This window comes from Microbacterium hanjuni, from assembly GCF_043556395.1.
Lineage (GTDB): Bacteria > Actinomycetota > Actinomycetes > Actinomycetales > Microbacteriaceae > Microbacterium.
The window spans coordinates 783,977-840,510 of record NZ_JBIGIK010000002.1; the positions used below are offsets into that span (position 1 = coordinate 783,977).

Annotated in this window: 51 protein-coding genes (2 of these 51 running past the window's edge); 29 read left to right on the forward strand and 22 right to left on the reverse strand. The window is 69.4% G+C overall.

Annotated elements, in window-relative coordinates; genetic code table 11:
* Positions 1-502: the 3' portion of a cytochrome b/b6 domain-containing protein gene (locus tag ACFXP5_RS11525; RefSeq protein WP_394544708.1), read on the forward strand. The gene continues 452 nt to the left of window position 1, outside the view; only the last 502 of its 954 coding nucleotides appear in the window; the start codon falls outside the window, past its left edge; the stop codon is at positions 500-502.
* Between the two features lie 7 nt (positions 503-509).
* On the opposite strand, the gene cofE is transcribed toward ACFXP5_RS11525, so the two are convergent.
* Entirely contained in the window at positions 510-1,265 is a 756-nt protein-coding gene (gene cofE, locus ACFXP5_RS11530) for a coenzyme F420-0:L-glutamate ligase (RefSeq protein ID WP_394544709.1), read from the reverse strand.
* 1 nt (position 1,266) lies between these two features.
* Positions 1,267-1,785 carry a GNAT family N-acetyltransferase gene (locus tag ACFXP5_RS11535; protein ID WP_394528469.1) on the reverse strand — a complete coding sequence of 173 codons (519 nt, stop codon included), beginning with the start codon at positions 1,783-1,785 and terminating at the stop codon, positions 1,267-1,269.
* 142 nt (positions 1,786-1,927) lie between these two features.
* On the opposite strand from ACFXP5_RS11535, the gene ACFXP5_RS11540 reads away from it, so the two are divergent.
* From ACFXP5_RS11540 to ACFXP5_RS11570, 7 genes are all read left to right on the forward strand, one after another.
* Entirely contained in the window at positions 1,928-2,485 is a 558-nt protein-coding gene (locus ACFXP5_RS11540; protein ID WP_394544710.1) for an acyl-CoA thioesterase, read from the forward strand.
* A gap of 49 nt (positions 2,486-2,534) precedes the next feature.
* Positions 2,535-6,278 (forward strand): proline dehydrogenase family protein, encoded by a 3,744-nt coding sequence (locus tag ACFXP5_RS11545; protein ID WP_394544711.1) that lies wholly within the window; start codon positions 2,535-2,537, stop codon positions 6,276-6,278.
* The gene (locus tag ACFXP5_RS11550; RefSeq protein ID WP_394544712.1) at positions 6,265-7,143 is read left to right on the forward strand and encodes a hypothetical protein; all 879 of its coding nucleotides are present in this window, start codon (positions 6,265-6,267) and stop codon (positions 7,141-7,143) included. Before ACFXP5_RS11545 ends, ACFXP5_RS11550 begins: the two co-directional genes overlap by 14 nt.
* Before the next feature lie 393 nt (positions 7,144-7,536).
* Complete coding sequence (gene ddaH, locus ACFXP5_RS11555) at positions 7,537-8,415, forward strand: dimethylargininase (RefSeq protein WP_394528465.1); 879 nt, start codon at positions 7,537-7,539, stop codon at positions 8,413-8,415.
* Positions 8,412-9,629, forward strand: coding sequence for an ornithine--oxo-acid transaminase (gene rocD, locus ACFXP5_RS11560; RefSeq protein WP_394544713.1), 1,218 nt, complete (start codon positions 8,412-8,414; stop codon positions 9,627-9,629). Before ddaH ends, rocD begins: the two co-directional genes overlap by 4 nt.
* 166 nt (positions 9,630-9,795) lie before the next feature.
* On the forward strand, positions 9,796-10,653 hold the full coding sequence (locus ACFXP5_RS11565) for an MmyB family transcriptional regulator (protein WP_394544714.1): 858 nt from the start codon (positions 9,796-9,798) through the stop codon (positions 10,651-10,653).
* A 25-nt stretch (positions 10,654-10,678) separates the two neighbouring features.
* On the forward strand, positions 10,679-11,161 hold the full coding sequence (locus tag ACFXP5_RS11570; RefSeq protein WP_394528462.1) for an MmyB family transcriptional regulator: 483 nt from the start codon (positions 10,679-10,681) through the stop codon (positions 11,159-11,161).
* Here the strand turns inward: ACFXP5_RS11570 and ACFXP5_RS11575 are convergent.
* Both ACFXP5_RS11575 and ACFXP5_RS11580 read right to left on the reverse strand, forming a co-directional pair.
* Entirely contained in the window at positions 11,136-13,397 is a 2,262-nt protein-coding gene (locus ACFXP5_RS11575; protein ID WP_394544715.1) for a helix-turn-helix domain-containing protein, read from the reverse strand. The two genes, ACFXP5_RS11570 and ACFXP5_RS11575, sit on opposite strands and share 26 nt — an antisense overlap.
* A 495-nt stretch (positions 13,398-13,892) precedes the next feature.
* Positions 13,893-15,428 carry a molybdopterin-dependent oxidoreductase gene (locus ACFXP5_RS11580; RefSeq protein WP_394544716.1) on the reverse strand — a complete coding sequence of 512 codons (1,536 nt, stop codon included), beginning with the start codon at positions 15,426-15,428 and terminating at the stop codon, positions 13,893-13,895.
* A 182-nt stretch (positions 15,429-15,610) separates the two neighbouring features.
* Between ACFXP5_RS11580 and ACFXP5_RS11585 the strand changes: the two genes are divergently transcribed.
* From ACFXP5_RS11585 to ACFXP5_RS11595, 3 genes are all read left to right on the forward strand, one after another.
* Positions 15,611-17,467: a circularly permuted type 2 ATP-grasp protein gene (locus tag ACFXP5_RS11585; RefSeq protein WP_394544717.1), complete on the forward strand. Its 1,857-nt coding sequence runs from the start codon at positions 15,611-15,613 to the stop codon at positions 17,465-17,467.
* Positions 17,461-18,393, forward strand: a complete 933-nt coding sequence (locus tag ACFXP5_RS11590) for an alpha-E domain-containing protein (protein ID WP_394528455.1) — start codon at positions 17,461-17,463, stop codon at positions 18,391-18,393. The genes ACFXP5_RS11585 and ACFXP5_RS11590 overlap by 7 nt, the downstream gene beginning before the upstream one ends.
* A gap of 136 nt (positions 18,394-18,529) precedes the next feature.
* Positions 18,530-19,375: a transglutaminase family protein gene (locus ACFXP5_RS11595; protein ID WP_394528454.1), complete on the forward strand. Its 846-nt coding sequence runs from the start codon at positions 18,530-18,532 to the stop codon at positions 19,373-19,375.
* On the opposite strand, the gene ACFXP5_RS11600 is transcribed toward ACFXP5_RS11595, so the two are convergent.
* Together ACFXP5_RS11600 and ACFXP5_RS11605 are read right to left on the reverse strand one after the other, a co-directional pair.
* Positions 19,359-20,579: a family 1 glycosylhydrolase gene (locus tag ACFXP5_RS11600; RefSeq protein WP_394544718.1), complete on the reverse strand. Its 1,221-nt coding sequence runs from the start codon at positions 20,577-20,579 to the stop codon at positions 19,359-19,361. The genes ACFXP5_RS11595 and ACFXP5_RS11600 overlap by 17 nt on opposite strands.
* Positions 20,572-21,150 carry a TetR/AcrR family transcriptional regulator gene (locus ACFXP5_RS11605; RefSeq protein ID WP_394544719.1) on the reverse strand — a complete coding sequence of 193 codons (579 nt, stop codon included), beginning with the start codon at positions 21,148-21,150 and terminating at the stop codon, positions 20,572-20,574. The genes ACFXP5_RS11600 and ACFXP5_RS11605 overlap by 8 nt, the downstream gene beginning before the upstream one ends.
* A gap of 119 nt (positions 21,151-21,269) precedes the next feature.
* Between ACFXP5_RS11605 and ACFXP5_RS11610 the strand changes: the two genes are divergently transcribed.
* From ACFXP5_RS11610 to ACFXP5_RS11640, 7 genes are all read left to right on the forward strand, one after another.
* A complete protein-coding gene (locus ACFXP5_RS11610; RefSeq protein ID WP_394544720.1) occupies positions 21,270-21,704 on the forward strand; it encodes a hypothetical protein in 435 nt (144 codons plus the stop codon).
* 43 nt (positions 21,705-21,747) lie between these two features.
* Positions 21,748-22,722, forward strand: a complete 975-nt coding sequence (locus ACFXP5_RS11615) for a GlxA family transcriptional regulator (protein WP_394544721.1) — start codon at positions 21,748-21,750, stop codon at positions 22,720-22,722.
* A gap of 117 nt (positions 22,723-22,839) precedes the next feature.
* A complete protein-coding gene (locus ACFXP5_RS11620) occupies positions 22,840-23,691 on the forward strand; it encodes an alpha/beta fold hydrolase (RefSeq protein ID WP_394544722.1) in 852 nt (283 codons plus the stop codon).
* Positions 23,692-23,735: 44 nt separating this feature from the next.
* Positions 23,736-24,557, forward strand: coding sequence for an alpha/beta fold hydrolase (locus ACFXP5_RS11625; protein ID WP_394528448.1), 822 nt, complete (start codon positions 23,736-23,738; stop codon positions 24,555-24,557).
* 40 nt (positions 24,558-24,597) lie between these two features.
* Positions 24,598-25,626 carry an alpha/beta hydrolase gene (locus tag ACFXP5_RS11630; RefSeq protein WP_394544723.1) on the forward strand — a complete coding sequence of 343 codons (1,029 nt, stop codon included), beginning with the start codon at positions 24,598-24,600 and terminating at the stop codon, positions 25,624-25,626.
* On the forward strand, positions 25,626-25,754 hold the full coding sequence (locus ACFXP5_RS11635) for a hypothetical protein (RefSeq protein WP_394544724.1): 129 nt from the start codon (positions 25,626-25,628) through the stop codon (positions 25,752-25,754). Before ACFXP5_RS11630 ends, ACFXP5_RS11635 begins: the two co-directional genes overlap by 1 nt.
* Before the next feature lies 1 nt (position 25,755).
* A complete protein-coding gene (locus ACFXP5_RS11640; RefSeq protein ID WP_394544725.1) occupies positions 25,756-26,547 on the forward strand; it encodes an SGNH/GDSL hydrolase family protein in 792 nt (263 codons plus the stop codon).
* A 47-nt stretch (positions 26,548-26,594) separates the two neighbouring features.
* Here the strand turns inward: ACFXP5_RS11640 and ACFXP5_RS11645 are convergent, their stop codons facing one another.
* On the reverse strand, positions 26,595-26,744 hold the full coding sequence (locus ACFXP5_RS11645) for a hypothetical protein (RefSeq protein ID WP_394528444.1): 150 nt from the start codon (positions 26,742-26,744) through the stop codon (positions 26,595-26,597).
* A 311-nt stretch (positions 26,745-27,055) separates the two neighbouring features.
* On the opposite strand from ACFXP5_RS11645, the gene ACFXP5_RS11650 reads away from it, so the two are divergent.
* The gene (locus ACFXP5_RS11650; RefSeq protein ID WP_394544726.1) at positions 27,056-28,315 is read left to right on the forward strand and encodes a D-arabinono-1,4-lactone oxidase; all 1,260 of its coding nucleotides are present in this window, start codon (positions 27,056-27,058) and stop codon (positions 28,313-28,315) included.
* Positions 28,316-28,353: 38 nt separating this feature from the next.
* On the opposite strand, the gene ACFXP5_RS11655 is transcribed toward ACFXP5_RS11650, so the two are convergent.
* Together ACFXP5_RS11655 and ACFXP5_RS11660 are read right to left on the reverse strand one after the other, a co-directional pair.
* On the reverse strand, positions 28,354-29,682 hold the full coding sequence (locus ACFXP5_RS11655) for an MFS transporter (protein WP_394528441.1): 1,329 nt from the start codon (positions 29,680-29,682) through the stop codon (positions 28,354-28,356).
* Positions 29,679-30,131 (reverse strand): MarR family winged helix-turn-helix transcriptional regulator, encoded by a 453-nt coding sequence (locus ACFXP5_RS11660; protein ID WP_394544727.1) that lies wholly within the window; start codon positions 30,129-30,131, stop codon positions 29,679-29,681. Before ACFXP5_RS11660 ends, ACFXP5_RS11655 begins: the two co-directional genes overlap by 4 nt.
* 74 nt (positions 30,132-30,205) lie before the next feature.
* On the opposite strand from ACFXP5_RS11660, the gene ACFXP5_RS11665 reads away from it, so the two are divergent.
* Complete coding sequence (locus ACFXP5_RS11665) at positions 30,206-31,048, forward strand: alpha/beta fold hydrolase (RefSeq protein ID WP_394544728.1); 843 nt, start codon at positions 30,206-30,208, stop codon at positions 31,046-31,048.
* An 81-nt stretch (positions 31,049-31,129) separates the two neighbouring features.
* Here ACFXP5_RS11665 and ACFXP5_RS11670 read toward each other — a convergent pair whose 3' ends face one another.
* The 3 genes from ACFXP5_RS11670 to ACFXP5_RS11680 form a co-directional block, all read right to left on the reverse strand.
* Entirely contained in the window at positions 31,130-32,134 is a 1,005-nt protein-coding gene (locus tag ACFXP5_RS11670) for a sugar phosphate isomerase/epimerase family protein (protein WP_394528438.1), read from the reverse strand.
* Between the two features lie 58 nt (positions 32,135-32,192).
* Positions 32,193-33,335, reverse strand: a complete 1,143-nt coding sequence (locus tag ACFXP5_RS11675; RefSeq protein ID WP_394544828.1) for a Gfo/Idh/MocA family protein — start codon at positions 33,333-33,335, stop codon at positions 32,193-32,195.
* Between the two features lie 94 nt (positions 33,336-33,429).
* Entirely contained in the window at positions 33,430-34,479 is a 1,050-nt protein-coding gene (locus ACFXP5_RS11680; RefSeq protein WP_394528437.1) for a substrate-binding domain-containing protein, read from the reverse strand.
* 310 nt (positions 34,480-34,789) lie between these two features.
* Here ACFXP5_RS11680 and ACFXP5_RS11685 point away from each other — a divergent pair, with 310 nt between their 5' ends.
* The 3 genes from ACFXP5_RS11685 to ACFXP5_RS11695 all read left to right on the forward strand — a co-directional run bounded on the left by ACFXP5_RS11685 (position 34,790) and on the right by ACFXP5_RS11695 (position 38,595).
* Entirely contained in the window at positions 34,790-36,265 is a 1,476-nt protein-coding gene (locus tag ACFXP5_RS11685; protein WP_394544729.1) for a sugar ABC transporter ATP-binding protein, read from the forward strand.
* On the forward strand, positions 36,262-37,314 hold the full coding sequence (locus ACFXP5_RS11690) for an ABC transporter permease (protein ID WP_394528435.1): 1,053 nt from the start codon (positions 36,262-36,264) through the stop codon (positions 37,312-37,314). Before ACFXP5_RS11685 ends, ACFXP5_RS11690 begins: the two co-directional genes overlap by 4 nt.
* A 99-nt stretch (positions 37,315-37,413) precedes the next feature.
* Positions 37,414-38,595 (forward strand): ROK family transcriptional regulator, encoded by a 1,182-nt coding sequence (locus tag ACFXP5_RS11695; RefSeq protein ID WP_394528434.1) that lies wholly within the window; start codon positions 37,414-37,416, stop codon positions 38,593-38,595.
* A 215-nt stretch (positions 38,596-38,810) separates the two neighbouring features.
* Here ACFXP5_RS11695 and ACFXP5_RS11700 read toward each other — a convergent pair whose 3' ends face one another.
* The 4 genes from ACFXP5_RS11700 to ACFXP5_RS11715 all read right to left on the reverse strand — a co-directional run bounded on the left by ACFXP5_RS11700 (position 38,811) and on the right by ACFXP5_RS11715 (position 45,883).
* Entirely contained in the window at positions 38,811-39,950 is a 1,140-nt protein-coding gene (locus ACFXP5_RS11700; protein ID WP_394544730.1) for a COG1470 family protein, read from the reverse strand.
* Between the two features lie 68 nt (positions 39,951-40,018).
* Positions 40,019-41,290 (reverse strand): hypothetical protein, encoded by a 1,272-nt coding sequence (locus ACFXP5_RS11705; protein ID WP_394528432.1) that lies wholly within the window; start codon positions 41,288-41,290, stop codon positions 40,019-40,021.
* A 17-nt stretch (positions 41,291-41,307) separates the two neighbouring features.
* On the reverse strand, positions 41,308-42,279 hold the full coding sequence (locus ACFXP5_RS11710; protein ID WP_394544731.1) for a sugar phosphate isomerase/epimerase family protein: 972 nt from the start codon (positions 42,277-42,279) through the stop codon (positions 41,308-41,310).
* Between the two features lie 136 nt (positions 42,280-42,415).
* Positions 42,416-45,883, reverse strand: a complete 3,468-nt coding sequence (locus ACFXP5_RS11715) for a PQQ-dependent sugar dehydrogenase (protein ID WP_394544732.1) — start codon at positions 45,881-45,883, stop codon at positions 42,416-42,418.
* Between the two features lie 444 nt (positions 45,884-46,327).
* Between ACFXP5_RS11715 and tatA the strand changes: the two genes are divergently transcribed.
* From tatA to ACFXP5_RS11730, 3 genes are all read left to right on the forward strand, one after another.
* Positions 46,328-46,591 (forward strand): twin-arginine translocase TatA/TatE family subunit, encoded by a 264-nt coding sequence (gene tatA / locus ACFXP5_RS11720; protein ID WP_394544733.1) that lies wholly within the window; start codon positions 46,328-46,330, stop codon positions 46,589-46,591.
* Between the two features lie 63 nt (positions 46,592-46,654).
* Positions 46,655-47,416, forward strand: a complete 762-nt coding sequence (gene tatC, locus ACFXP5_RS11725) for a twin-arginine translocase subunit TatC (RefSeq protein WP_394544829.1) — start codon at positions 46,655-46,657, stop codon at positions 47,414-47,416.
* Positions 47,413-47,769: a twin-arginine translocase TatA/TatE family subunit gene (locus tag ACFXP5_RS11730; protein ID WP_394544734.1), complete on the forward strand. Its 357-nt coding sequence runs from the start codon at positions 47,413-47,415 to the stop codon at positions 47,767-47,769. Before tatC ends, ACFXP5_RS11730 begins: the two co-directional genes overlap by 4 nt.
* 5 nt (positions 47,770-47,774) lie before the next feature.
* On the opposite strand, the gene ACFXP5_RS11735 is transcribed toward ACFXP5_RS11730, so the two are convergent.
* The 3 genes from ACFXP5_RS11735 to ACFXP5_RS11745 are packed head-to-tail and all read right to left on the reverse strand — an operon-like array spanning position 47,775 to position 50,384.
* Complete coding sequence (locus ACFXP5_RS11735; RefSeq protein ID WP_394544735.1) at positions 47,775-48,959, reverse strand: acetyl-CoA C-acetyltransferase; 1,185 nt, start codon at positions 48,957-48,959, stop codon at positions 47,775-47,777.
* Positions 48,956-49,609 (reverse strand): CoA transferase subunit B, encoded by a 654-nt coding sequence (locus ACFXP5_RS11740; RefSeq protein ID WP_394544736.1) that lies wholly within the window; start codon positions 49,607-49,609, stop codon positions 48,956-48,958. The genes ACFXP5_RS11735 and ACFXP5_RS11740 overlap by 4 nt, the downstream gene beginning before the upstream one ends.
* A 1-nt stretch (position 49,610) precedes the next feature.
* Positions 49,611-50,384, reverse strand: coding sequence for a CoA transferase subunit A (locus tag ACFXP5_RS11745; RefSeq protein WP_394544737.1), 774 nt, complete (start codon positions 50,382-50,384; stop codon positions 49,611-49,613).
* 108 nt (positions 50,385-50,492) lie between these two features.
* Between ACFXP5_RS11745 and ACFXP5_RS11750 the strand changes: the two genes are divergently transcribed.
* Genes ACFXP5_RS11750 through ACFXP5_RS11760 form a run of 3 tightly spaced genes read left to right on the forward strand, consistent with a single transcriptional unit; the run spans position 50,493 to position 53,326 of the window.
* On the forward strand, positions 50,493-51,281 hold the full coding sequence (locus ACFXP5_RS11750; RefSeq protein WP_394544738.1) for an IclR family transcriptional regulator: 789 nt from the start codon (positions 50,493-50,495) through the stop codon (positions 51,279-51,281).
* Between the two features lie 42 nt (positions 51,282-51,323).
* Positions 51,324-52,373 carry a lipoate-protein ligase LplAB gene (gene lplAB, locus ACFXP5_RS11755; protein ID WP_394544739.1) on the forward strand — a complete coding sequence of 350 codons (1,050 nt, stop codon included), beginning with the start codon at positions 51,324-51,326 and terminating at the stop codon, positions 52,371-52,373.
* Positions 52,352-53,326: a DNA-methyltransferase gene (locus ACFXP5_RS11760; protein WP_394544740.1), complete on the forward strand. Its 975-nt coding sequence runs from the start codon at positions 52,352-52,354 to the stop codon at positions 53,324-53,326. The genes lplAB and ACFXP5_RS11760 overlap by 22 nt, the downstream gene beginning before the upstream one ends.
* Positions 53,327-53,372: 46 nt before the next feature.
* Here ACFXP5_RS11760 and ACFXP5_RS11765 read toward each other — a convergent pair whose 3' ends face one another.
* The 3 genes in view from ACFXP5_RS11765 to ACFXP5_RS11775 are tightly spaced (at most 19 nt apart) and all read right to left on the reverse strand, a layout consistent with a single transcriptional unit that may run on beyond the window.
* Positions 53,373-54,218: an NAD-dependent epimerase/dehydratase family protein gene (locus ACFXP5_RS11765; protein ID WP_394544741.1), complete on the reverse strand. Its 846-nt coding sequence runs from the start codon at positions 54,216-54,218 to the stop codon at positions 53,373-53,375.
* Positions 54,219-54,230: 12 nt separating this feature from the next.
* Positions 54,231-55,718 carry a carboxylesterase/lipase family protein gene (locus ACFXP5_RS11770; protein ID WP_394544742.1) on the reverse strand — a complete coding sequence of 496 codons (1,488 nt, stop codon included), beginning with the start codon at positions 55,716-55,718 and terminating at the stop codon, positions 54,231-54,233.
* A 19-nt stretch (positions 55,719-55,737) separates the two neighbouring features.
* Positions 55,738-56,534 carry the 3' portion of an SDR family NAD(P)-dependent oxidoreductase gene (locus ACFXP5_RS11775; RefSeq protein ID WP_394544743.1) on the reverse strand. 244 nt of this gene lie beyond the right edge of the window, so 797 of the gene's 1,041 nt are visible here — the last part of the coding sequence; the start codon falls outside the window, past its right edge — the gene reads right to left on this strand; it ends in the stop codon at positions 55,738-55,740.

Here is a 56,534-nt window from a genome sequence, read left to right on the forward strand (position 1 = left end):
CACCGGCCAGTGGGTCAAGATCGTGCCCACGTCGTGGGAGGTCGTGCCGAACGCCGTGTCCGCCGGCCTGCAGTACCTCTCGCTCGACTGGCCCACGGGCAACGGCTGGGTGAACTACAACGCCCTGCAACAGTTGTCGTACTTCGCCATCGTCTTCCTGGCCGCTCCGCTGGCGATCGTCACGGGCGCGCGCATCAGCGTCTACTGGCCGCGCAAGGCCGAGCGGCTGAACCGTCTGCTGCCGTTCGACGCGAGCAAGCGGGTGCACGTCGCGGTGATGGTCTTCTTCGTCGCGTTCATCGTCGTGCACGTGGGCCTGGTGCTCGCCACAGGGGCGCTTCGCAACCTGAATCACATGTACGCCGCGCAAGACACGGTGAGCTGGACCGGCTTCTGGATCTTCGCGGCGTCACTCCTCGTGATCGCCGCGGCGTGGGTAGCCGCTCGACCGGCCCGCCTGATCCCGCTCGCCCGTGTGTTCGGCGACGTCGTTCAGCGCTGAGGACGGATCACTCGGATGCTGCGCCCGCGGCGTATCCGGCGGCATAGGCCTCGTCGGCGCCCAGGCGGAACATGTCGCGCTCGGCCGGGCGCACGATCGACCGCGCCCCGGGCAGCTCCAGCGAGCCCACGAGGTCGGCGCGCCCTCGGACGACGGCGACGGGGAGGCGGGACGCCTTGCCCTTCACCAGGTCGGCGGCGGCCGCGATCTCGTCGGCCACGCACGGCATCGTGACCACCAGCGGGCGGCCCTCAGCATCCGATGCCCCGCGGAGATCCTCGAACACTGCGACCCCGCCGGCGCCGATCGCACTGTCGGTCTGACCCTCCCGCCACGCGCGGCCCAGGGTGTCGGAGATGAGCACACCGACGAGCGCTCCGGTGCGGGCACGCAGCCCCTCGGCGAGCAGGCGGGCGGAGGAGTCGGGGTCTTCGGGCAGCAGCAGCACCGTGCCTTCGGGGGTGTTGCTGGCGTCGACGCCGGCGGCGGCCGAGACGATGCCGAGGCGGTTCTCCACGATGCGGGTCGCATGCCCGGTGGGGGAGGTGCGCGTGGCGACGAGGCGCACGGTCTCGGCGGTGATCGCGTCTTCGCGGTCGCTCGCCTCGATGATGCGGCCCTCGGCTTTCGAGACGATCTTGCTCGTGACCACGAGGATGTCGCCGCTCTGCAGTTGACCGCGTGCCGCATCCTCGATCACGGCGACGAGGTCGGTGCCGGGCGTGATCTCGGCGATGCCCTCGAGGGCCCAGATCTGCAGCACGTCAGCGGACGAAACGCACCTCGGTGAGGGTCTCACCGAGGAAGGGCTCCTCCTGCGAGGCGCCGTCGAGCACGAAACCGTTGCGCGCGTAGAAGCGGTGCGCCCGCGGGTTGTCCTCGGCGACCCAGAGGTACACCGGCTCATCCGCTCCCACGGCGGAGTCGAACAGCTGCTGGCCGATTCCGGTGCCGTGCCACGCGTCGAGCAGGTAGATGAAGTACAGCTCGCGGACGCTCGGAGCGTCGGCGTCGCGGGCGGGTCCTGAACCGACGAAGCCGACGATGTCGCCGTCGACGAGGGCGGCGCGCATGCGGTAGTCCTCGCCCTGCGAGGCCCAGTGCGTCCACAACTCCGCCATGCGGCGGGCCGACACGCGCTCGAGCGCGGCCTTGCTGATGAGGTGGTCGTAGGTCTCGTGCCAGCACGTGGCGTGCACGCGGCCGAGGGCTTCGGCGTCCACGTCGCGAACCGGTCGGACGACGATGTCGGTCGGGATCTCGATCGGAGTCTCGGGGCTCATGGGCAGACTCTACGCGCGCCTCGGGGGGCCCGGGAAATCCGCGGACGGACGGATGCTGAGGCGGTGTGCGGCCGGTCGAGGGTTGTGCGAATTCCACAACGGAATCCGGCTCTGCGCTGTCATCTGACTACGATCGCGGATCGTGAACGTGATCTGGCGCACCCTCCTCGTCATCCTCCGCGCGCGGCTGCACCGCCGTCGCCACCCGCTCGCTCCCACTGCGGTCAGCCGTATCCGGGTGACGACGCTGCCGACCGACATCGATCTGCTGCGCCACATGAACAACGGGCGCTACCTCTCCCTCTTCGACCTCGGTCGGTGGGACCTGCTCATCCGCACGGGGCTCGCCGACGCGACCCGTCGACAGGGGTGGTATGCCGTGGTCTCGAACGAGACGATCACGTTCCGCAAGTCCCTCAACCTCTGGCAGAGCTTCGTCATCGAAACGCGCTTCCTGGGCCACGACGACCGCGCGTTCTTCCTCGAGCACCGGGCCGTCGTCGACGGCGAGATCTATGCCAGGGCGATCATCAGGGCGCGGATGCTGCGCCGCGCGGGCGGCACGGTTCCGCACGACGAACTGTTCGCCGCGATCGGGCGCCCGGAGGGCCTGCCCGAGGTCGAGCCGTGGCTGCACGAGTGGGCCGCAGCATCCACTCTTCCCTCCACCCGTCGGCCCGCGCCGAGTATCTGGCACTGAAGCGGGGTGCCGCGGCAGTGCGCGCGCGGCCCCGATCTAGGGTGTGATCATGTTGCTCCCGGTTCCCTCCGCCGATCTCGCCGAGCGTGCTGTCGACCTTGCCGGGCGCTGGGTCTCGGCGGCCGCCTCCGAGCCGACCGACGCCTCGGCCGAACGCCTCGCCGGCGTGCTGCGCGACCCGCAGGGCCTGCCGTTCACGGTGGGGTTCATCGACGGGGTCATGCGCCCCGAGAGCCTCGCGGCCGCAGCGACCCGCCTCAACCGGATCGCCCCGCTGGTGCCCGATTTCCTGCCCTGGTACCTGCGCGGCGCCGTCTACGCGGGCGGTGCGGTCGCCCCCGTGCTGCCGATGCCGGTCGTTCCGATCGCGCGCCGGGCCCTGCGGGAGATGGTGGGCCACCTCGTCGTCGACGCGCGCCCCGAGAAGCTCGGCCCAGCCCTCGCGGCCTTGCGCGAAGGCGGCGCCCGCCTCAACGTCAACCTCCTCGGCGAAGCGGTGCTGGGCGAGAAAGAAGCCCAGCGGCGTCTCGAGGGCATCCACGACCTCATCCGCCGGCCCGACGTCGACTACGCCTCGGTCAAGGTGTCGGCGATCATGTCTCACATCTCGATGTGGGCGTTCGACGACCTCGTCGAGCAGGTCGTCGAGCGGCTGCTGCCGCTGTATCTGACCGCGGCGACCTCGACGCTGCCGACCTTCATCAACCTCGACATGGAGGAGTACCGCGACCTCGATCTCACGATCGCGGTCTTCACCCGGTTGCTCGAAGATCCACGGCTCGCGCAACTTGAAGCCGGGATCGTGCTGCAGGCCTACCTGCCCGACTCGCTCCCCGCGCTCCGCGAACTGACCGCCTGGGCGCGTCAGCGGGTGGCCGGCGGGGGAGCGCGGATCAAGGTGCGCCTGGTGAAGGGCGCGAACCTCGCGATGGAGCGGGTCGACGCGACCGTGCACGACTGGCCGCTCGCGACCTACGGCAGCAAACTCGACACCGACGCCAACTACCTCCGCTGCCTGCAGGAACTGCTCGAGCCACGCTCGATGACCGCGGTGCGCGTCGGCATCGCCGGCCACAACCTCTTCGACATCGCCTACGCGTGGGAACTCGCGGGCGAGCGCGGGGTGCGCGACGCCGATCCCGCCGAGGGTGAAGACGAAGTCGCCGGGCGCAGCCCGAACCTCGAGATCGAGATGCTGCTGGGCATGGCTCAGGGGCAGGTCGCCGCGGTCGCCGCCGACGTCGGACACGTGCTGCTGTACGTGCCGGTCGTGCGCCCCGACGAGTTCGACGTGGCCATCAGCTACCTCGTGCGCCGCCTGGAGGAGAACGCTTCGGGGGAGAACTTCCTCTCCCGCGCCTTCGATCTCGCGAGTTCGCCCGAAGCGTTCGCCGAGGAGCGCGACCGCTTCCTCGCATCGCTCGAACGCGCGGCCGATCCCACGCTGCCCACCGGACCGAATCGGCATCAGGATCGTGGACGCGTCGCCGACGCCGCGCCGCCGGCCATCCTCCGCGACCCCGCGGCGGCCGCCCCCGACGCGGCCGAGGCCGGGCTCACTCAGGCCGTGCTCGGTATCGCGCGCGACTCCGCAGCATCCGACCCCTCCCCTGTCGAACAGATCGTCTTCGGGGGGCAGGCCTTCGTGGAGACGGCCGTCTTCGCCCCTCGCGAGTCGGGCGTCGCCGAGGGTGCTCCGGGCTTCCGCAACGTCGCGGACTCCGACCCCTCGTTGCCGGCGAACCGGGTGTGGGCGCGAGAGGTTCTGGCGCGGATCGAGACCTCCGACCTGGGTGTCAGCACGATCGCTGCCGCCCGACTGAACGGCGTCGACGCCCTCGACGCGGCCATGGCACGCGTGAGTGACGCCGCCTCGCGGTGGGGAGCGCTGCCCGCCGCCGAGCGATCGGCCGTGCTGCAGAGTGCCGCCCGGGCGCTGCAGGACCGCCGCGGGGCGCTCATCGAGGTCGCCGCCTCCGAGACCGGCAAGGTTTTCGCGGAGGCCGACGTCGAGGTGAGCGAAGCGGTCGACTTCGCGAACTACTACGCCGCCACCGCGCGCGAGTTGGACACCGTGGGCGGGGCGGTCTTCGTTCCCGCGCGGGTGACCGTCGTCGCACCGCCGTGGAACTTCCCGATCGCGATCCCCGCCGGGGGAGTGCTCGCCGCGCTCGCCGCCGGCTCCGGCGTGGTCTTCAAGCCCGCACCCCAAGCGCGGCGTACCGCCGCGGTGGTGGCCGAAGCGCTCTGGGCGGCGGGTGTTCCGCGTGACGTGCTCGCCCTGGTCGACCTCGATGAGGACGAGCTCGGGCGAGCCTTGATCGAGCACCCCGCGGTCGACCGCGTGCTGCTCACCGGCTCGTGGGAGACGGCGCAGCTGTTCCGCTCGTGGCGACCCGACCTGCCGATCCTGGCCGAGACGAGCGGCAAGAACGCGGTCATCGTCACCGGCTCCGCCGATCTCGATCAGGCTGCGGCCGATATCGTGCGCAGCGCGTTCGGGCACGGTGGCCAGAAGTGCTCCGCGGCGTCACTTGCGATCCTCGTGGGTCCGATCGGGCGCTCGAAGCGGTTCGCCCAGCAGCTCGTCGATGCCGCCACGACGCTGCGCATCGGGTCGCCGGCTGATCCCCAGTCCGAGGTCGGGCCGCTCATCGAAGAGCCCCGCGGCAAGCTGCGGTGGGCGTTGACCACCCTCGGTGACGGCGAGCGATGGCTCGTCGAACCGCGCGAACTCGACCTCGAAGCCGACACCGATGGCCGCTACTGGACCCCGGGCATCCGCACCGGTGTGCAGCCGGGATCGCGGTTCCATCGCGAGGAGTTCTTCGGCCCCGTCCTGGGCATCATGCACGCCTCGTCGCTCTCCCAGGCGATCGAGTGGCAGAACGCCGTCGCCTACGGACTCACCGCCGGGCTGCAGACGCAGGATCCCGATGAGCTCGAACTCTGGCTCGAGCGGGTCCAGGCCGGCAACCTCTACGTGAACCGGGGGACCACCGGCGCGATCGTGCAGCGCCAGCCCTTCGGGGGATGGAAGCGATCGTCGGTCGGCCCCGGCGCGAAGGCCGGCGGACCGAATCACCTGGTCACCCTGGGGTCGTGGAAGGCCACCTCCGGCGGCGCCGTGTCGTCGACTCTGCACCTGCGTGGTCTCGACTCGCGGCTGACCTCGCTCATCGAGGCTGCCCAGCCCACGCTGTCATACGAAGCGTTCGAATGGCTGCGCCGAGGGGCGTTGTCGGATGCGATCGCCTGGGACCGCGAGTTCGGCCGAGTGAAGGACGTCTCGCAACTGGGCGTGGAGCGCAACCTGTTCCGCTACCGGCCGGCGCCGGTCGCCGTGCGGGCGACGGGCGACGCACCCTGGCAGGCCGTCCTGCGCGTCATGCTGGCGGGCCTGCGCTCGGGATCGGATTTCTCGCTGAGCTCACCCGTCGGGCTGCCCGGTGACGTGCGCCACGTGCTGGGAGACCTCGGCGTCGCGGTATGGGTGGAGACCGACGCCGAGTGGCTGGAGCGCATGACGGGCGCCGGCGACGCGAGCGCTGCGGAGGAGCCGGTCGGCCCCCGTCCCGGCCGCACCCGCTTGATCGGCGGCGTCGAGGCGGTCGGGATGCTGCGCGCCGCCCTCGCGGAGGCGAGCGCGGGCGACCCTGACCTCGCCGTCTACGCCGACGAGGTCACCACGGCCGGGCGCCTCGAACTGCTGCCGTTCCTTCGCGAGCAGGCCATCTCGATCACGGCCCACCGCTACGGCAACCCGGATTCTTGGAGCGATGGTGTCATCTGAAGCAGGGTCATCTGCGGCCGGATCGATGGACCTCGTCTCGTGGCGCGCCGAGCTGGGCGCGGGCCGCCTGCACCCCGACGCCGCCCGCGCGGTCGGGGTGCTGCTGGGTGGATCCGCGTTCGACACCAGCGTCTTCGCTCTGCCGGGGGTGCAGCGCCGCCGGCTGGTCGCCGAGGCCTCGAACCCGGAGGCGGCCGACGCGCTCGAGCAGCGGCTGTTCATCGACCCCTACGTCGCCGAGGTCGAAGCATCCGTTCCCGGCGGCGATGACGTCCGCGAGCTGCGCGCAGATCGATTGCTCCTGCGCGAAGTGAGCCTGGCCCGCCAACGGTTCCAAGAAGACGCCCAGAGCCTCGCGCACGGGGCGCTCGACACCGAAGCGGTGCTGCTGGGCACCGAGGGCGCGGTGCAGGTCGCGGAGGGCACCTTCCCCGCGTACGCCCCGAGCGGGTTCGACCTGGGGACGATCTGGGGAAGCCTGCTGGTCGCCGTCGCGCAGGCGATGGTCGAGGGGCGTGCCGAGGATGCCGAACAGGTGCTGCTCCTGCCGATCGAGCTCATCGACTGGTTCGAGGCGGAGTACACGCGTCGGTGGCCCGAGCGGGTCGACACGCGGGTCTACGGCGACGACATCCTCTCGATCACCCTCCGTCGCATCCGGTCGGACGCGGCCATCTACGCCGCCCTCGAGGCCGTCCGCCGCATCGTCGGGTCGGGCCCCGAGCTCGCGGCGCTGCCCGCGATCGACCGCACCGCCCTGGTGCGACGTGTGCTCGACGCTGCCCGCACGCTCGGCGTCGCGCGCCTCATCGACCCCGACCCCGCGCGCCTGACGAAGCTGCTCCGCGAGCCCCTGCTCTCCTGACGCCCCGCGCCCCCACCCCGCGCCCCCTTTCTCCCCGCCTCGCGCCCGGCCCCAACCCCTTTTGCCCTGCCCCGCATCTCGTCGCCCGCCCCCATTCGCCCAGAACGTGCGTTCTCGTCGAACGAACACGTTGTCGAGCGCGACGAGGTGCGGTCTCGCCGAGTACGTGCGGTCTCGACGAGGAGGCGAGGACGCGAGGAGAGGAGTAGGGACGAGGAGGGGGGAGAAGCAGGGGAGAGGATGCTGTGTGCGCTCGCCGCCTGGGCGGGTGCGGGTGCACAATGGAGACGGCGTGCCCGGGTCTGTCTCGCTGGTCCACCCTCGGGAGAGGGCGGACGTAGCGCGCCGCCGGGCCAGTGGACAGCGTCCGCCGCCCCTTCGCTGAGGAGCACCATGTCCACCCAGGAATCCGCCGCACCGGTCACCGAGTCCGCGCGCATCGCGCAGCACCGCCACTACCTGATGTGCCGCCCCGAGCACTTCACCGTGAGCTACAGCATCAACCCCTGGATGCAGCCGAGCCTGCCCACCGACACCGGCTTCGCCGTGCGCCAGTGGCAGACCCTGTACGACACCTACCTCGCCCTCGGCCACGAGGTCGAGCTCATCGACCCGATCGACGGTCTGCCCGACATGGTCTACACCGCCAACGGCGGCTTCGTCATCGACAACGTCGCGTACGGCGCGAAGTTCCGTTTCGCCGAGCGCGCCGCCGAGGGTCCCGCGTTCATGGACTGGTTCCGCGACCACGGCTACACCGTCGCCGACCCGGTGGAGGTCAACGAGGGCGAAGGCGACTTCCTGCTCGTCGGCAACACGATCCTCGCCGGCACCGGCTTCCGCTCGACCGGCGACAGCCACCGCGAGGTCGGCGAGGTCTTCGGCCGCGAGGTCGTGTCGCTGACGCTGACCGATCCCCGCTTCTACCACCTCGACACCGCCATCTCGGTGCTCGACCCGGTGGAAGGACCCGGCGGCGTGGAGCGCGCCAACATCGCGTACCTCCCGGGCGCTTTCGACGAACGCAGCCGCGGCATCCTCGCCGAGCGCTACCCCGACGCGATCCTCGTCGACGACGCGGACGGCGCGGTGTTCGGGCTCAACTCCGCCAGCGACGGCCTGAACGTGCTCATCTCCCCGCGGGCGAAGGGCTTCGAAGCCCAGCTGCGCGAGCGCGGCTACAACCCGGTGCTCGTCGACTTGTCCGAGCTGCTGCTCGGCGGCGGCGGCATCAAGTGCTGCACCCTGGAGCTGCGCGGAGGCACCCGGTGAGCTTCTCCGTCGATGCCGCCACCGAGCGGATCATCGCCGAGGAGGACGCCCACCTCGCGCACAACTACCACCCGCTGCCCGTCGTCATCTCCCGCGGTGAGGGAGCCTGGGTCACCGACGTCGAGGGCAAGCGCTACCTGGACCTGCTGTCGGCCTATTCGGCGCTCAACTTCGGTCACTCGCACCCGGCGATCGTCGTCGCCGCCCGTGAGCAGCTCGATCGTCTGACCCTGACCAGCCGCGCCTACCACAACGACCAGCTCGGGGCCTTCGCCACCGCGCTCGCCGAGCTGAGCGGCAAAGACCTCGTGCTGCCGATGAACACCGGCGCCGAGGCCGTCGAGACCGGCATCAAGGTCGCCCGCGCCTGGGGCTACCGGGTGAAGGGCATCGCGCCCGACGCTGCGACCATCGTCGTGGCGAACGGCAACTTCCACGGCCGCACCACGACGATCGTCGGCTTCAGCGACGACCCCTCGGCGCGCGATGGTTTCGGCCCCTACGCGCCCGGATTCGTGCACGTGCCGTACGGCGACGCCGCCGCGATCGCCGCCGCGATCGATGAGAACACCGCAGCCGTTCTGCTCGAGCCGATCCAGGGCGAAGCGGGTGTCGTGATCCCTCCCGAGGGATACCTCCGCGCGGTGCGTGAGATCTGCACCGAGAACAACGTGCTCTTCATCGCCGATGAGATCCAGTCGGGTCTCGGGCGCGTCGGCACGACCTTCGCGTGCGACCGCGAGGGCGTCGTCCCCGACCTCTACCTCCTCGGCAAGGCGCTCGGCGGGGGCATCCTCCCCCTGTCGGCCGTCGTCGCCGACCGCGATGTGCTCGGAGTGATCCAGCCGGGCGAGCACGGCTCCACCTTCGGCGGAAACCCCCTGGCCGCGGCCGTCGGGGTGCGCGTCGTCGAGATGCTCGCCTCGGGCGAGTTCCAGAAGCGGGCCACGGCGCTGGGCGAGCACCTCGCTGTCAAGCTCGACGAGCTGGTCGGTCATGGCGTCACCGGCGTGCGCGTCGCGGGCCTGTGGGCAGGCGTCGACATCGACCCGGCGCGCGGGACGGGTCGAGAGATCGCCGAACGGATGCTGGCGCGCGGGGTGCTGGTGAAAGACACCCACGGTCAGACCATCCGCATCGCACCGCCGCTGGTGATCCGGGCGACCGAGTTGGATTGGGCGGTCGAACAGCTCAAGCACGTGCTCGGCGCCTGAGCGGCAGCATCCGCTCGAAGCGTTCTGCCCCGTCGGCGCAGAAACCGCCTGCGAGGCGGCAAACTGCCTGTTCTCTTCCTGGTCTGCCGCCTCGGCCGCTGCTTCGCTGAGTATGCGAACACCGGCACGCGATGGGCGGGCTGGAAGCAGAATGCGAGGTGTACCCGTGGACTCGCCTCTTGGTGATTTCCTCCGGGCCCGACGGGCGGAGATCCGGCCCGAAGAAGTGGGTATCCGAACTCTGTCGGTACGACGTGTGCAGGGACTGCGCCGGGACGAGGTCGCCCAGCTCGCCGGCATCAGCACCGAGTACTACCTCCGCCTCGAACGAGGGCGGGGACACCATCCCTCCGACCAGGTGCTGCGGGCCCTCGCGCGCGCTCTGCGTCTCGACGCCGGCGGTCTCGAGTACATGACCCGACTCGTGCGCATCCAGTCCGGATCCCTGCGGCCCACCGAGCCGCCCGAGCTGCGCGATGCGATCGAGTCGAACCTGGCGAGCCTCATGGGGCAGTGGACCTCCACCCCGGCGTACTTCACCGACCGCAACATGCGCGTGGTGTTCCGCAACGACCTCGCCGAGGCGATCCTGCCCGGCTCGGTCTCCGCGGGCTCGAACCTGGTGCTCAAAGTCTTCAGCCGCGACTGGCGCTCCTCCGACCTCGATTGGGAGAAGTCGGCGCGACGCTTCGTCTCCGCGCTGCGCTTCTACGGCGACCCGCACGACCCGATGCTGCAAGACATCGTGGGCCTCCTCTCGATGCGGGTTCCCGAGTTCCGCCGCCTCTGGGCCGCCCACGAGGCCGCCCCGCTCAGCGCCGGCACCCTGCGGCTCGATGTGGCGGGCTTCGGGCACGTCGAGTTCACACAGCAGTGCCTTTCACTCACGGGAGACGAGAACCATGTCCTCACCGTTCTGCACGCCGAGCCCGGGTCGACGGCCGCGGATGCGGTCAGGATGCTGAGGGCGGCACAGCCCGCGTCGGGTTCACACTCCCTCGCAGACCTCCAGCGGACCGCGTGATCGCCGCGGGCTGGGGCGAACCGTCGTGAGCGACGCAGACCGTTCGGACCCGCTGCGGTCCGCCCTCCTGAGGGTGCTCGATTCGTTGCCCGAGGTGGCCATCGTCGCGCATGACCGCTACTTGACGATCATCGGCTCGACCGCACGTGCGCGGCTGCTGCACCCGTACTTCCGCCCGGGTGTCAACATCAGCCGGTTCGTCTTCCTCGACGACCCGCCCGACACCGGGGTCGAGCGCGCGCCCTGGTACGAGGCGACGGCGTCGGCCCTGCGGTCATCGATCGCCCGCCACTCCGAGGACTCGCACTTTCTCGACCTGCTGGGAGAGCTCGCGGCGGGCAGTGATGCGTTCACCGAGACGTGGGCTCAAGAATCCCGCGACACTCCTGCCTCGGTGGTCTCGTTCGACCATCCCTCCCTCGGCGCCGTCCGGCTGCTGCAGACCGCCCTCCCCCTCGGAGGGTCGTCGTCGGACACTCTGATCATCTGGACGGGGGCTGACGATTGAGCAGCCCCTCCACTTCAGCCGCGATCATCTCGGCGTGAGGGTTGCCCGGGTACTTTCCGGTGATGGCCCGAACGGCGGCCACCTCGATCTCTGCGGCATCGCGGTCGCCCTGCGCCATTCGGAGGGCGGCGCGCAGCGAACGCGCGCGGGCGATGGGGAGGTCCATGCGGTGCGACTCGCCGATGCGGAAGAGGGCGTCGAGTGATGGCTCTGCCCGGTCGAGCCGGCCGAGGGCGATGTTCGCCCGGGCGTTCTCCTCGAGGGCCAACGCCCGGGTCACGTTGATCTCCCACTCGTCGTCCCCGGAGGGCGTGTAAGTGGTGACCTCGAGGATCTCAGAGGACGCCTGGGCTGAGGATTCGAAGTCGCCCAGCGCGCGTCTCAAGGACGCCTCGAGAGCGCGCGCTTGGAGCAGCGCTCCGTAGTGCTCGGGGCCGGAAAGCCCGGCGAAGGCCGCCTCGACGTGCTCCAGCCCCGCTTGCACCTGCCCCGTCGCGAGGCAGATCCATGCGGTGGCGACCCTGGCGGTCGAGATGAGCGCTTCGTCACCGACCGACTCGGCGAGGCGGAGGGACTCCTCAGCCGCTGCAAACCCCGCGACGGGGTCTCCGCGCTCCAGCATCCAGGTCCAACTGAGGAACGCCGAATGACGCGCGATGATCCGCGGATCGCCGAGCGCGCGGGCCGAGCGCAGCCCCAGTTCGTTCAGATCATGCCAGCCGTCCCATTCCGCGGTGGCTTGGGATACCGGCTGGAGACCGCCCACCACGAGGTCGACGGATTCGTGATCGCCGCTGTCAGCGACACGCCGCAGAGCCGGACGCCAGTTCGCCGCCTCGACGATCACCCAGTTGCGCGAGAACTCCTGGCCAGGAGTGAGAACCGTGATCGAAGCCCCAGGGACCTTCCAGTGCTCGGGGATCGGGGTGCGACCCGTGGGGGACATCCAGGCGTTGGCAACCTCCAAGGCGCAGGCGAGTAGCCAGTAGGTCAGCCGCTCGCGTGCCCCCTCGACGACGGCGGGGTCGTCGAGCTGCAAGCGCGAAGCGGCGATGAGGCGCACGAGGTCATGCAAGCGATAACGGCTGCCACTTCGGGATTCCACGAGGCTGAGATCGACGAGGGTCTCCAGCCCGTCCTCCGCCTCGCTCACCGATATCCCGGCGGCGACGGCGGCGGTCGTGGCGTCGAAGGCGGTCGAATCGATGAGGGCGAGCGAACGGAAGAGGGCGGCCTGCGAGGCTCCGAGATCGGCGTACGACGGGGCGAAGGCGGCCTCGACGGAGAGGTCACCGGCGACGAGGAGGGCGAGGCGCCGCTCTTCCGACTGCATTCTCGCGACGTAATCGCCCGCCGTCGTGGCCGGACGGCTCGCGATCCGATTCGCCGCGATCCGCAGCGCGAGGGGTACGCCGTTGCAGATCGCCGCGAGCTCGGAGATCTGCTCCCGCGTGCGCTGTGCAGCCGGGATGACGCGCTCGAGGAATTCGACGCTGCTGCGGTGCTGCAACGAATCGAGGCTGAGGCGCGTGGTCGCCTCGAGCCCTGCGATCGTGCGCCGCGAGGTCACCAGGATCGCGCCGCGCTCCGCTGCGGTGAGCACCGGTCGCACCTGGTCCTCGGTGGCGACGTTGTCCAGGATCACCACCGGACGTTTCGCCGCCGCGATAAGAGACCACCGCGCGATCGCCGCGGCGAGATGCTGCTGCGGCTCCACGATGTCGTCATCGATCTGCATCAGTATGCTGCGGATCACCTCCAGGGGCGTGAGGGGATCGCGACCCGCTTTGGAGGCCTCGACGAAGGCGGTATCGGAGTCGGGCGATAGGCGGGCCGCCGTTTCGATCGCCAGGGACGTCTTGCCGAAACCCGCCGGCCCCGTGATCACCGCGACAGCGCCGGGTCGTGCGAGTGCTGCTTCGAGCTGTGCGACCTCCTCGTCGCGACCGACGAAATCGGCGAGGCGAGGCGGCCGGATGCCCTCGAGCAGGTCCGCGGGGGGTTGCAGGGCGGAGGAGGAGCTGTGCACGAGGTTCGCCGTCGCCGCCTCGTCGAGCCCGAGGCCGCCCGCCAGCGCGCGCAGCGTGGCTGCTCGCGGGGCGACAGTCACGCCGCGCTCGATATCGCTGATGCCGCGCACGCTCACGCCGGCCGCCTCCGCCAGCTGCTCCAGCGTCATGCCGGCGTCCGCGCGCAGTCGCCGGATCAGGTCGGCTGCACGCTCATTGTCGGCCACTCGTTCTCCCCAGCACGTTGACCGCCACCTCGAAGGATCGCCGAAGGCGTCGTATCGCGATGGTCGGGTCGGTCGGGCACATTCTCGGCCTCTTCCGCGTGCGGTGCAACTCGAAAGCGACGCGAGTTCTTCCCGCCGGCGCGCAACGAGGCGGCATGCTGGCCCCGCCCCGCAGGAGGAGTTTCGGTCGGGAGGAGGACTCTCCGGTCGGAAAACTCCTCTCCTCGGCCGATACTCCTCCGCGGAATCGGAGAATCGGCCCTACTCGGTGGCATCCGTCCCCGATTCGCACCGAGTTCGCCCGATTGTCCGAGTTGGATGCTGGCGCCGCCCCGCCGGAGGAGTTCCTAGTTGGATGCTGGCCTCGCCCCGCCGGAGGACTTCCGGCCGGGAGGAGGACTCTCCGCCCGGGGAAATTCCTCTTACCGGCCGAAACTCCTCGCGGGGGACCGTGGGCGGGCTCAGCACGTCGTCGCTGGTCGCGTGGCTGCCGGATCAGCGGACGGTGACCTCGACGGCGTCCCACCCGGTGGCGCCGTCGGGGATGACGTTCGCAACGGCCGACGTCTGGGTTTCGCCGTCGGCGTTGGTCGCGCGGCAGCGGATCGTATGGGAGCCGGACGTCGCGCTCCAGGGGAGACTCCACTGCACCCAGGTGTCGTCGCTGATCGCCGAGGCGAGCGTGGCCGCCTCCCAGTCGCCGTCGTCGACCTGCACCTCCACGCCCGAGACGCCGACGTGCTGCTGCCAGGCGACACCGGCGATGACCGAGTCTCCGACTGACACCGAGGTGCCGGGGCGGGGCACGTCGATGCGGGATTCGAGCTTGATGGGTCCTCGCTCCGACCATCCGCGGTCGGTCCAGTACGACGTCGCCTGGTCGAAGCGGGTGACTTCGAGTTCGGTCACCCATTTCGTCGCGGAGACGTATCCGTAGAGCCCGGGAACCACCATCCGCACCGGGAATCCGTGTTCGGTCGGCAGCGGTTCGCCGTTCATCCCCACGGCGAGGATCGCGTTGCGATCGTCGGTGAGCACCTCGAGGGGGGTGGAGGCGGTGAACCCGTCGGTGGAGCGGGAGAGCACCATGTCGGCGTCGGCGGTCGGACCGGCCTGGGCGAGCAGCTCGCGGATCGGGAAGCCCAGCCAGACCGCATTGCCGATGAGGTTCCCGCCGACCTCGTTCGACACGCACGTCAGGGTCGTCGTGCTCTCATCCAGAGGCAGGGCGAGCAGTTCGTCCCAGGTGAGGGTGACTTCCTGATCGACCATGCCGTGGATGCGCAGCGACCACGTGGACGGGTCGATCTGCGGAACGATCAGGGCGGTATCGATGCGGTAGAAATCCGCGTTCGGGGTGACGACGGGGGCGAGCCCGTCGATACCGAGCTCGGCTCCGGCCGGCACCGGGGGCGCCGTCGTGGCGGGGGAGGGCAGGCGCAGCGAGTCGCGCGCGGCCGTGACCACCTGCGAGCCCGCGCGCACGGCGTTGCCGGCGACGGTGAGCAGCACGCCCGCGGCAGCGGTGGCTCCCGCCCACACGAAGAAACGGCGCCGGTCCGGATCGCTCGGTGCGTCGTCGCGGGGCTGGGTCGGCAGCCTCCGGATCAGCATCCGCAGCGCGATCGCCGCGACGACGCCCGCCGCGAGAGACGGAGCCCAGGAGAGCAGCGACGCATCGGCTCGCGTGGCCGCGGCCACCGCACCCACCGCGCCGAACGCGACAGCCAGCACGCGGCCCCACGGCGGACGTCGGGCTTCGAGCACACCTCCGACCGCGGCCAGAACGATCGCGACCAGACCGATCAGCACGATCAACGCGGTCTTGTCGTCCGTGCCGAACAGGGCGATCGCGGTCTCTTTCGCGAACGGCGGAGCGAGGTCGATGAGCGCGCTTCCGACCGCCGCGAAGGGGCTCGATGCCGGGGCGAACAGACCCGCCAGCAACTCGCCGACGCCGACGCCGACCACGACCGCGGCGACACCGGCGAGCGCGGGTGTCACCAAGCGGGAGAAGGACGTGCGCGCCATGCGCTCAGCGTACGCGCGCTAGGAGGGGCGGCGGCCGTGACCGAGTCGACATCGGGCCGCCGAGGCGACACTCCGCCGACGTTGAACCGGTGTCGTCTCGGCGGTGGGGTGTCGACTCGACGGATGCGAGCCCCCACGCGGCGGAAACATCGCGGCAACATGGCGCGCATTAGGCTCGACGCATGGGCGACCTGTTCGACGGCTACGGCTCCACGCTGGCGCCGCGCAAGACCGCGTCGGGCGTCCCCGCGTTCGACGAGATGTTCGCTCACCCCTCTCACCCGGGTGAACCCGCCCAGTCGCGCGACGCGTATCGCGAGCTCTATCAGGCCCTGGCGCAGATGACCCAGGAAGAGCTGCGCGGTCGCACGGATTCGCTCGCGAGCTCCTACCTCGCCCAGGGCGTCACGTTCGATTTCGCCGGCGAAGAGCGTCCGTTCCCCCTCGACGCGGTGCCCCGCGTCATCACCTTCGACGAGTGGTCGCGGGTCGAGGCGGGGGTCAAGCAGCGTGTCCGCGCGCTCGAGGCATTCCTCGACGACGCCTACGGCAATCAGCACGCGGTGCGCGACGGAGTGATCCCGGCGCGATTGATCTCGTCGTCGCAGTACTTCTACCGTCAGGCGGCGGGTATCCGCAGCGCCAACGGCGTGCGCATCCAGGTGTCAGGCATCGATCTCATCCGCGACGAGAACGGCGAGATGCGGGTGCTCGAGGACAACGTGCGGGTGCCGTCCGGGGTCAGCTACGTCATCTCCAACCGACGCGTGATGGCTCAGACGCTGCCTGAACTGTTCGTCTCGATGCAGGTGCGCCCTGTCGGGGATTACCCCAACAAGCTGCTCGCCGCCCTCCGCGCCTCCGCCCCGCCCGGGATCGAGGACCCGAACGTCGTGGTGCTCACGCCCGGCGTCTACAACTCGGCCTATTTCGAGCACACCCTGCTCGCACGTCTCATGGGCGTCGAGCTGGTCGAGGGCCGCGACCTGCTCTCGGTCGGCGGCAAGGTCTTCATGCGCACCACGCGTGGACCGCAGCGCGTGGATGTCATCTACCGCCGTGTCGACGACGAGTTCCTCGATCCGCTGCAGTTCCGCGCCGACTCGATGCTCGGAGCCCCGGGGCTCATGCTCGCCGCGCGCCTGGGCAACGTCACCATCGCCAACGCCGTCGGCAACGGTGTCGCCGACGACAAGCTCGTCTACACCTACGTGCCCGACCTCATCCGCTACTACCTCGCCGAAGAGCCGATCCTCAAGAACGTCGACACCTGGCGGCTCGAAGATCCCGGCGCCCTCGAGGAGGTGCTCGACCGCCTCGACGAGCTCGTCGTGAAGCCGGTCGACGGATCGGGGGGCAAGGGGTTGGTCGTTGGACCGGATGCTTCGCCCGCCGAACTGAACAAGCTGCGCCAGCGCTTGCGCGCCGACCCTCGGGGCTGGATCGCACAGCCCGTGGTCATGCTCTCCACCATCCCGACGCTCGTCGAAGACGGGATGCGCCCCCGCCACGCCGACCTCCGCCCGTTCGCGGTGAACGACGGGGAAGACGTGTGGGTGCTCCCCGGGGGGCTCACCCGGGTCGCGCTTCCCGAGGGGCAGCTGGTCGTCAATTCCAGCCAGGGCGGTGGATCCAAGGACACCTGGATCGTGGGCGGCTCCGCCCCGTCGCACGTGGAGTACGGCCAGGGGCATGGACTCGCCGGGCTCGTGGCCGATCAGGCCTCGACCGTGACAGCATCCATCCCCATCATCTACGACGGTCAGCCGACGCCCGTGGTCTCGCCGCACGACCGGCCCCGCAGCCGCAGCGAACAGCAGGAGCAGCAGCAGCAGGCCGACCCCGAACACGGGCCGCAGGCCGAGCAGCAGCAACAGCAGGCCGAGGTCGCCGCGCCGAGGCGCGCTTCGTCTCGCTCCGCTCGCTCAGCGTCCGGGTCGGCTTCGCCGTCCGGGGTGGCTCCGTCGTCCGGGGTGGCCCCGCCCGCTGAGCGAGGAGCGCAGCGACGAGACGAAGCGCCAGGAGGTATCGGATGCTGAGCCGCATCGCGGAGAGCCTCTTCTGGATCGGCCGCTACATCGAGCGCTCCGACGGAACCGCCCGCATCCTCGACGTGCACCTGCAGCTGCTGCTCGAGGATCCGTGGATCGACGAGAACACCGCCTGCCGCTCGCTCCTCAGCGTGATGGGCTCGACCAACCCCGAGGGTCCTGAGGCGGTGCGCCGCGAAGACGTGCTGCAGCGCCTCGCCGTGGATCGCATGAACCCGGCGAGCATCGCGTACTCCCTCACCGCCGCGCGCGAGAACGCCCGGCGCGCTCGCGAGATCGTCTCGACCGAGCTGTGGGAGGCCCTCAACACGACGAGTTCTCGGATGCCTCGACGGCTGCAGACCGAGAAGGTGCACGAATTCTTCGGCTGGGTGCGTGAGCGCTCCGCGCTCGCCGTGGGCATCGTCGACTCCTCGACGAGCCGCGACGAGGCGTGGCAGTTCTTCACACTCGGTCGCAGCATCGAGCGGGCGGACATGACCGCGCGACTCCTGGCGACGCGGTCGTTGACGCAGGCATCTGGGCCTTCCTGGACCACCATCCTGCGATCCTGCGGCGCCTACGAGGCGTACCTGCGCACCTACCGCGGCATGCCCAGTGCGCACAACGCGGCGGAGTTCCTGCTGCTCGACCGGCTGTTCCCCCGCTCGGTCATCTACTCGATCCAGCGGGCTGAGGAGTGCATGAGCGCGATCGACCCGCGGGCCGATCGGGTCGGCCATTCCAACACCGTGCTGCGCGCGCTCGGTCAGATCCGCAACGACCTGGAGTACAGCCCCATCAGCGACGTGCTCACCGAGCTACCCCGCCACATGAAGCGCGTGCAGAAGGTGACCCGGGAAGCCTCCGAGGCCATCCGGCACCGCTTCTTCCCCGCGCAGGCCGAGCCCAGCTGGATCGGGGAGATCTCGTGACCCTTCGTCTCGTCGCTACGCTCCTCGCTCAGGGACCGGGGCGGCGTCACCCCCGCCTCGCTCAGGGGCCGGGGCGGCGTCACCCCCGCCTCGCTCAGGGACCGGTGCGGCGTCACCACTGCGGGCGGAGGCGATCATGAAGAGACTGCGCATCGAGCACTCGACCGGGTTCGCCTATCAGGGCGACGTTTCGGCGTCGTACAACGAGGCACGGATGCTGCCGGTCTCGACCGATAGTCAGTTCGTGCTCAGTTCATCCCTCGACATCGAGCCGTCGACCTCCGTGAACCAGTACGTGGACTATTTCGGCACCCGGGTGAGCGCCTTCGATGTGCTCTCCCCGCACGGCGAACTCCAGATCACCGCGCGCTCGCTCGTCGAGGTGCGTCCGCGTCCGATCACGCACGCCGACCTGAGCTGGGACGACCTCGCCGCCGCGGCCGAGCAGTCGATCGAGACCGTCGAGCAGATGACGCAGACCGTCCGTACCCGACCGCACGCCGAGGTGGCCGAGCTCGCCCGTTCGATCGCCGCCGACCACGACCACCCCGGTCGGGCGGCGCACGCGATCGCGGAGGCCATCGGCAACGCCGTCGAGTACATGACCGGCGTCACGAGCGTGCAGTCCACGGCCGCCGACGCTTGGGTGGCGCGCAAGGGTGTCTGCCAGGACATGGCCCACATAACGCTGGGCGCACTGCGCGAAGTCGGCATCCCGGCTCGCTACGTCTCGGGGTACCTGCACCCGCGCCCCAACGCCGAGGTAGGCGTTGCGGTGACGGGGGAGTCCCACGCCTGGGTGGAATGGTTCGCGGGCGACTGGCAGGGCTTCGACCCCACCAACAACATCGAGATCGGCGACCGCCACGTGCTGGTCGGCCGCGGCCGTGATTACAACGACGTGCCGCCGCTACGCGGCGTTTACGCCGGTCCGTCGAAGTCCGCCCTCAACGTCACGGTCACCATCACCCGCGAGATGTGACCCCTGGGGCGGCGAGGGCGCCGAGCCAGGCCAGCGACGGCTTCGGTGATCTCTCGAAGGTCCGACGATCGACCGCGACGAGGCCGAAGGTCGGTTCCCAGTGGCCCCACTCCCAGTTGTCGAGCAGGCTCCAATGGAAATAGCCGCGGACGTCCGCCCCGTCGTCGATGGCGCCCACCATCGATGTGAGTGCTTCCGCGGTGTACTCGATGCGAGCGGCGTCGTCGGACACCGCGACGCCGTTCTCGGTGACGATGATGGGTACGTCGGGAACGACTCGTGAGACGCGGCGGATCGCGCCGCCGAGCGAGTCCGGGAGAAACTCCCACCCGTTGAGTGTGCGGCGGGCGGCGGGGTCGATGATGGGCTTGCCATCGATTCCGACGATTCCGCCGGTGTACGTCTGAACCCCGACGAAGTCGTCTCCGGTGCTCGCCCTCAAAAAGACCTGATCGCGAGGCTCGGCGTACCGATCCGCCTGTTCCTCCGCACCCGGAGCTGCTCGATAGTCCTGGGTCGAAACCCCCCAGCCGACGGAGAGACCGGGGTGATTCGCGCGAAGCCGCGCCACCGCCGCGCGGTGCACGTGGATCAGGGCCGCGGTCATGCGCGGATCGGGCTCGGGGAGGCCGCCGGCGAGACCACCGGGGGCATCGTTCAACCGATCGAGCACCGCGTAGACATTCGGCTCGTTGATTGTCATCACGGACGATGCGCCGGCCGCGATGATCGGAGCCACGGCGTCGATGTACCGGAGGAAGCGTTCCTCGGCGCCCTCACTCAACCACCCGCCTTGGGCAGCGAACCAGAGCGGGAGTGTGAAGTGGTTGAGGGTGAGCATCGGCCGGAGTCCGAGACTGGTCGCGGTCCGGACGATTCCGACGTAGTGATCGACCTCCGCAAGCGAAATGAAGCCGTCCGCGGGTTCGATCCGCGACCATTCGATGCCGAACCGGTAGTCGGTGAACCCAGCTGAACGAGTGAGTGCGAGGTCTTCGTCGTAGCGGTGGTAACTGTCTACGGCGTCCCCGCATCGCTCGGCGATACCGGAGTTCTTCTGGTTCTCCCGGTACCACCAGTCGCTTGCGAGGTTGCCTCCTTCTGTCTGGTGGGCGCCCACCGACACTCCCCAGAGGAATCCCGGCCGCAGCCGGTCCAGGCCGATCTCGGTACGGCCCGGCGCGGAGGTTGCCCGTTCACTCATCTCCGCCCTCACTTCCGGTCAGCGAGGCGATGCGCGCGAGGATCTCTGCGGAAACGAGATCGAAGGGGTCGATGCGTTGTTCGGCCCGGCTCATCACCACCGCCCCCTCCGCGGCGGCGATGAGCATCGCCGCGGTGCCGGGCCCCTGAGCTTCGGAGAGGCCGCCTTCCACCAGGAGGGACGACAGCTCCTCCCTCCACGTACGGAAGACGTCGGCGGTGTCTTTCAGCACATCGGTGGACTCCGTCGCCGTGGTCACGGCGACGACCGCGCAACCCGCGCTGAAGTTCGTGCTCGTCAATAGGAGTCTCCAGGCGGCGAAGAACCGCTGCGCGATGACCTCGGCCCGTTCCCCCTGCCACGCTCGGATCATGGCGATGGAACGAGCCCCCGACGCGGCGACCGCCTCGGAAACCAGCTGATCCTTCCCCTCCGGGAAGTGGTGGTAGATCGACCCTCTGGGCGCGCCGGTGTGTTCGAGGACGGTCGCGAACGAGGTCTGCTGCAAACCGCCTCGAGCGAGGAGATGCACCGTGCCGTCGATCATCTGCTGACGCGTGTCTTTCGCCACCAGGCCGCCTCCACCGTCGTCTTCGCCGGCTCATCCACCGGATATGGAAGTCATCATAATTCATCTTGACTATGACGAGCTGCATAGTTCAAGCTGGGGCTCGAGAGAAGGAGAACCCCATGCCGATGATCGACATCTACGCAACCGCCGGAACGTTCGCCGACAAGCACCAGCTCGCGATCGATCTCGCCACCGCCGTCAAGGCGATCGAAGAGGTCCCCGATATCCCGATGTTCCACAAGAACACCGCGGCGTTCGTGCATGACCTCCCCGAGGGTGACCTCGCCAACGTCGACGGCGACACCAACTACGTGCGGGTGCAGGTGCTGACGAATGCGGGCGCGCTGGACCGCGACAAGCAGATCGCGGTGGTCTCGCAGCTCACAGCCATCGTCGCGACGGCCGCCGGGGATCCCGGCCTGTCGGAGCGCACGTGGGTTCTGCTCACCGAAGCGGTCCCTGGCGGATGGGGTCTGTGGGGACACGCTCAGACCAATGATCAGATCGTCGGCGCAGCGCGTGCCGAGATCGGTCGACTCTCGGCCGGAAACTGATCGTCCCGCCTCCGTCATCCACGCCCGTCAGAAGGAGCGCGCTGTGTCCTCGCCGCACACGATCGGCTTCCTGATCTTCGAGGGTGCCAAAATGCTCGACATCGCGGGGCCGTCGGAGGTGTTCGCCGAAGCGAATCTCTCGGGCGGCGACTACCGCATCTCGATGCTGACCGTCGATGGGGCAGGGGTTCGCACTTCCATCGGAGTGCAGGTGTCGGCCGACGGATCAGCGTTCGATGATGCACGGTGGGACACGGTGCTGATTGCGGGAGGCGAGCCCTTCCCGCACACCCCGGTTCCGGCCGAGCTCGCCGCCGCCACCCGGTACCTGGCCGCTCGAGCCGGTCGGGTGGCATCGATCTGCACGGGAGCCTTCGTTCTCGGGGCGGCCGGCCTGCTCGACGGGAGGCGGTCGACGACGCACTGGAAGCACGCGGGAGAGTTGGCACGCCGCTTTCCCGAGTCGGCCGTCGAGCCCGATCTCATCTTCGTCAAAGACCACGACATCTACTCATCGGCCGGCGTCACGGCGGGCATCGATCTCGCGCTGTCGCTGCTCGAAGAGGATCACGGCTCCGAGCTCGCTCGCACGGTAGCCCGTTCGCTCGTCGTCTACATGCAGCGGGCAGGTGGCCAATCACAGGTCTCCAGGGCCCTGGAGAGCCCCGTTCCGACGACTCCGGCTCTTCGAGCCGTGACCGACCGGGTGAAGGCCGACCCGACGGCGGCGTATTCGCTCGCCTCCCTCGCGCGTATCGCCCGGGTGAGCCCCCGGCATCTGACACGACTGTTTCATGAGGAGCTCGAGACCACACCGGGCCGATATGTGGAGCTCATTCGCTTCGAGCTCGCGAAAGCCCACCTCGATGCGGGTCAGTCCGTCACCATGGCCGCCGAACTCGCGGGCTTCGGCTCCCCCGAATCGCTGCGGCGGGTGTTCGTCAACAGACTCCGGATGTCCCCACAGCGATATCAACGCCGTTTCTTGCAGAACGGGCCACGACGGCTCGCGAGCTAGTCCGGATCTGTGGCATTCCCGTCCGCAGCAGCGGTTCGGTCGCGGGGAGTGGAGGAGCAATCTTTACACCGTCGAAGACATCGTCGACGCAACGAAGATCCCACGAAAGAGACGCTCATGACCACACCCCACGGACTCGTGGAAACCCCGCTCGCGTACCTCGAAGCAGCGAACGGCGTGACCTACGCCTACCGCCGCTTCGGCACGGGCACCGGCATCCCGGTGGTGTTCCTCCAGCACTTCCGCGGCAATATCGACAACTGGGACCCCCGGCTCGTCGACCAGATCGCCGCCGAACGCGACGTGATCCTCTTCGACAACACCGGCATCGGCTCGACCAGCGGAACGGCCCCGAGCACGGTGGAAGAGATGGCCGATGACGCCATCGCCTTCATCCTCGCTCTCGGTCTGACCAGGGTCGATCTTTTCGGCTTCTCGCTGGGCGGCTTCGTCGCCCAGGACATCGCACTCTCGGAGCCTGACATGGTGCGCCGTCTCATCCTCGCCGGCACCGGTCCGAAGGGTGCGCCGGGGATGGAGCGCTGGAGCAAAGACGTCGAGGATGCCGTGGTGGCCGACGAGACCGGCCCGGCCGGTGTGCTCTATGTCTTCTATGCCCACACCGACACCAGCCAAGCGACGGGACAGGAGTCGCTCGGCCGCATCTACGGCTGGGCGGACGGGCGGGACGAGCAGCCGTCGTTGGAGGCGAAGAACGCCCAATACGAGGCCGTGCTGAAGTGGGGCGTCCGAGACTGGGGCGCGGTCGCTCGGCTCGCCGAACTGCGCCAGCCCACGCTCATCCTGCAGGGCGACAACGACATCATGATCCCCACGAGAGCCAGCTACACACTCGCCGGGCTGCTGCCGAACGCCACCATCCACATCTACCCGGACGCCTCGCACGGCTCGATCTTCCAGCACGCCGACGAAGCGGCTCGCCAGACACTCGCCTTCCTCGGCGAGTAACGCCCGACACCCCCGCACACCAACCCACCGGAAACGAGAGAACAATGCCTTACATCACCACCTCGGACGGCGTCGAGATCTACTACATCGAACAGGGGGAGGGGCAGCCCATCATTCTGAGCCACGGCTGGCCACTCAACTCCGATGCCTGGGCGCTCGAGCTCAAGCTCTTCGCCGACGCGGGCTACCGGGCCATAGCCCACGACCGGCGCGGTCACGGGCGTTCCAGCAAGACGTACGCCGGCAACGACATGGATCACTACGCGGCCGACCTCAACGACCTCGTCGAGGCCCTCGACCTCCATGACCTGATCCTCATCGGCCACTCCACCGGCGGCGGTGAGGTTGTGCGGTACGCCGCCAGGTACGGCAAGGATCGCGTCGCAAAAGTCATCACGGCCGGCGCCGTCCCGCCGTTGATGCTGAACACCCCGGACAACCCGGAAGGTGCACCGATCGCGGTGTTCGACGCGATCCGCGACGGAGTCATCTCCGACCGCTCGCAGTACTACAAAGACCTCGCCATTCCGTTCTTCGGAGGCAACCGTGCGGGGGTGGTGGTGTCGCAAGGTCAGATCGACGACTTCTGGCGCCAGGGCATGGAAGTGAGCGTCGCTGCCGCCTACGACTGCATCGCCGCGTTCTCCGAGACGGATTTCACCGAGGATCTCAAAGCGATCGACGCACCGTTCTTCATCGCCCATGGGGATGATGACCAGATCGTTCCGATCGCCGCCGCAGCGGAGAAGGCCATCGCCCTGGTGAAGAACGGCACGCTCAAGGTCTACAAGGGGCGCCCCCACGGAATCTACGGCGACTACCAGAAGGAGCTCGATCAGGACATCCTCGACTTCATCAGGGCCTGACCCGACCGAATCGGCCGGCGAACCCGCACGGGAGAAGCAGATGAAGCCTCAGAAGGTGTGGGTTCGCCGGGTCTGGTTCGCGATGACCGCGCTGCTCGCCGGGTTGGCGACAGCGTTCGGCACGTACGGGCTATCCGTGCAGCCAGGGGCGGCGATCGTGAAGGCCGTTTTCGAAGCTAAGCCCGAGGTGACCGGCCCGGCCGGGTTCGACGCGCTGAGCGAGTCCGTCTCGACCAGCGAACAGATCACGATCCCGACACCGTCGGCCCCACCAGCGGGCCTGACCATTTCGCGGCCCGCAGCGGGAGGTGCCGTACCGCTGCCCGTGGTTCTCTGGATCCACGGCGGAGGATTCATCTCCAGCTCGGCCGACACGGTGGCCGATTACGTCACGATCCTCGCAAGCCATGGCTACGTGGTAGCGAACCTCGACTACTCGCTCGCGCCCGGGTCTCAGCATCCGGTGCCCGTCCTTCAGGCCGAGGCGGCGCTGGGGTACCTCGTCCAGCACGCGGCCGACTACGGCGGAGACCCGGGCAACATCGTTCTCGGGGGAGACTCGGCGGGCGCACAGATCGCGAGCGAGGTTGCCGCCCTCGAGACGAACCCGCAGCTGGCGGCGTCGTTGCGCACGACCCCGGCGCTCGAGCCGGCTCAGCTTCGCGGGGTCATCCTGTTCTGCGGCCTGTACGACATGCAGACCGTCGGCAGCACGGGATTTCCGGCGTTGCGCACTTATCTGTGGGCCTACACCGGCTACCGCGACTGGACGAGGTACCCCGCCATCGACGACCTGTCGACCACGAACACCGCAACATCGGCGTTCCCGCCCACTTTCCTCAGCGTGGGCGACGCCGACCCGTTCCGCACTCAGGCCATCGAGCTCGCGTCTGCGCTGGATCAGCGCGCCGTCGCGGTGACGACGCTGTTCTGGGACGGTACGGGAGACGGCCTGGGGCACGAGTATCAGTTCGACTTCTCGCAGCCCCAGGCGCAGACCGCGCTCGACGCGACCCTCGGTTTTCTCGTCCGAGTCACCACCGAGGGTCCTGTTAAGGAGGAACCCTGATGACGATCCCCGATCACTCGGCCCCACACCGCCGCATCCGCCGCGGAGTGATCGTGGCGGTGTGGCTTCTCATCGCCGCCCTCACGACCACCGTCACTTACGCCCTGCTCGTGTTCGAGGGTCGCTGAAATGGCGATCCCCCGCGGCGCCGACTACGTGGCGATGGGCAGCTCCTTCGCTGCAGGCCCCGGCTTGAAACCCCGGGCCGCTGGCGCGCCCCGCGCATCGGGTCGCTCCGCCGGCAATTACGCACACCTCGTCGCCGCCCGGCTCGGCCTGTCACTGCGCGACGTCACCTTCTCAGGCGCAACCACCGAAGACATCCTCCGTGGCACGCGTCATCGCACGGCCCAGATCGACGCGGTGACGGCTGACACCCGGCTCGTCACGATCACCGCCGGCGGCAACGACATCGGTTACCTGCCGGCCCTCACGTTCGCGAGCCTCCCCTGGCCGCTGCGGGCGCTCCCGGTCTTCCGCCGTCGGGTGGCTCAGTTCACCGACCCGACGGCGACGGACCGGCGATTCCAAGCCCTGTCCACAAGCCTGGCCAGCATCGTGCGTGAATTGCATGCGCGGGCCCCCGAGGCGGAGATCGTGCTCGTCGACTACCTCACGATCCTCCCCGCGCAGTCCAACGACGATCGCCGGCTCGAGGTGCTCCGCTCATCGCCGCGGGGCGACCTGACCCGGTGGGGAAGAGAGGTGGCTTCCCGGTTGACCCGGACCTTCGCCTCTGTCGCCGCCGCAGAGGGGTGCGTCTTCCTCGACGTCGGCGAGCTCTCGCGCGAACATCACGCCTGGTCGTCGGCCGCCTGGACGCGGCGGTTCCACCTGTCGCTCCGCGGCGGGGCGCCGTACCATCCGGATGCCGCCGGGATGGCGGCGGTAGCCGAAATGCTCATCCGTCGGCTGGAGTGACCCTCGACACTTTACGGACGACGCCCGATGCAACCACGTGACTCCTGTCAGGCTGGGGCGTCGTTCGGGTTCAGCGCGCGGAGCATGTCCTCTTCGACCTCGTTGTCCGCCTCCAGCCCGGCCTCCGTGGCGTCGCTGCCGCCCAGGGGGGCATCGTCTTCAGCGGGAGTCTGACCGTTCTCGGGTGTGTTGCTCATGCCTCGACGTTACGACCGATGTCGCGGCCCGGCACACCCCTTGCGGAGGCGAGCGGCGGCGTAGCGCCGACGTCGCCGCTGTTCCCCTGTCGCGAATGGTGGGTCACACCCGCACGACGTGCCAGGGGAGCAACAAGAGCGCCGCTCCCCTGTCGCAAATGGGGGGTGCAACCCGCAGAACGTGACAGGGGAGCAGCCGCGGGCCAAGGAAGGGCGCCGAGCGGTGAGCGGCCGAGGGCCACCCGCCCGCGCGGCCCCGTACGATAGCCCAGCGCGGTCGGTTCCGCGCATCTCGACGGGGAGGCCGCCGCATGACCGAACACGCCAGCAACTGGGCGGGAACCTACCGCTATCGGGCGCCGGAACGCGCTGCACCCCGTGACCTCGACGAGCTCGTGAGCCTGGTGCGCGGCAGTGGCCGACGCCTGCACGCGCTCGGCTCGCGACACTCCTTCACCGACCTCCCCGACACGGCCGGCACCCTCATCGACATGACCCAGCTCGCGGGCGAGGTGGAGATCGACGCCGCGCAGCGGGTCGCGCGGGTGCCCGGCGGCCGGTCCTACGGTCTCGTGGCCCAGGCCCTCGAAGCGGAGGGGTGGGCGCTGCACAACATGGGGTCGCTGCCGCACATCTCCGTCGCCGGTGCCACCGCTACCGGCACCCATGGCTCGGGTGTCGGCAACGGCGTGCTGACGACCGCGGTGCGTAAGCTGGAATACGTCGACGCCGCGGGTGAGGTGCGGGTGGTCGAACCCGGCGACGCGGACTTCCCGGTGTTGGCGGTCGGACTCGGTGCTTTCGGACTCGTGACCGAGGTGACCCTCGCAATCGAGCCCACCTACCGCGTGCGGCAGGACATCTACTCCGGCGTGACGTGGGCGGCGCTCCTCGCCGACCTCGACGCCGTGACGTCGGCCGGCTACAGCGTTTCGGTGTTCACCCACTGGGAAAGCGACGAGGTCGGTTACGTGTGGGTCAAGACGCGCCTCGGATCCGATGACCTCGAGGTGGCGACGACCCTCCTCGACGGCGCCCTCGACGCCCACGATTCCCCGCTCGGGAGCGACGACAACGTGACGCAGCTCGGGGGCGTCCCAGGACCATGGATGCTGCGGCTGCCCCACTTCCGATTGGATCGCGAGCCCTCCTTCGGAGCCGAGATCCAGTCGGAGTACTTCGTCGATCGCGCCGACGCGCCGGCCGCTCTTCGCGCCGTGCGCAAGCTCGCCCCCCTCATCCGTCCGCACCTCGTGGTGAGCGAGCTGCGCACCGCGGCCCGCGACGAGCTGTGGCTGAGTCCCGCGTATCAGCGCGACTTCCTCGCCATCCACTTCACCTGGCATGACCGGGCCGAGGAGGTCGCCCAGGTGCTCCCGCACATCGAGGCGGCGCTCGCCCCGTTCGCGGCGCGCCCGCACTGGGGAAAGGTGCACGGGTTCGACGCCGAACGCATCGCGGCCGTGCATCCGCGCATCGCCGACGCGCGCGCGGTGTTCGAGCGCCTCGACCCCGAGGGCCGTTTCGTCAACGGGCACCTGGAACGCGTCGGGGCCCGCCTCCCGCGCTGAGTCGGCGGCATCCGCCGCCGAGTCGGCGGCGGGGCGACCTAGCGGGGGAGGCGCACCGGCGTCGTGGCGGCGACCTCGTCGCTGAACTCCTCGGGCACCGCGTCCTCGATGACCGTCAGCGGTCGGGTCTCGTCGAGGGTGAGGCGGAAGCGCCGCTCGGCGTCGCGGTGCAGGCGGCCGGACACCAGCATCCACGTCGTCCCGATCCCGCAGGCGATGAAGGCGGCGAGGGCTGCGACCAGGATGGCCGAACGGGTGCCCCACTCCGTCGCTATCCACCCGACGATCGGCGCTCCGACGGGCGTGCCGCCGAGCAGGATCGCGACGTACAGCGCGAGCACGCGGCCCCGCAGCGCCGGGTCGGTCGTGGTCTGCACGTAACCGTTCGCGGTCGTCAGCATCGTCACCGCGGCGAACCCGACGAGCACGAGCGACAGCGCGTAGAAGAGGTACGTCGGCGCCAGGGCGGATGCGAGCATCGCGAGGCCGAAGCCGCCCGCCGCGAGCACGACGAGACGCAGCCGCGCGCGATCGCGGCGCGCCGCCAGCAGCGCACCGGTCAGCGAACCGATCGCCAAGATCGAGCTCAGCAGGCCGAACCCGTCGGCCCCCTGGCCGAATTCGAGCGCCATCGTGGAGGCGAAGATCGGGAAGTTCATGCCGAAAGCGCCGAGCAGGAAGACCATCACGAAGATCACGAGCAGGTCGGGGCGACCGCGCACGTAGCGGAACCCGTCCGCGAGGCGCGAGCGACCCAGCGTTTTGGGGCGGGGGATGAACTCGTGCGGGCGCAGCACCGCCAGGGCCCCGAGCATGGCCAGGAACGTCGTCGCGTTGACGAGGAACACCCAGCCGCTCCCGACCACCACGATGAGCACCCCGGCGACGGCCGGGCCGATGAGGCGGGCGGTATTGAAGGACGCCGAGTTGAGCGCGACGGCGTTGGAGGCGTGCTCGCGTTTCACGAGGTCCGACACGAAGGCCTGACGCACCGGGTTGTCGAAGGCGGTGACGACGCCCAGGGCGAGGGCGAACCCGTACATCAGGGGGAGGGTCATCACTCCGGTCAGCACCAGGATGCCGAGTGCCACGGCGAGCATCATCATGACCGACTGGGTGAGCATCAAGAGCTTGCGTCGGTCGAACCGGTCGGCGACCCAACCGGTCACGCTCACCAGCAGCAGCGGGGGAGCGAACTGCAGCGCCATCGTCAGACCCATCGCGCCGGCGTCGCCGTCGGTCAGCTGCGTGAGGACCACCCAGCTCTGAGCGGTCGATTGCATCCACGCGCCGATGTTGGACACCACGGCGCCGATGAACCACACGCGGTAGTTGAAGACGGAGAACGAACGGAACATGCTGCTCATCGGTCGGCCATCCTTCGCATGATCTCGGCGGCGCGGGCGAGGGTCTCGCGCTCGGGCTCGGACACCTCGCCGAGGGCGGACTCCAACCACGCATCGCGGCGCCGCGCGGTCTCTTCCACGACGGCCCGGCCCTCGTCGGTGAGGGCGACCACGATCTTGCGGCGGTCGTCGTCCGACGGGGTGCGCGAAAGCAGTTGCGCCTCCTCGAGGCTGTTCACGGTGCGATTCATCGAGGGGGCCGTGACCCGCTCGCGGGCGGCCAGTTCGCTGAGGGTGTGCGGCCCGTGCATCTTGAGGGCCGCGAGCACGGCGAACTGGCCGTCGCTCATCGAGTCGACGGCGCGCTGAGCACGCAGTCGCCGAGCCAGGCGGAACGTCGCCATCCGCAGATCGGAGGCGGCCGAGCCGAGATCGGGCGTGGAGTCGGGGGGAGTCGTCGACGCAGTCATTCGAATACTTAGCATAGCTCATTAGCATTGCTAATGGGCCGGGATCACAGCATCCGTCTGCGTAAACTCAGGCCATGCCCGAGTTCGACGACGCGCACGGCGTTGCGATCGTTTACGACGTCCACCCCGCCGATCGTCCACGGGCGGTCGTGCAGCTCCTGCACGGGGTCGGCGAGCACGCGGGTCGGTACCGCCCGCTGATCGACGCCCTCGTCGCCGAGGGGTACAGCGTCTACGCCGACGACCACCGCGGTCATGGGCGCACCGGTCTGCGACAGCACGGCGACCCCGCGCGACTCGGCCGGTTGGGACGCGGCGGCCATCGCGCCGCGGTCGAGGCGGTGCGGATGCTGTCGCAGCGCATCCGGGAGGAGAACCCCGGGCTGCCGCTCGTGCTCGTGGGGCATTCGTGGGGCTCGTTCCTCGCGCAGATCCTCGTCAACGACGACCCGCACCTCTACGACGCGGTGGTGCTGTCGGGCTCCGCGCTGCGGTGGCCGGGCGCCCTGAACGCCGGGGACCTGAATGCGGCGTGGAAGGCGAAGGACGCCACGGGCGCGGAGTGGCTGTCGTCCGACCCCGAGGTGGGCCGGGCCTTCCTGGCGGATCCGCTCACGACCTCGGTCCCGCTGCTCAAGCTGTTCGGCCCGCTCGATGCCGCCCGGCTCTACGGGCGGCCGCGACGCGGACTGCCCGACATTCCCGCTCTCCTGATGGTCGGGCGCGACGACTCCGTCGGGGGGCCGCGCAGCGTGCACCGCCTGGCCGACGCGTACCGCACGCGGTCGGGGTTCACCGATGTGACGACCCTGGTGTATCCGGAGGGTCGGCACGAGATCTTCAACGAGGTCAACCAGGCCGAGGTGCGCGCCGACCTCCTCGCGTGGCTCGCTCCGCGCTTCCCCGTCCGCGCCTGAATCAGGCCTGCACCGGCATTCCCCCGCACCGGACTGCGGGCCGGCGCGGGGGAAACCGCGAGAAGGTGCGGGGGAACCGGGCTACTTCGTGCTGAACGCGGCGTCGAAGGCGGCGTCGGAGGGCTTGTAGGTGGAGAGTCGCCGCACGAACGCGAGTGCTTCGGGGGCGCCGACGAGGCGGTCCATACCGGCGTCCTCCCACTCGACCGAGAGCGGCCCCTGGTAGCCGATCGCATTCAGCATCCGGAATGCGTCCTCCCAGGGCACGTCACCGTGACCCGTGGAGATGAAATCCCACCCGCGGCGCGGATCCGCCCACGGCAGGTGCGAGGACAGGCGACCGTTGCGACCGTTCGTCAGGCGCTTCTTCGTGTCCTTGCAGTGCACGTGGTAGATGCGGTCCTGGAAGTCCCACAGGAACGCCACGGGGTCGATGTCCTGCCAGACCATGTGCGAGGGGTCCCAGTTCAGACCGAACGATTCGCGGTGACCGATCGCCTCGAGCGCGGCCTTGGTCGTCCAGTAGTCGTAGGCGATCTCGGACGGGTGCACTTCGTGGGCGAAGCGCACGCCGACCTCCTCGAACACGTCGAGGATCGGGTTCCACCGGTCGGCGAAGTCCTGGTACCCGGCGTCGATCATCTCGGCGGTGGCCGGCGGGAACATCGCGACGTACTTCCAGATCGACGATCCGGTGAACCCGGTGACGGTCTTCACGCCCAGTTTCGCGGCGAGACGCGCGGTGTTCTTCATCTCCTCCGCGGCGCGCTGGCGCACCCCTTCGGGGTCGCCGTCGCCCCAGACGCGGTCCGACACGATGTCGCGGTGGCGCTGATCGATCGGGTCGTCGCACACGACCTGACCCTTCAGGTGGTTCGAGATCGTCCACACCTTGAGGCCGTTGCGCTCGAGGACATCGAGCTTGCCCTGCACGTACTCCGCGTCATCCCATCGCCAGGGATCGAGGTGATCGCCCCAACACGCGATCTCGAGGCCGTCGTAGCCCCACTCGCCCGCGAGGCGGGCGACTTCTTCGAAAGGGAGATCGGCCCATTGGCCGGTGAACAGGGTGATCGGTCGCGTCATTGCGGGGTCCTCTCGGTCGGGATCTACGATGCCGCGCGGTCGCGGCGTAAGGAAGGGGTCAGCTGACGCTGATCCACGCGCTGCCGCCGGCCGAGCTGCGCTCGACGGCGTCCAAGACGCGCTGCACGTGCAGGCCGTCGGCGAACGACGGACTCGGCGCGGTGCCCTCGGCGACGGCCTCGACGAAGTCCTTGGCCTGGTGCGAGAAGCCGTGCTCGTACCCGAGCATGTGGCCCGCGGGCCACCAGGCGCCGGCGTAGGGATGCCCGGGTTCGGTGACGAGGATGCGGCGGAAGCCCTGCTCCTCGGCGGGAGCGGTCGCGTCGTAGAACTCGAGCTCGTTGAGCCGCTCGAGGTCGAACGAGATGGCGCCGGTGGACCCCGAGATCTCGATGCGCAGGGCGTTCTTGCGGCCCAGGCGGAAACGGGTGGCCTCGAACGACGCCAAGGCGCCCGAGGTGAGACGGCCGGTGAAGAGGGCGAGGTCGTCGACCGTGACGGCGCCGCGTTCGGCGCTCGCGGATCCGGAGAGGCCGGATGCTTCGCCCAGCAGGGGGCGTTCGCTCACGATCGTCTCGAGGATGCCCGAGACGCGCTCGACGCGCTGGCCGGTGATGTACTCGGTCATGTCGACGGCGTGCGCCCCGATGTCGCCGAGGGCGCCGGATCCGGCGCGGTCCTTCTGCAGCCGCCACGTGAGCGGAGCGTCCGCATCGCTCAGCCAGTCCTGCAGGTACTCGGCGCGCACCTGACGCACCTCGCCGATACGCCCGGCCGCGACGAGGTCGCGGGCGAACGTGGCTGCGGGCACGCGACGGTAGGTGAAGCCCACCATCGAGCGCACCCCGCGTGCGGCGGCACGGTCTGCAGCATCCGTCATCGCCTCGGCCTCGGCGACCGTGTTGGCGAGAGGCTTCTCGCAGAGCACGTGCTTGCCGGCCTCGAGCGCGGCGATGGCGATCTCGGCGTGCGAATCGCCCGGGGTCACCACATCGACGACGTCGATGTCGCTGCGCGAGATCACTTCGCGCCAGTCGGTCGAGGTCTCGCCCCACCCCCAGCGGTCGGCCGCCTCGTTCGTGCGGTCGAGGTCACGGCCCACGAGCACGGCCATCTCGGGCTGCAGCGGGAGGTCGAAGAAGCGGGGGGCGACGCGCCACCCTTGGGAGTGCGCGGCACCCATGAAGCCGGCGCCGATCATCGCGACGCGGAGGGGCTGGGTCAATGCACTGTCTTTCTGTCGAAGGGTAAAGAAAAGGGGGCCGCCCGGAGTAGACCGGGCGACCCCCTCTCGATCAGGACTCGAAAGCGAGATCGATGAAGTCGGCGACGTTGTCCTTCGTCACGACCGGCGCATCGAGGACGATACGGTTCGGCACGCTCGGGGTGATCAAGTCGCCGGCGGTCTTACCCTGGGCGATGAGGCGCGCGAGCGCGATTCCGTCGGCCGCCTGCGTCGACGGGTAGATGACCGTCGCCTTCAGGACGGTGTCGTCGGCCTGGATGGCCTCCATCGCGTTCTTGCTGCCGGCGCCGCCGACCATGATGAACTCGTCGCGACCCGCGGCACTGATCGCCGCGAGGACGCCGATGCCCTGGTCGTCGTCGTGGTTCCACAGAGCGTCGATCTGCGGGTTCGCCGACAGCAGCTGCGAGGTTGCCGCCTCGCCGCCCTGCACGGTGAAGTCCGCAGCGACGCGCGGGCCGACCTCGAGGCCGCAGTCCGAGAGCGCGTCGGCGAAGCCCGCCGAGCGATCCTGGGTCAGCGGCAGCGAGTCGATACCGGCGATCTCGCCGACGATCGCGTCGGGGTTGTCGCCGACCTGCTCGCAGATGTACGTACCGGCGCTGACGCCCATGCCGTAGTTGTCGCCGAGCACCGTGGAGCGCGCAGCGAAGGGGCTGGAGAACTCACGGTCGACGTTGATGACCGGGATGCCGGCCTCCATCGCCTGGATGGCGACCTCGGTCAGAGCAGCGCCGTCGCTGGGGAGCAGGACGATGGCATCGACGCCATCGTTGATGAAGGTCTCGACGGCCGCGATCTGGGCCGTGACATCGTTCGTGCCCTCGGCGACCTTGAGCTCGACGTCGGGGAAGCTGTCGGCGGCGGCGAGAGCGCCGGAGTTGATGGCACCGAGCCAGCCGTGGTCGGCCGCGGGGCCCGAGAATCCGATCGTGACGGTCTCGCCCGACTCGGCGTTCTCTTCGGTGGTCGTGCCCTGGTCGACGACGCTTTCGCCTTCGTCGGTCGAGCCCGAACAGCCGGCGAGAAGTCCGATCGTTGCGAAGAATGCCGCGCCGGTGAGCACCAGGCGGGTCCGTGATTTCACGTGTGAGCGCATTTCTTTCCTCCTTGAATGTGATGCAGCTTGGCCAGCGGCCCCCGGGTCATCCACGAAAAGGAGAGGTCCACTCTGACGAGCCTCACCGTAGCAGAAGTGACGACGAGGTAGTCAACTTTTGTTATCCGACGGTTATAAGTAGGGGAGGGGGGTCTTAGGGGTATCTCCCCTTGTGTTTTCGGCATTCCCCTATCCGGGATCGTTCCGCTACCTGCCCGAACAGGAGGGGTCGCGCGCCGGGTGGTGGCCGTGTTATGTTCGCCCGGTGATCAAAGTTGACCATCAGTCGTCATTACTCACGGTGCGAGACGTGACGAAGTCTTTCGCCGGTGTCCGAGCCCTGCGCGGCGTCGACCTGGACATCGCCGCGGGCGAGGTGCACTGCGTCCTCGGCCAGAACGGTGCGGGCAAGTCCACGCTCATCAAGACCTTGGCCGGTGTGCACCGCCCGGACGAAGGCGAGATCCGCTGGCAGGGGGAACTGGTGGAGATCGCCACGCCCGAGGCCGCCATCGAGCTCGGCATCGCCACGATGTACCAGGAGCTGGACGTCGTGGACGGCCTCACGATCGCCGAGAACATCTTCCTCGGCCACGAACTGGCGCGCGGCGGCTTCACGAAGCGCTCGGAGGCCGCCAAGCAGACCACCGCGCTGCTGAAGCGCCTCGGCCACTCCAACCTGTCGCCGCACACCGAGGTGGGCTCCCTCAGCGCTGCCAACAAACAGATCGTCAGCATGGCGCGTGCGCTGTCGCACGACATCAAGCTCATCATCATGGACGAGCCGTCCGCCGTGCTCGACACCGAAGAGGTCAAGAACCTCTTCGGTGTGGTGCACGAGCTGACGGCGCAGGGGATCGCGGTGGTGTACATCACCCACCGTCTCGAGGAGATCCGACAGATCGGCGATCGGATCACGGTGCTCAAGGACGGCCGGACGACTGCGGTCGGCCTCTCCGCTTCCGAGACGCCGACACGTGAACTCATCCGCCTCATGACCGGCCGCGAGGTCGCGAACGTCTTCCCCACCCGCGAACCGGTGGCCGCAGACGCCCCCACGGTGCTCGAAGTGACCGACCTCGCACTCGACGGTGTCTTCCGGGACGTGTCGTTCACGGTGCGCGCCGGTGAGGTCGTCGGACTCGCCGGTCTCGTCGGCTCGGGCCGTTCTGAGATCCTCGAAACGGTCTACGGTGCCCGCACCGCTTCGAACGGCTCCGTGCGGGTGCGTGACAAGGTGCTGCGGCGCGGTTCGGTGGTCGCCGCCGTCAACGCCGGCATCGGACTTTCGCCCGAGGAGCGCAAGAGCCAGGGTCTCGTGCTCGACGAGCCCATCTTCGTCAACATCACGCTCGCGTCGATGCGCCGCTTCGCGCGCGGCGGTTTCCTCGACGACCGTTCCGCCCGGCGGGTGGCGCTCGAGCAGATCGAGGCGTTCGAACTGCGTCCCGCCGACCCCGACCGTCCTGCCCGCACGCTCTCGGGCGGAAACCAGCAGAAGATCCTGCTCGCCCGCTGGTTGGTGCACGGCACCCGCGTGCTGTTGCTCGACGAGCCGACCCGCGGTGTGGACGTCGGCGCTCGCGCTGAGATCTACAGCCTCATCCGAGACCTCGCGGCCGCGGGCAACGCCGTCGTCGTGGTCTCGAGCGAGATCGAGGAGGTCCTCGGCCTCGCCGACGTCGTCCTGGTCATCGCCGACGGCCGCGTGCTGCGCACCCTTCCCTCCACCCAGATCGACGAGCACGGAGTGCTCGACCTCGTCATGAAAGGATCCGCCGCGTGAGCGAGCCGACCACCCCCACCGGCGTCCGAACCGCCCCGCCCGTCACCGCCGCAACACCGACCGAGCCTCAGCGCCCGCTGTGGCGGCGGGTGCTCTCCGGGTCGGTGGGCCGAAACCTCGGCCTCGTCGTCGCCCTGCTGCTGATCTTCATCGTCGGCGCTGTCGCCGGCGGCGGAGACTTCACCAAAGTCGACAACCTCCTTGTCATCCTCCGGCAGGCCTCCATCATCGGCGTGATCAGCGTCGGGATGACCCTCGTGATCATCGCGGGCGGCATCGACCTCTCCGTCGGATCGGTCATGGGTCTCGCCTCGGTCGTCGCGACGCTTGCGGTGGTGCAGGACCTCGCCGACCAGATGCACTGGATCGTGATGGTCGTCGTCGCCCTGCTGGTCGGCGTCGGCGCTGGACTGATCAACGGCATCGTAATCGCCTACGGCAACGTCGTCGCGTTCATGGCGACGCTCGCCATGCTGGTCGCCGCCCGCGGTCTCGCCGAGATCCTCGCCGATCGCCGCACCCTGGTGGTCGAGGATCGCGGCTTCGTCACCTTCATGAACGACGACTTCCTCGGCGTGGACGTGCTGATCTGGATCTTCGCCATCGTCGCCGCTCTCGCCTGGGTGCTGCTCAATCGCACGACCTTCGGTCGCCGCACGGTCGCGATCGGCGGCAACCGGGAGGCGGCGCGCCTCGCCGGTATCAATGTGAGACGCCACACCATGTGGCTGTACGCGCTCGCCGGTCTCGGGGCGGGGATCGCCGCCGTCATGATCCTCGGGCGCACCACCGCCGGAAGCTCGACCAACGGCCTCCTCTACGAATTGGATGCGATCGCCGCGGTCGTGGTGGGAGGCACCCTCCTCATCGGCGGACGCGGAACGATCACGGGCACCGTGCTCGGCGTCTTGATCTTCGCCACGTTGACGAACGTCTTCGTGCAACTCAACCTCTCCTCGTCGGTGCAGCAGGTGGCCAAGGGCGTCATCATCGTCGTCGCGGTGCTGCTGCAGCAGCGCTTCTCCGGTCCGTCCGGGCGGAAGAGCTAGAGCGATGGATAAGACGACGGCGGCCGCGCTTGTGCACGGCCGCCGTCGTCTTGTGGGCGGCGGATGTTCAACTAATGGTGTACTGAGGGTGTGGCAAGAATGACGACGGACTCCGCGCAGACGGTGACAGGTGTGAGCCAGCTCTTCCAGCTGCTTCGAGACGGCGTGCCGAGAACCCGGGCCGAGCTCGCGAAGTCGACCGGCCTCGCCCGCTCGACCGTCGCGGTGCGCGTCGACGAGCTCATGCGCATGGGCCTCATCACCCCGGTCGCCGACGGCGTCTCCACCGGTGGCCGCCCGCCGTCGCAGTTCGCCATCAACCCTGCCGCGAAGGTCGTCATCGCCGGCGACATCGGCGCCTCCCACGCCGTCGTCGCCATCACCGATCTCACCGGCCAGGTGCTCGCCGAGTTCTCCGAGGAGCTCGATGTGGCGCTCGGCCCCGAGCCCGTCCTCAGCTGGCTCATGGAGCGCGCCCACACCCTGCTCGCCGAGACCGGGCGCACCGGCACCGATGTGGCCGCGATCGGCATCGGCGTCCCGGGGCCGGTCGAGCACTCCACGGGTCAGCCCGTCAATCCGCCGATCATGCCCGGGTGGGACCGCTTCGACATCCCCGGCTGGATCCACCAGCACTTGCCGGTACCCGCACTGGTAGACAACGACGTCAACATCATGGCCCTCGGCGAACGGGCCGTCGCCTGGCCAGGCGTGGACCACCTCATGTTCGTCAAGGTGTCGACCGGTATCGGTACCGGCATCATCTCGGGCGGTGCGCTCCAGCGCGGAGCGCAGGGCATCGCCGGCGACATCGGTCACGTCCAGGTGGCCCGCGGGGCGAACGTGCCCTGCCAGTGCGGTAACCGCGGATGCCTGGAGGCTCTGGCCTCCGGCCCGGCCATCGCGCGAGCACTCCGTGAGCAGGGCGTCGAAGCCCATACCGGATCCGACGTCGTCGACCTCGTCAAGCGCGGCAACATCGACGCGATCCAGGCCGTTCGCCAGGCCGGACGCGACATCGGCGAGGTGCTGACGACGTGCGTGAGCCTGATGAACCCCTCGATCATCGCGATCGGCGGGTCGATGGCCCGCGTCGGCGAGCACCTGATCGCCGGTGTCCGCGAGGTCGTCTACACCCGCTCGACGCCGCTCGCGACGGAGTACCTCTCCATCGTGCAGTCGCTCGCCGCCGACAAGGCGGCCATCCTCGGGGCGAGCATGCTCGCCGTCGAGCACGCCCTTTCGCCCGAGGCCTTGAGCAACGGCTTCATCACCTCCTGACCGCGCATCATCTCCCGTGCCTCCCCGGTGCGGATGGCGGAGATGACGTCGATCGAGGACCGATCGAGGCGGAATCGTCCTTGATCCGCGTCATCTCCTCGATCTGATGCGGGCCTGCTGGGGGAGAACGGCTCGGGATGCTGCTGGCCCGACGTGGTACGCCTGCGGCGCGGAGTGTCCCTCTCCGCGCCGCAGGCGAGTGCGGGGTCGCCCGGTCAGGGCGTCGGCGAGGCGCCGGCCGTGACGGGGGCGGGCGCGGTGGCCGCAGCATCCGTCGCCGACTCGCCGCCGGCACGTTCGGCCTTCGCCGCGGCCACGGCGGCCTCGATCTCGCGGCGATGAGCCGCTTTCGCGCGCTTTCGCGCGAGGATCCGCCACACGATGAGACCCGCCGCGACGAGGAGCAGGGCGAGCGCCGTCCACGGCACCGCCGCCGTCGATGCCGAGCCGGTCTCGGCCACGACGGGATCGGAGGCCTCGGCCGCACCGATTCCGGGCGAAACGATCTCGCCGCTGGAGGTGACGTCGACGGTGAGCAGGCCGAGCGGGGGAACCGAGCCGACCTCGACCGTCCGCTGGATCGAGCTGCCGGGGAGCAGCTCGGGCGCGTCGTCGCCGGCGCCGACCGGCGCCCAACCGAACGGGCCCGAGAGCGAGACGTTCGCGGTGGGGTCGAGCCGGGTGTTGCCGGTATTGACCAGCGTGTACGTCACGGTCGCAGCGCCCCCCTCGATCGGATTCGCGGTGCCGTGGTAGTCGACGGCGACGTCGGAGATCGCAAGCGCGGGGGCGAGGTCGCCCAGCACGCGGAGGTGGATGCGGGAGCCCAGGCGGCGCTCGGTGACCGTGCCCGTGTCGGCTCGGACGAGCATCGAGGCGACGACCCCGGCGGCGTAATCCCCCGGGGGAGTGGCGGCGGGGACGGCGATGGTGAAGGGCACCTCGGCGCTCTCGCCGCTGTCCAAAGTCAGCTGGGGCACGTCGAAGTCGATCCAGCTGCCGAGTTCGGTCGAGACCTCACCGCCGGCGAGGATGTCGAGTGCTCCGTCCGCCGTGAGGAATCCGTCTGCCGCGTAGACGTCGAGCGCGATGGGTTCGGCGCTGCGATTCGTCACGGTCAGGGCGTCGCTGAGGGTCGCGCCGGGGGTCAACTCGTAGGCGAAGTTGGGCCGGTCGCGCCCTTGGGCGGTATCGGCGGGGCGCACGCTCCACGACACTGTGGTGTCGGCGCCCGGTTCGGGGGTGGTTTCGGCCAGCGCTGCGCCGACGGGCATCGTGAGCGCCAGAACGACGCCCAGCAAGACGGCAAGAGGGGTACGACGGCGGGGAGAGGGGGACAGGATCGCCTGGGACATGGCGGGTACTCGCTTTCAGAAGTGGGTCCGTCCGGGCCGCGACGAGGTCGCGGCCCGGACGGGGGTGATCAGCTGAGGGCGGTCAGCGTGATCGTTGCGGTGTAGGTGCCGCGGGGGGTGTCGAGCGGAAGCTTGAGCTCGAGATCAGCGCCGACCAGCGAGGAGCCACGTTCGTGGCCCTCGTCCGCCTGCGCCAGGGTGCGGGCGACGGACAGGCCGTCGCCGCGGTCGAAGCCGGAGGGCACCGGCGCGCCGGCGACTGCTCCACCCTCGGATTCGAGCACCTCGGGGGTCCAGCCGAGGTACTTGCTCGAGACGGCTTCGCCACCGGCGGTGAAGTCCGACACCTGAGCGGTCAGCGACCACTCCGGGTTTCCGGGACGCGTGTCCTGGATACGGATCGGAACGATCTCGCCGTCGGCGTAGTAGTGATCGAGCATCTCCTCGGCGACACCGAGGTCGACGAGCGCCGAGCTTCCCTCGAGCGACCACGTCAGCTCGCCCGCGCCCTGGTCGGGCACCGTGACGGCGATCGACTGGTCGCCCGCGGCGGGCTGTGCGGGAGCGTCACCCGAGTGATCTCCGGTCACGGATCCGGCGAAGACGCCGGTGCCGAGTGCCGCAGCGGGGGTGTTGCCGTCGAGCGTCAGCGCACCGTAGACCGTCGTCGCAGCGACCCGGAGGTTTGCCGTGTTGCCGGTCAGGGAGAGGCCGCCGCCGATCGAGTTGGCGAACGCGTCGGCCGCGCCGTCGGCGTCAGCGCCGATCAGCACGTCGCGCGAGCTGCCGCTCACGGTGACCCCGCCCTTCACGATCGCGCCACCGACCGAGACACCGTAATCCGAGCCGTCGATCGAGACGTCGCCGTCGACCGAGGTGCGGAGCAGGTCGACATAGGTGGCGGCCTGGGTGGTGAGCGAACCGTGGATGTTGCTGTCGGTCACCTCGACGTCGATGCCGCCCGCGGCGACGGACCCGCCGACCTCGAGGTCGGTGACGTAGAGGAAGCCGGAGCGCGTCCCTTCGGAGTAGGCGCTGATGTCTCCCGCGACGCTGGTGCCGTCGAGCGAGACGCCGTAGGCGTCGGTGGCGATGACATCGCCCGTGACGGTCACGGAGGTGGCATCGAGCCAGCCTCCGGGCTCCACGATGATGTCGCCCTCGACGGTGGCTCCGCCGAGGACGCAGTCGACACCGTCGGTGACGGTGAGGGTGCCCGAGATGGTCTGGCTTCCCAGATCACCCGTGCACGACAGGTCGGCCGCGTACGCGGGGACAGCGACGACGCTGCCCCCCACGACAAGCAGCGCGACGGTGGCTGATTTGATCACATTCTTCATGAGGTGTCCTTGTTCTTTCAGCCGCGCAGCGCCGCGATGGCGTCGTAGCTACGGTCGGCGTTCGCCAGCGAGTTGCCGGGGTTGATCGGGACGGTGGATGCGTTGTCCTGTTCGTAGATGCCGAAGCGCTGACCGCGGTCGCGCAACTCGGACAGGAACGCGGTGTAGTTGATGTCCCCGGCGCCGAACTCGATGATGTCGTAGCCGTTGGCGCTGTTCGGGTTGAGCTTGCCGTCCTTGAGGTGCACGAGCGGGAAGCGTCGCGGGTCGCGCTTGATGTAGTCGATCGGCTCGAATCCGGGGTACAGGTGCTTTCCGACGTGGGCCCAGTAGATGTCCATCTGGAAGAAGACCGACTCCCGGTCGAAGCCGTCCCACAGCAGGTCGTACACGCGTTCGTTCGTGTCGGTCGTGAAGTTCCACTCCTGCGCATGGTTGTGGGCGTAGAGCTTGATGCCCTCTGCTTTCGCCTTCGCGCCCATCTCGTTCCAGGTCGCGATGGCCGTCGTCCACTGCTCCTTCGGCAGGGGACCGCCGTAGCCGCCGGCGATCGGTCCGCCTTGGCCGAGGTGCGGAAGGCCGAGGATCTGCGCTGTCTCGAGCTGCTGGTCGATGTTGCCCGGATTGAGCGTGACGTGCGCTCCGACGCCCCGCAGGCCGTTGTCGTCGAGGAGCTGCCTGATCTCCGTCGGGGTGATGGCCCCGACCTGACCCTGGGTGTACCCGGCGAACTCCACCTCGGAGTAGCCGATGTTGGCCAGTTCTTCGAAGACGGCGCGGAAGCCCAGGGAGCTGACCTTGTCGCGCACCGTGTACAGCTGGATGCCAATGCGGTTGATGGGGACGAGGCGCTTTCCGCCGCTGACGGTCGGCAGTGCTGCTTTGGCGCCGAACGCGGATGTCGCCGAAGCCGCGGGTGCGGCGGCGGCGCCCAGGCCGACGGCGACGGACGAGGCCGCCAGTGCCTTCAGCATGGTCCGGCGGCTCATCGGCTGAGCCGATACCGTCGGGTGCGCGTGATCGTGGTGGTGACTCATGACTCTCCTTCGAGGTGGGTCCGCCCTGGGGGGCCCGGGGGCGGCCGGGATGGCGGGGGCAGCACCGTGGTGCTGCCCCCGCCGAGGGTTACTTCTTGACCGTCAGGCTGGCCGAAGCCGTGCTCTTGGCGACGCCGGCCGAGCCGTCGTACGCCGCCTGCACCTGATAGGCACCGACCATGCTGAGCTTGGGCAGCGTCACGACGACGTTGCCTTCCGCATCGAGCGTGCCGGTGAGCGTCGCGACGACCGCGTTGTTGCGGCGCACCGTGACCGCGGCGTTGCCGGACGGTGCGATGCCCGTCGACGACTCCACGTGGATGGTGGCCGTGGCCGCCACCGCCGGCTTGACCGGGTTCGGCGAGACGACGACCTCGGTCGTCGAGCGCGCCTGCGACACGGTCAGTCGAGCTGTTCCCGCCGAGGTCTTGAAGACCTCATCGGCCCCGTAGGTCGCACGCAGCGTGTGCGTTCCGACCGGGAGGTCTGCGGGGAGGGTGATGCTCGCCTTGCCGGACGCATCCAGCGTTCCGCGACCGACCTCGGTGGTGCCGACGGACAGCACGACCTCCCCGGTCGGAACGCCGCCCTCACCGGTGACCGCGACGACCACGTCGCCGGGGTCGCCGTAGGTGGCCCGGGGCGAACCGAGGGTCACCAGGGTGCGCGAATCGACGGTCGGCTCGTTCGGAGCGTCGAGGTCGATCGTGAACGACACCGAGCCCAGTTCGGACACGTTGCCGCCGGCGTCGGTGGCCCGGTAACGCAGGTCGTACACGCCGTCCTGCGAGAAGGTCACGCCGTACTGCTGGTTGGCCGCGAGGTTGGTCCAGGTCGCACCGTTGTCGCGCGAGTACTGCACGCTCGAGAGTGCGCCGTTGTCGCTCGCCTGCACCGCGAAGCGGACCGGCTCGTTGTAGACGCCGCCCACTCCCGTGGGTGCAGCCGGTGCCAGCGTGTGCGCCACGGTCGGAGCGGTGACGTCACCGATTCCCGCACCCACCATGGTGATCGCGTCGACGGCCAGTTCATCGGCCGAGGTCACGAACAACGCTCCCGAACCCTCCGGTGCGTCGAACGTGATCGAGACGTCCTGCCAGCCGGAGCCGTCGGGAATCGTCGCGGTCGCGAACGGCGCCGCGTCGGCGGCACCCCAGCGCAGCTGGATGGCTCCGCCGCCATTGGCTCGGACGACCGCTCCGTCGATGCCCGCGAAGCTCACGGGATCGTACTTGAGGAAGTCGCCGGCGCCGAGGCCACGAACGGCGTTGCCGCCGGACGCACCCGTGTCGGCGTAGTTGACGACGCCCTGACGCTGGATGGCGTGCTCAGCCTGCTGCAGCTTCGGGTTGAGACGAACCGTCGCCTCGCCCGTCGCTGCCGGCAGACCGTTGGCGCCCGCGTCGGCGTACGTCACCACGACGGCGCCGTACAGCAGCGCGCCGGGCCCGTGCTCGGGCGAGTTCGGGTCGGTGCGGAACGAGCCGGTGCAGCCGGTTCCCGAGACCTCGGGGTGAGCGTGCTCGTCGTGGCCGAGACCGTAGGTCCACGACACGCGCGAGCAATCCGTGGCGGTGCCGTCTTCAGCATCCGTCGTCGTCACCTTGAACGGAACGGCCTGACCCCAGTCGAAGAAGCCACCGTTCTCAGGGAACGTGACCGTGACCTCCGGCGCCTGGTTGCCCACCGAGATGGTGCGCGAGGTGAGGCTGAACTTGCCCTCCGGGTCGGAGACGCGTAGTCGTGCCGTGTAGTTGGCGATCGTCGTGTACGTGTACGACGCCGTCACACCGGTGGCATCGAACGTGCCGTCGCCGTCGAAGTCCCACTCGTAGGTGAGTGCTCCGCCTTCGGGGTCGGTCGATCCCGCGCCATCGAACTGCACCGTGAGGGGAGCGGACGACGAGGACGTCGGGGTGGCCGTGAAGCGCGCCTGCGGCGACTTGTTCCCCGCGACGTAGTCGATGCGGTACAAGCCCGCATCGGGGTTCGCCCGGAAGAAGCCGTCGCCATAGTCGAGCACGTACATCGAGCCGTCGGGCCCGATCTCCATGTCCATGGGGTTGTCGTGGCCCGGCTGGCCGTTCGCGGTCAGAGACGCGTTCGGGAGGAAGTCCTCGATCGCGGTGACGTCGTAGTTCTCCCAATCGACGGTGAAGGCCGCGATGTAGTCCTGCGAGAACTCGCCCATGAACGCCTTGCCGTCCCAGTGCTGGGGGAGCTTGGTCGTGGACGGGTTGGTCTCGTCGTAGTGATAGACCGGCCCACCCATGGGGCCCTGGCCGCTGCCGGCACCGAAGTTCACCAGCTCGTCCCACGGCTGATCACCGGGGTTGTCGCCGTAATAGAGGGTCGCGGCGCGTGCCGGCGGCAGCTGCGTGAGCCCCGTGTTCCAGCGCGAGTCGTTCACCAGGTTGGCGGGATCGAAGAACGCTCCCGGCGTGGCGGTGGCGAAGTCCCAATCGTTGTAGGCGAAGTTGTCGGCCGTGACGTACGGCCACCCGCCGTTGTGGGGGTCGTCGAGACCGACGACATTCCACTCCACGAGACCCATGGGTCCGCGGCCCGCGGTGTCCGCGACCGCCTTGGTGGCGTCGGGGCCGTAATCGGCCCACGAGAGCGAGTTCGTCTCGGGGTCGACCTCCAACCGGAACGGGTTGCGCACGCCCATGATGAAGATCTCGGGCCGTGTCAACTCGGTGCCCGGGGCGAAGAGATTGCCCTCGGGGATCGTGTAGGTGCCGTCCGCTTCGACATGGAAGCGCAGGATCTTGCCGCGCAGGTCGTTGGTGTTACCGGCGCCACGACGCGAGTCGAAGCCGGGGTTGAGTCCGGGTGCGTCGTTGTTCGGGGCGAACCCATTGGCGCCCGGCGTGCTCGCGGGGGTGTTGTCACCCGTGCTGAGGTACAGGTTGCCGTCGCCGTCGAAGTCGATGTCGGCGCCGACGTGGCAGCACTGTCCGCGCTGCACCTCGACGTCGAGGATCTTCTGCTCGCTGGCGAGGTCGAGGCCGGTGCCGTTCCACGTGAACCGCGAAAGCCGGTTCACGCCCACCCACTGGTCCCAGTAGGACTCGTCCGCCCCGGCGGGGAGGGTGTTGGGGGCGTTGCCCACCGGCGTGTCCACGGCGCCGTCGCCGTCGGCGTCGATCGGGGAGTACACGATGTACACCCAGTTGTTCTCCTCGAACGCGGGGTCCAGGGCGATGGTCTGGAGACCGTCCTCCGAGTTCGCGTAGACCGGGATCGTGGTGACGACCTTCGTGACGCCCGTGCTGGGGTCCGTCAGGCGGATGTCACCGTTTCGCGCGGTGTGGAGGACCTTCGAGTCGGGCATCACTGCCAGGTCGATCGGTTCGCCGACGTTCTTCGTCAGCAGAACCTTCTCGTAATTGGTCCAATCGAGGGCGGCGGCCGCATCCTCTTCATGGTCGTGGCCGGGGTGCGCCGCAGCGGGCAGCGCACTGGCGCCTACCGCGGTCAAACCCAGGGCCACCGCGGCGACAGCAGCGGCTACCCGCGAGGGGAAAGCCGGGTGTCGGGAGGTAGAATTCATCGTGAAACAGCTCCTGTATCTGCGAGATCGAGTTGTTTTCACCGGGTCGCCACCAGCCGGTCTGAACGGCTGATCGTGGCGACCCGGGCCCATGCCCGCGCGGAGCTTTCCCCGCGCGCTTTTTCCTCCACTCCTCATCGAGTTCGGGCAGGCGCAACGCGTCCCTTCACGAGGAGGGTGAACACGTTCGGCCTGCGGGGGGTTGAGCGGCCCGCGTCCGGCATTCCGGTCGGTCGCTCTGCGGTCATCTTGACCGATGTTCGGCCAGCGGTCAATCAAAAGATGCTGATCAGGTGTCAGGAAAGACTTGTTTGACGGGAGGCTTGTATTTGCCCATCGACCCGAATAGCATCGCCCTCGTTCGGTGCCACCGCGACCCCCCACGGTGTTCCCATCGGCGCGAAATCCGGGCGAGGACGCCCGGATCTGCCCAAAGGAGGGCTCATGTTCCACGGATTGACCGGATGGCACCTGCTCATCGTTCTCGCAGTGATCCTGCTCCTTTTCGGCGCGGCGAAGCTGCCGGCCTTGGCGAAGAGCATGGGCCAATCCGCCCGCGTCTTCAAAGGCGAGATGAAGGCGATGAAGGCCGAGGACGAGCCCGAAGTCGTGCCGTCCGCGATGCCGGCAACGCCTGCCGCGACGACTCTGACACCCCCCACCCCGCTGAACGCCGCCGACCTCGGCAGCGCCTCGTCCCCCCGCTGAGCGGCGATGTCCGCGCTCGTCGGGGCCACCACCCGCACGAAGGCGCAACGGCGAGAGCGGCAGATGTCGTTGGGCGGCCACCTGGTCGAACTGCGCAAACGGCTGATGATCGCCGCTCTCGCCGTCGTGCTCGGCATGGTCGGGGCCTTCATCTTCACGGATGCTGTCATCCACGTCATCACGCAGCCGATCCGCACCGTGGCGGCCATCCGCGGCGATGACTTCGCCGTCTTGAACTTCGAGACGGTCACGAGCGGCTTCGATCTGCGGATGCGCATCGCGTTCGCGATCGGCATCCTCGCCTCCGCACCCGTCTGGTTGTGGCAGATCTGGGCGTTCATCATGCCCGGTCTCACCCGTCGTGAGGTCCGTTACACCATCGGGTTCCTCGCGGCGGCGATCCCGCTCTTCTTCGCCGGGTGCGCCTCGGGGCTGCTGATCGTGCCGCACATCGTCGAACTCATGGCGCAGTTCGTGCCCGAGCAGGGCGCGCAGTTCTACACGGCGTCGTTCTACTACGACTTCGTGTTCAAGCTGCTCATCGTGGTCGGTGTCGCGTACGTGCTGCCCGTCTTCCTCGTCGCCCTTAATCTCGCGGGCGTCGTGAGCGGTCGCGGCATCCTCCGCGGCTGGCGGATCGCCATCCTGGTGGCGACCCTCTTCTCGGCGCTGGCCACCCCCGCGGCCGACGTCGTCTCGATGCTGCTGCTGGCCGGGGTGCTCAGCACCCTCTTCTTCGCCGCGGCGGGGGTGTCGCTTCTCCTCGACCGACGTCGAGCCAAGGCGCTTCCCGTGTTGCCGACGCACGCGGAGGTCGACGCATGACGTTCGGGCTGACGTTCGAGAAGCTCATCCTGATCGGCTTCATCGCGGCCATGCTCATCGGACCGGAGCGCCTGCCGGTCTACGCAGCAGGTCTCCGCCGCTTCATCGACCGGGCGAAGGGCCTCGCCCGCACGGCCGAGGGGCGGGTGCGCGAGGAGCTCGGTCCGGAGTTCACCGACACCGACTGGAGTCAGCTCGACCCCCGGCGCTACGACCCCCGCCGCATCATGCGTGAAGCACTCCTCGATACCCCCGAGGTGGCCCGCCCGGTCGCCGCGCCCGAGGGTCTCTCGGAGAAGCCCGCGGTCCTCTCTCCGGCGGAGAAGACCGAGAGGCGGGATGCTGCGGCCTGACGCGATCAGCGGGTGAGGATCACGGCGTCTCCCTGACCGCCGCCACCGCAGAGCGCGACCGCGGCGGTACCCGAACCGCGGCGCACCAGCTCGTGCACCGCGTGCACGACGAGACGGTTGCCGGAGGCGCCGATCGGATGACCGATCGCGATTCCTCCGCCGTGGATGTTCACGACCTCGTCGCTCACGCCGAGCTCGGACTGCGAGCGCGCCACGACCGCGCCGAACGCCTCATTGATCTCGATCACGTCGAGCGCGGCCGGGGAGATGCCCTGCTTGGCGCAGGCCGCGATGATCGCGCGCGCGGGCTGCTCGTGCAGTGAGTTGTCGGGTCCTGCCACCTGGCCCGAGGCGTTCACGACGGCGAGCACGGGCCAGCCGTTCGCCGCGGCGTGCGTCCGCGTGGTGAGCACCACCGCCGACGCGCCGTCGGAGATCTGCGAGGCGTTGCCGGCGGTGATGCTGCCGCCCGCGGCGAAGGCGGGGCGGAGGGCGGCGAGCGACTCGACGGTGGTGTCGGGCCGGACGCCCTCGTCGCGCGTGATGACGAGAGGCTCCGCCTTCCGCTGCGGCACCGTCACGGGAGCGATCTCGGCGTCGAAGACTCCCGCGTCGTACGCTGCCGCCGCGCGTTGGTGGGAGCGTGCGGCGACAGCATCCTGAGCCTCCCGGCTCACCTCGAACCGGGCATTCGCCCGCTCGGTGGCGGCTCCCATGCTGTCGTGCTCGCTCGCGTCGGTGAGGCCGTCGAAGGCGAGGTGGTCGAGCACCTCGACCGATCCGTACGCCCACCCGTCCCGGGAACCCATGAGCAGGTGCGGCGCGCGCGTCATGGATTCCATTCCCGCAGCCACGACCACGGTCGCATCCCCCACGTCGATCATGCGTCGAGCGTCGATGACGGCGGTGAGACCCGACAGGCACACCTTGTTGATGGTCGCGGCGTGGGCGCGGGCGGGGATCCCGGCGTTCAGAGCGGCCTGACGCGCCGGATTCTGCCCGGCACCGGCCTGCAGCACCTGGCCGGCGAGCACCGCGTCGACCTGCTCGGGGGCGACGCCGCCACGTTCGAGAGCCGCGCGGATCGCGATCGCTCCGAGTTCGACCGCACTCAGTGACGCCAGCTGACCCTTGAGGCGGCCCTGCGGGGTGCGAGCGGCGGAAACGATGACGACGTCGTCGGGAATCATGCGTTCACCCTAAGCGCCGCCGGGATGGCCAACGGTGGTTCGGTCGCCGCGACGACCTCGTCGACCGAGACGCCCGGAGCCGTTTCGATCAGGACGAGTCCGTCGGGCGTCACGTCGATGACCGCCAGGTCGGTGATGATCCGGTCGACCACGCCGCGTCCGGTCAGCGGCAGGGAACACTCGCGGACGATCTTCGCGCTGCCGTCCTTGGCCACGTGCTCCATGAGCACGATCACGCGTGCGGCACCGTGAACGAGGTCCATCGCCCCTCCCGGTCCCTTGACCATCTTTCCGGGGATCATCCAGTTCGCGAGGTCGCCGCCGCCCGACACCTGCATCGCCCCGAGGATGGCCGCATCGATCTTGCCGGCGCGGATCATCCCGAAGCTCGTGGCCGAATCGAAGAACGACGCCCCCGGCAGGGTCGTCACGGTCTCCTTGCCCGCGTTGATGAGGTCGGGGTCCACCGCGTCCTCCCGTGGATAGGGGCCGACGCCGAGGATGCCGTTCTCGGACTGCAGCACCACCGTGACGCCCGCGGGGACGAAGTTCGGCACGAGGGTCGGCAGACCGATCCCCAGGTTGACGTACGCGCCGTCCGCGAGTTCGAGCGCGGCGCGGGCCGCCATCTGGTTCCTGCTCAGCGCCATGTCAGTTGTCTCCGGTCGTCGTGGTGCGTTTCTCGATCCGCTTCGGGGTGGCCCCGCCCACTTCGATCACGCGGTGCACGAAGATTCCGGGCAGATGGATGCTGTCGGGGTCGAGCTCACCCGGCTCGACGAGGTCTTCCACCTGGGCGATGCACACCCGACCCGCCATCGCGGCGAGGGGGCTGAAGTTGCGGGCGGCCTTGTTGAAGACGAGGTTGCCGTGGCGGTCGCCGCGCAGGGCGTGCACGAGCGCGTAGTCGGTGACGATCGCCTCCTCGAGCACGTAGTCGTGCGCGGCGCCGCCGACGGTGAACGTCTGCACGGCCTTCGCGGGGGAGGCGACAGCCACGCCCCCGGCGCCGTCGTACCGGCGGGGGAGGCCGCCGTCGGCGACCTGGGTGCCCACACCGGTCTGGGTGAAGAACGCCCCGATTCCGCTTCCCCCGGCTCGGAGTTTCTCGGCCAGGGTGCCTTGGGGGGTGAGCTCCAGCTCGAGCTCACCCGAGAGGAACTGCCGCTCGAACTCCTTGTTCTCGCCCACGTACGACGACGTCATCTTGCGGATCCGGTGAGCGCGGAGCAGGATGCCGAGCCCCCAATCATCGACCCCGCAGTTGTTCGAGACCACCGACAGGTCGGTGGTGCCCTGCGCGAGGAGCGCCTCGATGAGCGCGATCGGGTTGCCCGAGAGGCCGAACCCGCCGACCGCGATGGACGCCCCGTCGGGGATGTCCGCCACCGCTTCGGCGGCGGTGGGAACTGTCTTGTCGATCACGGGCGACTCCTTCGTTGCCGGGGTGGTGTGTTCATCCTTCGCTCGAGCAGGTTCCGGCGCCCCCTCGGAGTTTGCGATGTGGATCAGAGCGGCCGTAGTGTCCACATTGTGGAAGCAGACGACGGCTCGACGCGCGTAGCCGGCGCGCAGACGGTGGCGCGCGCGGCTTCGCTGCTGCGGATCGTGACGTCGTCGGGAGCCGACGGCGCCTCGATCGCCGACATCGTCGAGCGATCAGCCCTGACGAGGCCCACGGTGCACCGCCTGCTGACGGCGCTACGGCTGGAGGGGCTCGTCGACCGGGACGAGACCCGGGGGCGATGGATGCCCGGGCCCGAGCTCTACCTGATGGGAACCGTCGCTGCGGCGCGGTTCGACGTCACCGCCGCGGCGCGCGACATCGTGCGGTCGCTCGCGGTGCGCACCGAGGAGAGCGCCTTCCTCTCGGTGCGGCGCGGCGACGAGACGGTATGCCTCGTTCGGGAGGAGGGGAGCTTCCCCATCCGCTCGTTCGTGCTGTCGGAGGGGGTGCGTTTCCCGCTCGGCGTGGCTTCGGCGGGCTTGGCGATCCTGGCGTTCCTGCCGGCCCACGATGTGGACGCCTACCTGGGCCGCCATCCGGAACTGGTGAGCCGGTGGGGGAGCGCCCACGGTGAGAAACGGCTGCGCCAGCGGCTCGGCGAGACGAAGGAGCGCGGCTTCGCCGTCAACCCCGGCCTCATCGTGGCGGGCAGCTGGGGCCTGGGGGCCGCCGTGTTCACCCGGGAAGGTGACCCGCAATGGGCGCTCAGCCTCACGGGCGTCGAGTTCCGCTTCGGCGCCGAACGGCAGGCCGAGCTCGGGCGCACCCTGCTCGCGCACGCCCACCAACTCACGACCCGCCTCGCCGCGCGCTGAGCGCCGCGCCCGCCGGGGAGCCGCAGCCGTAGGCTTCTGATCATGCACGGCGAATACAAGGTGCCCGGCGGCAAGCTCGTGGTGGTCGACCTCGAAGAATCCGAGGGGCGGATCTCGGGCTTCCACCTCGCGGGCGATTTCTTCCTGGAGCCCGACTCCGCGCTCGACGACATCGATGCGGCGGTCAACGGGCTGCCCGTCGAAGCCGACGTGCCCACGATCGCGGCCGCGGTGCGGTCGGCTCTGCCCGAGGGTGCCCAGCTGCTGGGCTTCACCCCGGAGTCGGTGGCCACCGCCGTGCGTCGTGCCCTCGTGACCGCGCCCGGATGGGGCGAGTTCGAGTGGGAGGTGCTGCACGAGCCGCCCGTCTCGCCGCGGATGAACCTCGCCCTCGACGAAGTGTTGACTTCCCGGGTCGGCGACGGCCGACGCAAGCCCAGCCTGCGGCTGTGGGAATGGGACGAGAACGCCGTGGTCATCGGCTCGTTCCAGTCGTACCGCAACGAGGTCGACCCCGAGGGTGCGGCCCGGCACGGGTTCGACGTCGTCCGGCGCATCTCGGGCGGTGGCGCGATGATGATGGGCGCGAACTCGATCGTCACCTACTCCCTCTACGTACCCGCCTCCCTCGTGGCCGGGCTCACGTTCGCCGACTCCTACGCATTCCTCGACGACTGGGTGCTGCAGGCCTTGCGCTCGATGGGCATCGACGCCTCCTACCAGCCGCTCAACGACATCACCGGCCCGCACGGCAAGATCGGCGGCGCCGCACAGAAGCGCCTCGCGAACGGGGGGGTGCTGCACCACGCGACGCTCAGCTACGACATGGACGGTCGGATGCTGACGGAGGTGCTGCGCATCGGACGCGAGAAGCTCAGCGACAAGGGCACCGTATCGGCGGCCAAGCGGGTGGATCCCCTGCGCAGTCAGACCGGACTGTCGCGCGAGGCCATCATCGAGCGGTTCATCTCCACCTTCTCCACCCGTTACGGGGCGGTTCCCGGGCACATCACCGAGGACGAATACGCCGAAGCCGAAGAGCTCGTGCGCACCAAGTTCGCGAGCGACGCGTGGTTGCACCGGGTGCCGTGACCCGAGGCTCGGTACAGATCCTCGAGGGCGACAACCTCGCCGCCGCCGCAACCCTCCCCGACGGCGCCTTCACCCTCATCTATCTCGACCCGCCGTTCAACACCGGGCGCACCCGCGAGCGCGCCGTCGAGACCGCCCGGTCGTACCGAACGCAGGAAGAACGCGCGGCCCAGGACGGGGACAGCCCGGAATCGTCGGAGAGCGCGCTGCCGGGCGCAGCATCCGTCCTGCATTCGGTACCCGAGGAGGCTGAAGCGGGCGGGGAGACCAGCCTTTGGCGAGGTTTCCACGGCCGCCAGTACGAGCGGCTGCGCGGAGATCTGCGCACGTACGACGACCGCTTCGACGACTATTGGGGCTACCTGGAGCCGCGGTTGGCCGAAGCCTGGCGGCTGCTCGCCGACGACGGCACGCTGTATCTGCACCTCGATTACCGCGAGGCGCACTACGCGAAGGTGCTGATGGACGCGCTCTTCGGGCGTGAGCGGTTCCTCAACGAGTTGATCTGGGCATACGACTACGGCGCGAAGTCGCGGCGCCGGTGGCCGACGAAGCACGACACGATCCTCGTGTACGTCAAGGATCCGCAGCGGTACTTCTTCGACTCCGCCGAGGTCGACCGTGAGCCGTACATGGCGCCCGGACTCGTCACGCCCGAGAAGGTCGCCCGCGGCAAGCTCCCCACCGACGTGTGGTGGCACACGATCGTGCCCACCACCGGGCGAGAGAAGACCGGCTACCCGACGCAGAAGCCCGAGGGGGTGCTGCGCCGGATCGTCCAGGCTTCGAGCCGCCCCGGCGACCGCGTGCTCGACCTCTTCGCGGGCAGCGGCACGACCGGCGCGGTCGCCGCCGCGCTCGGCCGCGACGCGGTGCTCGTCGACGACAACCCCGCCGCCGTCGCCGTCATGCGCGAGCGCATGCCGTTCGCCACCCTCGTGCCGCGCCCCTGACCCGAGCCTGCGACCTGCGGCCCCGGCCCGGGTCCCTGACCTGAGGTCAGGCCTCGTCGCGCCAGGAGTGCTGCGGGTCGAAGCCGAGCAGTCGGCGGGCCTTGTCGATCGAGAGCAGGGTGTCGTTCGTGCCGAGGTCGCCGTGCAGGTCGACGCCGGGGAAGACCTCGGCGACCAGCTCGGCGTTCGGGCGGGACATCACGGTGTCGGCCGCCGCGATGATGAAGCGGTCGAAGCCGGGCGGCGCCACCTCGAGCGCGCGTTCGATCGCCTGTGCACCGTCGCGGGCGTCGATGTATCCCCAGAGGTTGAACTTGCGCGAAGCCGCGTCGGCGTCGAACGAGGGGAACTCGGCGTAGTCCTCGGGAACCATCACGTTCGAGAACCGCAACGCCGTGATCGACAGCTCGGGGTGCCAGCGCACGAGCTCGATCGCCATCGTCTCCTCGAGGTGCTTGACCAGCGAGTACACCGACTCGGGGCGGGCGGCGTAGTCCTCGTCGACGGGGATGTAGGGCGGCGGGACGTCGAACGGAAGCCCCTGCACGGTCTCGCTCGAGGCGTAGACGATGCGGTCGATGCCGAGGCGAATGGCCGCCTGGAACACGTTGAAGGTGGCGACGATGTTGTTGTGGAAGATCGCGACGTCGGGGCGGAGCCCCGGTGCGGGAACGGCCCCGAGGTGCACGATCGCGTCGATGCCCTGGTGCTGGTCGTCGACGCCGGCGAAGGCATCGATGACTTGGCCGTAGTCGGTGAGGTCGACCTGGACGAAGCCTTTCGCGCGGGTGCCGACCACGTCGAGGCCGATCACCTCGTGCCCGTGGTTGCGAAGTTCGCGGGCGACGACGGTGCCCAGCTTTCCCGATGATCCTGTCAGTGCAATGCGCATGTCGTCAGCGTGTCACGGCACGACGACACCACTGAGCGCCGTGACCTCGCGGTAGCCGTCGTCTAGAATGGGCGGTTCGGATGCTGCGGCCCCCAGCAGGCGCGTGCGTCCGGGATGGGTGCTCCATGCCGGCCAGCCGGGGTCGCCGACGGTCGCGATCCGCACCACCGCGGCGTGCATCTCGCGGGCGAGGGATGCGGGTGGCGCCTGACCTGCGATCGCGCTCACCCCCTCGGCGTCGAGGTGGTCGAACCAGAACGGCACGTCCAGGCAGTGGCACGCCCACCCGATCACCGGGGAGCGCCACGCGAACCGGTACACCCAGGTGGGCGCGTCGCCCCGGGCGGCGGCCACGCGCGGAATTCCGGCCCGGAAGACGCGGTCGCTCGCGTAGCGGCCGAGCACCGCCGCCGTGCCGAGACGATGCTGCGCAACGTTGTCGGCCAGGTACGCGCGGCGCCGTGCGGCATCGAGGCCGAGGCGCCCGAGGGCGAAGGAGGCGGGGACGAACCGCAGGATGCCCCGTGCTTTGTCGGTCGTCATCGTGAATTCGTCGTCGGCCGTTCCGAGGACGAGAGGGATGCTGCGGCCCACGCCGTCGGCGATGCTCTCCAGCGTGGGGGCTGCGATGAGCTCCCCGTCGATCAGCGGTGCCCACGGCAGTCCATCGTCGAGGACGGCGGTGAGCGCGGCGAGCGGCCCACCGCGGACCGGTCGGCTCGCAGCATCCTGCAACGCCGTCAGTCGCTCCTCGGGAACCGACGCGAATCCGGCGCGCGTGGGCGCGACCCCGGCGAGCTCGGCGAGGCGGCGGGAGAAACCCTCCGCCCGCGCTCGCGGAACGTCGACGAGGGCGGGCGAGATCGCGAGCGCTGCCGCGAAGAGGCCCTGCGCTGCCGGCATGCCGAGCAGGGTCAGCACGGCGCCGCCCCCGGCCGACTGCCCGACCAGTGTCACGCGGGCGGGGTCGCCTCCGAAGCCGGAGACCTCCTCGCGCACCCACTCGAGCGCCGCGAGCCAGTCGAGCACTGCCCGGTTGTCCGGGGCGCCCTCGATCACGCCGAAGCCGTCGAAGCCGAGCCGGTAGGAGATCACGACGGTGACCACGCCGTCGCGGGCGAAGGCGTCGCCGTCGTACCAGCTGCTGGCCGGTGAGCCCGAGATGTAGCCGCCACCGTGGATGTAGACGATCACGGGCAAGGCCCTGCCCTCGCGGGTGCGCGGGGTGAAGACGTTGACGTTCAGCGTCGCGTCGCCGGGCACGCTCGGCTCGGGGATGAGGGTCACGCCGGTGTCACCGCGCTGCGCCGTCGCGCCGTATCGCGTGGCGTCGCGCGCGCCCTCCCACGGCGGCATCGGCTCGGGGGCCGCGAAGCGCAACGCGCCCACGGGTGGCTGGGCGAACGGGATGCCGAAGAAGACCGCGGTATCGCCGCGGTGGAAACCGCGCACCGCCCCTCGCTGCGTCTGCACGACGGGAGGGGCGGTGCGATCGGTCACCTCGGCATTCTGGCAGGCGTCACGCCGCGGACCATCCGCCGTCGCTCGCCAGGGTGACGCCGTTGACGTTCACGCCGTCGTCGCTCAGCAGGAACGTGATGCTCGCCGCGAGCGCGTCGGCTTCGACCGGCGTCGGCAGCACGGCCATGGCTGTGCGCACACGCTCGGCGCCGAGCGGCGAGGCGAACGTCGCCTGGATGTTCGTGATCGTCGCCCCCGGGGCGACCGCGTTGACGCGGAGGCCCGACGGCCCGTACATGAACGCCGTGCTCTTGGTGAGGCCGACCACGGCGTGCTTCGACGCGGTGTAAGCGGCGCCGGCGGCCGAGCCGCGCAGGGCTGCCTCCGACGCGGTGTTCACGATCGACCCCCCGCCCTGGGCCAGCATCGTGGGGATGACCGCGCGCATGAGCTTCATGGTGCCGTCGACGTTCACGCGGAAGACCCGCTCCCAGACGGCGTCGCCCATGTCGCCGACCGGGGTCATGTCGTCCATGATCCCGGCGATATTCGCCAGTCCGTCGATGACGTCACCGGCCGCCTCGAGGATGCCCGCGATGGCTTCGTCGTCGGTGATGTCGGCCACGAGGGCCGTGATCTGCGCGTCGGGGAGCGCGGCGATCAGGTCGTCGAGACGCTCCTGCGAGACGTCGACCGCGATCACGCGACCGCCCTCCCGTGCGATGCGCGAGGCCGTCGCCCGGCCGATTCCCGACCCTGCGCCGGTGACGATGACGGTCTTGCCGTCGAACCGGCCGGCATTGATGCGCTCGGTCCAGGTGCGCAGGGCCACGGGCGGGTCGATCGCTTCGGTCG

Excerpts from the sequence above, each read along its gene's own strand:
- ACFXP5_RS11535 (WP_394528469.1), bottom strand. The coding sequence starts at position 1,785 with ATGAGCCCCGAGACTCCGATCGAGATCCCGACCGACATCGTCGTCCGA.
- ACFXP5_RS11545 (WP_394544711.1), top strand. The coding sequence starts at position 2,535 with ATGTTGCTCCCGGTTCCCTCCGCCGATCTCGCCGAGCGTGCTGTCGAC.
- ACFXP5_RS11550 (WP_394544712.1), top strand. The coding sequence starts at position 6,265 with ATGGTGTCATCTGAAGCAGGGTCATCTGCGGCCGGATCGATGGACCTC.
- ddaH (WP_394528465.1), top strand. The coding sequence starts at position 7,537 with ATGTCCACCCAGGAATCCGCCGCACCGGTCACCGAGTCCGCGCGCATC.
- ACFXP5_RS11580 (WP_394544716.1), bottom strand. The coding sequence starts at position 15,428 with ATGGCGCGCACGTCCTTCTCCCGCTTGGTGACACCCGCGCTCGCCGGT.
- ACFXP5_RS11585 (WP_394544717.1), top strand. The coding sequence starts at position 15,611 with ATGGGCGACCTGTTCGACGGCTACGGCTCCACGCTGGCGCCGCGCAAG.
- ACFXP5_RS11590 (WP_394528455.1), top strand. The coding sequence starts at position 17,461 with ATGCTGAGCCGCATCGCGGAGAGCCTCTTCTGGATCGGCCGCTACATC.
- ACFXP5_RS11595 (WP_394528454.1), top strand. The coding sequence starts at position 18,530 with ATGAAGAGACTGCGCATCGAGCACTCGACCGGGTTCGCCTATCAGGGC.
- ACFXP5_RS11600 (WP_394544718.1), bottom strand. The coding sequence starts at position 20,579 with ATGAGTGAACGGGCAACCTCCGCGCCGGGCCGTACCGAGATCGGCCTG.
- ACFXP5_RS11610 (WP_394544720.1), top strand. The coding sequence starts at position 21,270 with ATGCCGATGATCGACATCTACGCAACCGCCGGAACGTTCGCCGACAAG.
- ACFXP5_RS11620 (WP_394544722.1), top strand. The coding sequence starts at position 22,840 with ATGACCACACCCCACGGACTCGTGGAAACCCCGCTCGCGTACCTCGAA.
- ACFXP5_RS11625 (WP_394528448.1), top strand. The coding sequence starts at position 23,736 with ATGCCTTACATCACCACCTCGGACGGCGTCGAGATCTACTACATCGAA.
- ACFXP5_RS11630 (WP_394544723.1), top strand. The coding sequence starts at position 24,598 with ATGAAGCCTCAGAAGGTGTGGGTTCGCCGGGTCTGGTTCGCGATGACC.
- ACFXP5_RS11635 (WP_394544724.1), top strand. The coding sequence starts at position 25,626 with ATGACGATCCCCGATCACTCGGCCCCACACCGCCGCATCCGCCGCGGA.
- ACFXP5_RS11640 (WP_394544725.1), top strand. The coding sequence starts at position 25,756 with ATGGCGATCCCCCGCGGCGCCGACTACGTGGCGATGGGCAGCTCCTTC.
- ACFXP5_RS11645 (WP_394528444.1), bottom strand. The coding sequence starts at position 26,744 with ATGAGCAACACACCCGAGAACGGTCAGACTCCCGCTGAAGACGATGCC.
- ACFXP5_RS11650 (WP_394544726.1), top strand. The coding sequence starts at position 27,056 with ATGACCGAACACGCCAGCAACTGGGCGGGAACCTACCGCTATCGGGCG.
- ACFXP5_RS11655 (WP_394528441.1), bottom strand. The coding sequence starts at position 29,682 with ATGAGCAGCATGTTCCGTTCGTTCTCCGTCTTCAACTACCGCGTGTGG.
- ACFXP5_RS11660 (WP_394544727.1), bottom strand. The coding sequence starts at position 30,131 with ATGACTGCGTCGACGACTCCCCCCGACTCCACGCCCGATCTCGGCTCG.
- ACFXP5_RS11665 (WP_394544728.1), top strand. The coding sequence starts at position 30,206 with ATGCCCGAGTTCGACGACGCGCACGGCGTTGCGATCGTTTACGACGTC.
- ACFXP5_RS11670 (WP_394528438.1), bottom strand. The coding sequence starts at position 32,134 with ATGACGCGACCGATCACCCTGTTCACCGGCCAATGGGCCGATCTCCCT.
- ACFXP5_RS11675 (WP_394544828.1), bottom strand. The coding sequence starts at position 33,335 with ATGATCGGCGCCGGCTTCATGGGTGCCGCGCACTCCCAAGGGTGGCGC.
- ACFXP5_RS11680 (WP_394528437.1), bottom strand. The coding sequence starts at position 34,479 with ATGCGCTCACACGTGAAATCACGGACCCGCCTGGTGCTCACCGGCGCG.
- ACFXP5_RS11695 (WP_394528434.1), top strand. The coding sequence starts at position 37,414 with ATGACGACGGACTCCGCGCAGACGGTGACAGGTGTGAGCCAGCTCTTC.
- ACFXP5_RS11700 (WP_394544730.1), bottom strand. The coding sequence starts at position 39,950 with ATGTCCCAGGCGATCCTGTCCCCCTCTCCCCGCCGTCGTACCCCTCTT.
- ACFXP5_RS11705 (WP_394528432.1), bottom strand. The coding sequence starts at position 41,290 with ATGAAGAATGTGATCAAATCAGCCACCGTCGCGCTGCTTGTCGTGGGG.
- ACFXP5_RS11710 (WP_394544731.1), bottom strand. The coding sequence starts at position 42,279 with ATGAGCCGCCGGACCATGCTGAAGGCACTGGCGGCCTCGTCCGTCGCC.
- ACFXP5_RS11715 (WP_394544732.1), bottom strand. The coding sequence starts at position 45,883 with ATGAATTCTACCTCCCGACACCCGGCTTTCCCCTCGCGGGTAGCCGCT.
- tatA (WP_394544733.1), top strand. The coding sequence starts at position 46,328 with ATGTTCCACGGATTGACCGGATGGCACCTGCTCATCGTTCTCGCAGTG.
- tatC (WP_394544829.1), top strand. The coding sequence starts at position 46,655 with ATGTCGTTGGGCGGCCACCTGGTCGAACTGCGCAAACGGCTGATGATC.
- ACFXP5_RS11730 (WP_394544734.1), top strand. The coding sequence starts at position 47,413 with ATGACGTTCGGGCTGACGTTCGAGAAGCTCATCCTGATCGGCTTCATC.
- ACFXP5_RS11735 (WP_394544735.1), bottom strand. The coding sequence starts at position 48,959 with ATGATTCCCGACGACGTCGTCATCGTTTCCGCCGCTCGCACCCCGCAG.
- ACFXP5_RS11740 (WP_394544736.1), bottom strand. The coding sequence starts at position 49,609 with ATGGCGCTGAGCAGGAACCAGATGGCGGCCCGCGCCGCGCTCGAACTC.
- lplAB (WP_394544739.1), top strand. The coding sequence starts at position 51,324 with ATGCACGGCGAATACAAGGTGCCCGGCGGCAAGCTCGTGGTGGTCGAC.
- ACFXP5_RS11765 (WP_394544741.1), bottom strand. The coding sequence starts at position 54,218 with ATGCGCATTGCACTGACAGGATCATCGGGAAAGCTGGGCACCGTCGTC.